Source organism: Clostridioides sp. LIBA-6622, from assembly GCF_056716095.1.
This window is the reverse complement of record NZ_CP196998.1, coordinates 2,612,710-2,670,380: the sequence shown is the minus strand read 5'-3', so window position 1 is coordinate 2,670,380 and position 57,671 is coordinate 2,612,710. Positions and strand designations below refer to the sequence as shown.

The following is a 57,671-nucleotide window of genomic DNA, read 5'->3' as shown; positions in this document are numbered from 1 at the left end:
GGAAATGTAGATGTAGAGTTATATAAAAATGATGGTGATAAAGTAAAAAATCGTGAAAAGATAGCTGTATTAACTGGTAATACTAGAAATCTACTTGTAGGAGAACGTGTGGCATTAAATTATTTACAGAGAATGAGTGGTATAGCTACTACTACTAGTAAATATGTTCAAAAGCTTGAAGGTACAAATACAAAGTTGTTAGATAGTAGAAAAACAATACCTAATCTTAGAATATTAGATAAATATTCTGTAAAAGTAGGTGGAGGATGTAATCATAGATTTAATTTATCTGATGGAATATTGCTTAAAGATAATCACATTGGAGCTGCTGGTAGTGTTAAAAATGCAGTTGAATTAGCTAGAAAAAACACTTCTTTTGTCAGAAAAATAGAAGTAGAAGTGGAAACATTAGATATGGTAAAAGAAGCTATAGAAGCCAAAGCAGATATAATAATGTTGGATAATATGAGCTTAGAAATAGCAAAACAAGCTGTAGATATTATAAATGGAAGGGCAATTGTAGAATTTTCTGGGAATGTGAATTTAGATACTATAGAATCTATCGGGAAAATTGGGGTGGATGTCGTTTCTGTAGGAGCACTTACACACTCTGTCAAAGCTCTTGATATAAGTATGAAAAATCTGAGAAATATATAAATTTGATATTGATATAAATTTAATTAAGATAGACTCCCTAAATTTACTATGTAAATTTAGGGAGTCTATCTTTTGTTTGTTAAAATTAATAAAAATAGAGAAAAGTTTAATTAATAATTTAATTTGTATAGATAAATACTATATACACTTTTAATTACATAGTTATTATCTATTTTACAGATAAATATAAAAGAACTTATAATATAATTGTATATGTAAAAATTTGTATAAAATTTAGGTAAAAATTGGATGGAGGAATAAAAATGAAAGTAGCATATATCTTCAATAGTACTAATGTACATAAAATTTTAGACAAAATGATAATACCACAATTAGAACAAGGAACTCATGGAGTAGATGTTCTAGGGATGTTTTTCTTTATGGATAATACATTATTTTTATCTAAAGGGAATCCAATAGGAGAAAAACTAAGTGAATTACATAAAAAAACTGATATGATAATAATGGCTTGTGACCAATGTGCCATAGAGAGAGGTATAGAGAATAACTTGGTTGATGGAGCTACGATTGGATGCTTTCCAAACTTATATGCTTGTTTAGGTAGTGCAGGTATAGACCAAGTCATAACATTATAAAACAGTTTGGTATACAATCCATGGGAAAACTTATTTTCTGTGGATTATTTTAAGTCAAGGATAAATTGTTTGAGTAGGGGATGAACAAATGTCTAAAATTTTAGTTGAATTTATAAATACTTGACCATCTTGTGATGAGCATGGAGTGTTTATAAAAAAAGTAGCAGAAAAGTATACTGATAAATTGGAAGTGAAACTGTATCAGGCAGGTAAAGATTTTTCATATGTAAAAAAATATGGAATTATAACAAAAGGAACATTAATAATAAATCAGAAGAAAAAATATGACAGATTAAATAAAGATACAATTGAAAAGGCAATAGTAGAAGCTATAAATAATAGTTAAAAGTTTAAAATTAGGAGTATCAAAAATGAATATATTAGAAATTGTTTTAAATGGACTTAAAGAGACTATAGTAGCTTCTATAGTTACATTGAATGGAGCATCAGGATGGCTTATGATAAGTTTTATATTGGCAGGTGTGCTTCACAATGTTTTAACTCCAAAAAGGTTTCAAAAACAACTTGGAAATAAGAAGTTTTCTTCTTTGATTAAAAGCACTATCTCAGGAATGTTTTTACCAATATGTAGTTGTGGGGTAATCCCACTTGGTATAAGCATGTATTATTCAGGAGCATACTTAGGTCCAGTGCTTGCTTTTATGACATCAACTCCGATAATAAATCCAATAGCTGTAGTTCTTTGTTTAGGTCTTTTAGGACCTAAAGTTACAATTATTTATCTAATAGCTGGTTTTTTAGTGCCATTTTTAGTAGGATTTTTAGGAAATTGTTTTGGAAAAGAAGAATTGTCTTTGCATAATGATTCAGACGAGGATGTAATAGAATTAGAGGAAGAAAAGAGAAGTTTTATAGAAAATATAATTGATGGTCTCAAATGGTCTTTTGGAGAATTAGCTCTTACCATTAGTAAGTATGTAGTAATGGGGATGCTTTTTGCAGGATTTATAACAACTATTTTTCCAAATAGCATAATTCAAAAATATTTAGGTAATCCAGGATTGCTATCTCTTGGAAGTATAGCAATACTTGCATGTGTTATGTATGTATGTGCAGTAGGACATATTCCATTTATAGCAGCTCTTGTTGCCAGTGGAGCATCTCCTGGTATAGCAATAACCTTTCTAATAGCTGGAGCAGCTACAAACTTACCAGAACTTATAAGTATGTTTAAACTTATTGGGAAAAGAACTGTTATTATATATTCAGTAACATTGACGTTATCCTCAATAGTAATTGGATACATAACAAATTTACTTTTAGTAAATGATAATTCAGTAAATTTAGATACAACAAATTCTTCAATACAATTGGCAAATAAACTAATGTTAAATATACCAGATAGTTTTGAATATGTGTGTACAATTTTAATTATTTTATTTGCATGTAAATCAATAATACCAAAAATGAAAGAGGTCATAGGAAATCATGCTTAAAAAAATAGTTATAATATCTTGTGTAGTAGTCGCATTAATAATTTTATCAAAAATAGTGGATGATAACCTTGAAGAAGATGCCTCTATTCCAAACGTGAATAAAGAAACATTAGAATATTTTAGAAAAAATTATAAAGAAGATATAATAACTTGTGCTGAAGAAGACTTAAATAATGATGGAAAAAAAGATTTAGTAGTTATATATAAAAAAGGTAGTAATTCAAATGAAATGGTAGTGGTAGTTTCTGATAAAGGCAGTCATTATACAACAAAAGCAATACCAGCGCCTATAGAGAATCAAACTATAACCTTTAAAAATATTGATGATGAACCACCAATAGAAGTAATTGTGTCAGGTTCTAAAAATGGTAATGTAGGGTATGCAATTTATAGGGTAGAAGGCAACAAGTTTGTTGATTTATTTGGAGAAGATATGGACAAATGTTGCTAAAAGTAAAAATAATACATAAAGGTGGGAAAGTTAGATGAGAGTATCTAAAAAGATTCAAGCATTAATCTTAGTTAGTGTAATGGGAGCATCTATACTAACAGGATGTAGCAGTAAACCAAAAGAGAAGGAAGAAGCAAAAGCTGGAAAGGATGATTACACAATAACAGTAGGGTATTATAATTGTGACCATATGACTGCTGGACCAGTTGCAGAAGCAGCAGGAATATATAAAGATTTAGGTCTTAATGTAAAAACTGTTGGAAATGGTAAAGTTCCTGAAGCTATGGCAGCAGGAAAAATGGATGCTGGTTATATAGGAACAAAAGGTCTAGTGGGAGCTATACCTAAAGGTTCGCCAATAACAATAGCAGCTAATAATCATACTGGTGGTTCTGAATATTTAATAGTTTCAAAAGATATAAAAGAACCTAAAGATTTAGTAGGTAAAAAAATAGCAACAGATATGAGTGATTTCTTATGGACAAGTGATTATGGGCCAGAAACAGGTCTACCAACTGACCCATCAAAATATGAAATTGTAAATATGGATTCAGACAAAGATAAATATTTGGCTCTTAAAACTGGGAAAATACAAGCCTTTACATCTTGTGACCCTTGGGGTTCTGTAGCTGAAAATGATGGTGTAGGAAAAATAATAGCATCTACTCAATATAAAGAAAAAGCTAATGGCAAAGAATATAACTGTTGTTCATTCTCATTAAACAAAAACTTTATAAAAGACCATCCAGATTTAGCAAAAAAATTAGTTTTAGCTCATACAAAAGCAATAGAATATATATATACAAATCCAGCTGAAGCGGCTAAGGTATTTGCAAAATATTATAATGTAGAAGAAGAAGTTGCACTTAGAACTATTTATAAAAAGACAGTTGGAGAAGGTAGAACACTTACTTGGAAGGTTACAGGGGAAGAATATAAAAATAATCTACAATTGTACAAAGACTTAAAGGCATTAGATGATATACCTAAATATGAAGATACAATTGATACAAGTTTATTGGATTCTTGTGGAGCAGATGATTTTGATAAGTTTATAAAAGAAAAAGTTAATCCAGAGTTTCCAGAAGGTATGAGTTATGAAGATTGGAAAGCAAAGGTATTATAAATAAATGGAGAATATAAAAAATATAATAATACTTTTTATTATTGTTTTGGGAAGTGTATTTATAATATTTTTTAATTTTGAAGATAAAGAAGAAATAGAGGGAAAACTAAGAATAGGGGTATCTGATGATACCTCTGGTTTTGTAATAAATTATATGGTAAATAGAGATTACTTTGAAAATATAAAAGTAAGTGATATAATGGATACTTTTACAATTAATGATTGCTGAGCAAGTACAATGCAATGGGCTCTGAGTTCAGAGGAAATAGATATAGCAATTATATGTAAAGATGCAGCAAAACAGTATGTAAATTCAACGAGTGGATTTGAAGTTGCTGGTACAGTGGTTCAAAATTCAGATATATTCCTATTAAGTGATAACAATCCTAAAAAAATTGGAATTATTCAAAATAGAAATTATCAGTCAGAATTAGTGAAGAAATATTATAAAAATGTAGAGATATCTCCATTATTAGGGACTGCATTAGCGTATGGATTAGAAAGTAATCTAGTAGATGGTGTTGTAATGGACTGTATAAAATCAATCGGATTAGAAGGTACAAGGAAATCTACAACTGAATCGGGTGATTATGATACTTATGTATTAGTTGTAAGCAAAAAATTTAAAAGAAGTAATGTATATAGTGATTTTATAAAACTTTACAATAAAAGTGTTGATGCTTTAAATAATAAATCTACATTTAAGAAAGCGCTGAAAGAGTATAAGAATATAAGAAATATAGATATGGAGGAAATAAGAAATTGGAAATTAAAATTTCTAAAGATAAAAGAGACAGATTAACTAAGAAAAAATCTGGTAGTAATATGGATATTTTATACAAGATAATACTCTTAGTAATTATATTTTCAGTTTGGCATTTTGCAGCAAAAGATATAGGAAGTTCTTTATTACTCCCAATGCCATTAGATGTAATAAAAGGTTTCTTTTATTGCATAACAGACATAGAGACAGTTACTAATCTTTTTATAACATTACAGAGGGTACTTAAAGGGTTTATGTATGCACTATTATTTGGACTTCCTATAGGATTTATAATGGGATTTTCTAAAACTTTTGAAAAAGTTTTATCTCCAGTAGTAGATTCTGTAAGACAAGTTCCTATAATGGCATGGGTACCTCTTACTATAGTGTGGTTTGGTATAGGAGATGGTCCAACAATATTTTTAATAGCTTTTTCAGGAGTTTTTCCTATAATCCTAAATACCATTCAAGGTGTAAGAGCAATATCAAAAGATTATTATAATGCAGCTAGGAGTATGGGTGCATCACCATTTGTGATATTTACAAATGTAATAGTACCAGCGTCTCTTCCTGATATACTAACTGGTTCAAGAATAGCTATAAGTACAGGATGGATGTCTGTTATCTGAGCAGAGTTTATAGCTACGAGTGCCGGTCTCGGTTACTCAATGGTACAAGCTCAAACATTGATGCATACAGATGTATTAATTGGGCTTATGATATTTGCAGCTTTAATAGGATTTATAATAGATAGAGTATTAAAGTTTATAAATAAAATCCTTTGTAGATGGAGGTTTGCAGATTAATGAAGTTAAGTGTAAGAGATATAAATAAAACCTTTGTAAATAATAAAGTACATACAAAGGTTTTAGAAGATATAAGTATTGATATAGAAAATGGTCAATTTGTTTGTCTTTTAGGACCATCAGGATGTGGAAAAACGACTCTACTTACTATAATAGGTGGATTTCAAAAATCAGAAAGTGGAGATGTTTTTATAAATGATAAAAAAGTTAAAAAACCTGGTATAGATAGAGCTTTTATATTTCAAAATTATGCTTTATTTCCTTGGAAAACTATAAGAGGTAATGTTCTATTTCCTATGAAACAGCAGAAGATACCAAAGGAAAAAAGAGAAGAGATGTTAGAAGAACTTTTAGTGATGTCAGACTTAAAAGGTAAAGAAAAGTTGTTTCCTCATCAATTATCTGGAGGAATGAAACAAAGAGTGGCTATGATAAGGGCTTTAGCATGTAATCCAGAAGTATTATTAATGGATGAACCATTGGGAGCAGTTGACTTTCAAATGAGACAAAACTTACAAGAAGAACTAGAAAGAATATGGACAAAAAAGAAAATAACTGCATTAATGGTAACTCATGATGTTGATGAAGCTGTATATATGAGTGATAGAGTTATTGTAATGTCAAGAGATAAAGGAAGAGTTATTGACGATATAAACATAGATATTCCAAGACCTAGAGTTAGAGGAAGTAAAAAATATGAAGAATATAAGAATAGATTAACTGATACTTTATCAAAGTGTTATGAGGTTTAAAGAGGAGTAGATATGAGTCAAATAGAAAAATACAATAGTTTGGATGATGTACAACAAAAAATAAGACTATCTATTATGGATGTGATAATAGATAAAGGTTCTAGTGTTACACTTCAAGAAGTGACGGAATATATAAGTAATAATTTGAAGTTAGAAAAGGGATATATAGAAAATACATTAAAATATTTTATTGATAAAAATATAATGGTTGTTGATGAAGATAGTATAAATTTTATATATCCTGTATCAGCATTACCAACTAATCATAAAGTAACTTTGAGTGATGGGAGAAGTTTTAGTGCAATGTGTGCTATAGATGCTATAGGAACTTCTTGCACATTTAACCAAGATATAAGAATAAGTTCTATGTGTAGTGTTACAGGGAAAGAAATAGAAATCTTTATAAAAAATGAAAAAGTTGAATATGTGAATAATCCATACTTAAGAGTACTTCATATAAATCTTGATAAATATTCAAATTGGGCAGCAAGTTGCTGAAATATAATGAATTTCTTCTGGACGAAGAATGATTTTGATGCTTGGATAAAGGAAGCAGGATTATCAGATGATGATGATGTATATTGTTTAGATATTAATGAAGCAATAAGTGAATCATATAAAATATTTAAATTGAAACAAAAAGTATTATTATAGAAATACATATATGAAAAACTAAAAATAGCCTTTAGCTAAAAATATTAGATAATATTTAATCTATATACTTTTATTATCAAGTATATAGATTAAATAGAATTTAAAACTAAAGAGGTATTTTTAGTTTTTTATATGTTTAAATAGCTCTATTAAGTATATATTTATTTATAACCTTTGCAACTCCATTTTCGTTATTGGTATCTGTAACATAATCAGCAATTTCTTTTATACTATTACGTGCATTTCCCATAGCTACACCAAGACCTGCATATTTTATCATATGTTGGTCATTTTCTTCATCGCCAACAGCAATAGCTTTTTCTATAGGAATATCTAAATTAGTACACAATGTTTTAAGGGCAGTTCCTTTATTAGTAGTCTTACCTAAAAACTCCAGATAAAAAGGAGCAGACCTTACTATAGTATATTTGTTGAATAAATTTTTAGGTAGTTGTTGTATAATTTCTTCTAATCTTTCTGGTTCATCAACTATCATAATTTTACAGATTTTAATAGATTCATCAATTTTATCTTTTTGAATATATTTAACATCTATATTGTTTAATTTCGCTTCATGAAGTGTATACTTACCAGGAATTTCGTTTGGTGTAATTAAATTCGTCATTGTATTTATGTGTATTTTGGTATTATATTTTTTACAAACATTATTATATATAAAATCAAAGTCATCTAAAGTCATTTCTACATCATGTATAATTTTTTCACTTTTAACTTCTTGAATAATGGCTCCATTAAAACATATAACATAATCACCTTCATCTGTTAAGTTTAATTGATTTAGAAGTGCTTTTACACCAGGAAGAGGTCTACCTGTGGTTATAACAACTTTGGCTCCAGCCTTTTTTGCTTCTTGAATGGATTCAAAGACTTCAGGAGTAATCCTTTTTTGTGTATTTAATATTGTTCCATCAATATCTAATGCGATTAATTTGTACATATCAACCTCCAGTAAATTATATACTCAATTTTCCTGTGAAAACGTTGACACAACTAGCGTTGAACAAAATTTCAGTGGAAAATATGATTAGTTTTGTATACTATTATACCAAGAGATAAGCAATTTAGAAAGTTTAATAATATTAATTTTTTGATAAAAATATTATCTGTGCAATATGTATATTTAGAAAGTAGACTTTAAATTATTTTATAAGGATTAATTATAAAAATGCTATCGTTTGCACTACTATGTAAATATAAGTATTTATTATAAAATGTGTATCTTTTATATAAATGTTTTTATAATAATGTATATAATAGTTAGATTTATACTACAAAATATTGTAATTATATCAACCATATGTTATTATTCAACATGATTACAATGTAAAGAATATTTAATATATATAATAATTTATAAATTGTCATTGGTTAGCATATAAAAATATGTATATAAGGATATAAAATAAAATTGTAAAGGAGAGTTTGAAATGAAGTTTTCACAATTTAAGTATGAAAGACCCAATTATGATAGTATAAAAAAAGAGTTTTTGGAGTGTGTAGAAGATATAAAGAAATCTTGTAACTATGAAGAACAGCAAAAGAATATAGATAAGATTAATTTATTAAGAAATAAAATAGAAACGTTGTCAAATATAGCATCTATAAGATATAGCATCGATACCTGTAATAAATTCTATCAAGAGGAAAAAAATTACTGGGATGAATATTTACCTTTGTATGAAGAATTAAATTCTTATTTTTATGATGCTATAATAAATTCAAAGTTTAAATGTGATTTGATAAAAAAATTAGGAGAACAATTTTTTACAATAATAGACTATTCTTTAAAAAGTTTTTCTAAAGATATAATAAGTGAATTGCAAGAAGAAAATAAATTGTGTTCAGAATATACTAAACTTTTAGCATCAGCACAAATAATGTTCGATGGAGAAGAAAGAAATTTATCTGGTATGGGAAAGTTTATGTATTCTATGTGTAGAGAAACAAGAGAATCAGCCAACAAAGCATATTATAATTTTTTTGAAGAAAACGAATCTAAATTTGATGACATATTTGATAAATTAGTTAAACTTAGAGATAAAATATCTAAAAAATTAGGTTTTGAAGATTTTGTAGAGCTTGGATATATTAGAATGATGAGAAGTGACTATAGGGAGGAGATGATAGAAAATGTTAGAAAACAAGTATTAAAATATATTGTTCCAATGGCTAATGAGCTTTATGAAAAACAAGCTAAAAGACTTAGTCTAGAGAACTTAAGTTACATAGATGAAGACATGGAGTTTTTGACAGGGAATGCAAGTTTAAAAGGAGATTCAAAATACATAATTCAGAATGGGCAAAGGATGTATAGTGAACTCTCAAAAGAAACAGAGGAATTTTTTAATTTTATGCTAGAAAATGAACTTATGGATTTAGAAACAAAGAAAGGAAAAGGAGCTGGGGGTTATTGTACTTACATACCAGATTATAAGTCACCATTTATTTTTTCTAATTTTAATCAAACTTATGATGACATAGATGTATTAACACATGAAGCAGGACATGCGTTCCAGTTATACATGTCTAGATGGATTGATATGCCAGAGATTAATTTTCCCACACTTGATAGTTGTGAAATTCATTCAATGAGTATGGAATTTATAACATGGCCATGGATGAACTTGTTTTTTAAAGAAGATACAGATAAATATAAATTTACTCACTTGTCGACAGCAGTCAAATTTATACCTTATGGAATAATTGTTGATGAGTTTCAGCATTATGTTTATAAAAATCCCAACGAGGATAAGGAAAAAAGAAAAGAAAAATGGAGATATTTAGAGAAAAAATATTTACCTCATAGAAGTTATGATAATAATTCTTTTTTAGAGAGAGGTTGTTGGTGGTTTAAGCAAGGTCATATATTTAAAAATCCGTTTTATTACATAGACTATGTACTAGCTCAAATTTGTGCATTACAATTTTGGAAAAAAATGATTCGAGATAGAGATATAGGATGGCAAGATTATATAAATATTTGTAAAGTTGGAGGAACAAAATCATTTTTAGATATTGTAAGTATGGGGAATTTATATTCACCATTTGATAATGACTGTATTAAGTCTATAATAGGCGATGTTAAATCCTGGTTTGATGAAGTAAATGATAGCAAATTATAAACAATTATGAGAATTTTATTGTGTAAAAGTGAAAAATTAAAAAATATATAAAAATTAAAGGTTTGATACGAAAATAGTTATACTTTTAATCGATTTGATAAAATAAACCAAAAAAGATTTGTGCTTAAAAAAAAAAGAAAATACAGGAAATATGCAATATCAACATTTGGAAAAAAAAGTAAAAATGTATACAAAATACATATAAAAAAACTATTGCAAATTTTATAGAATGTTTATATACTTAAGTCAACAGAGATAGAAAAAAGCTATTTATAGAAAACAAAGGATAAATTGCTTAATTTTCAATTTTCTGATAACTTAATAATCCGGATGAAGAGTATGGGAGACTGCTTTATAAAAAAGCGACCGAAGGGACAAATTTAATCCTATTTACCCAAAAGATTAGATGAAATTCTCAGGTAAAAATGACTGTACTTGGACGGGGCTCTGAAAATGATTTTAACAGGGAAGACAAATTGGGAGATTTGTTTTTCCTGTTTTTTATTTATCAAGTAATAAATAAAAGATTGAAAGAGAGTAAAAAAATGATAATAATTACAAATAATCCGAAAGTAAGAGAAGAAGTTCAAGAAAGAGAAGTTTTGTTTAAAGACACAACTTATATTGGAATCTTAGAAGCAAGTAGAGATTTGATACATGAAGGATATGAACTTTTATCTCATCCACTCTATGGGAGTGTAAAACCAAATGAAACACCTTATAGAACTGTTATACTAAAAAGAGGAAATCGTTTGGATATAAACTCTTTAACCTTAATTGAAGAAGCAATCATCACTGCAAGTAAATTTCAGAATAATAAAAAGACTCCAAACTGGACAGAAAGTGTTCAAGATGACTTTAGAGTAATTGATTATGATATATTTTATAATACAATACAAAGAATGCAGTATGAATAAAAAAACTTGTTAAAAAGTTATTAAAGAAGCCTAAATATTAAATCTAATTTAATATTAAATAAAATGAGAAATATAATTAGGGAGGATAAGTCAAAATGGAAAATGTGTATGACTTAGTAATAATTGGTTCAGGACCAGCAGGACTTGCAGCAGGGCTTTATGGAGCAAGAGCAAAGTTGAATACTCTAATCCTAGAAAAAGACAAGACTGGTGGGCAAATTGTAATAACACATGAAATTGCAAATTATCCAGGGTCAGTTCCAAATGCAACGGGACCAAGTCTAATAGCTAGAATGGTTGAACAATGCAAAGAGTTTGGAGCAGAAATTCTAAGAGATAACATTGTAGATACTGAACTAGATGGAGATATAAAAGTTTTAAAAGGACAAAAAGCAGAATATAGAGCTAAAGCAGTAATAATAGGAACAGGAGTAACTCCAAGAAAAATTGGTTGCCCAGGGGAAAAAGAACTTACTGGTAAAGGTGTTTCATATTGTGCAACTTGTGATGCAGACTTCTTTGAAGATTTTGAAGTATTTGTTGTAGGCGGAGGAGATAGTGCATTAGAGGAAGCAATGTATTTAACTAAATTTGCTAGAAAAGTAACAATTGTACATAGAAGACAAGGATTTAGATGTGCTAAGAGTGTTGAAGAAAAAGCAAAGGCTAATCCAAAGATAGAGTTCTTATTAGATACAGTAATAGAAGAAATAAAAGGTGATGGAATATTAGAGTCAGTTGTATTTAAAAATAAAATTACTGGAGAAACTCATGAATATTTTGCAGATGAAGAAGATGGAACAATGGGAGTATTTGTTTTCGTTGGATTAGATGCTCAAACTGATTTATTCAAAGGTAAAGTTGATATGGATGAAAAAGGTTATATAATAACTGATGAAGACATGAAAACTAACATACCAGGTGTATTTGCAGCAGGAGATTGTAGATCTAAAACTCTAAGACAGGTTGTAACTGCAACTAATGATGGAGCAATTGCATCTATAGTAGCTGAGAAATATATTGATGAAAAGTTTGGAAACTAAAAGTATGTAAATTAAATTCAATGAATGATATTTAAAATAAAATAAAAATTTCAAGGGGGAAAAATAAAATGTTAGATTTAGATAAGGCTACATTTGAAGAAGAAGTTTTAAACGCAGAAGGTTTTGTATTTGTTGATTTTTGGAGTGAAGGTTGTGAGCCTTGTAAAGCTTTAATGCCAGATGTTCATAAATTAGCTGAAACTTATGGGGACAAAATAAAATTCTGTAAGATGGATACAACAAAAGCTAGAAGATTAGCTATAAAACAAAAAGTATTAGGTCTTCCAACTATGGCTATATACAAAGATGGGGAAAAAGTAGCTGAAGTTACTAAAGATGATGCTACAGTTCCTAATATAGAAGACATGATTAAAAAATATCTTTAAGATATTGGCAAAATATTAACAATAAAATAAAATATATTTTAATAAGATAAAAGAGGTTTTTATATCTAAGTTTGTTAAAAAAATAATTTTAAATAAAATAATTTTTTTACAGTAAATATTTTTTAATAATATAACAAATATTTAAGACATAAAAATGCTATATTATAAAATTATCTTTAAAAAAAGTTATAAAATGATATAATTTTGAGAAAAACTCAAATGCATATACACAAATTAAATAACAGGAGGTGCAAGTATGCGTCTTGAATTAGGGAAAATCTTTATAAAAGATATTCAATTTGGCGATGTAACAGAAGTAAAAGATGGAGTATTATTCATCAATAAGCAAGAGATGCTACAAGAGATTGGTGGAGATGAGCATATAAAATCTATAGATATAGAATTAGCTCGTCCAGGTGAAAGCGTAAGAATAACACCTGTAAAAGATGTTATTGAACCAAGAGTAAAAGTTGAAGGTAATGGGGGAATATTCCCAGGTATCATGTCTAAAGTTGACACTGTAGGAGAAGGAAAAACTCATGCTTTAAAAGGTGTAGCTGTTGTAACTACTGGAAAAATAGTAGGTTTCCAAGAAGGTATAGTAGACATGACTGGTGAAGGAGCTAAATACACTCCATTTTCTAAATTAAATAATGTAGTAGTAATAGCTGAACCTATTGATGGTTTAAAACAATATGCTCATGAAAAAGCTGTTAGAATGATAGGATTTAAAGCAGCAATGTATTTAGGAGAAGTAGCAAGAAATCTCACTCCAGATGAAGTTTCAGTATATGAAACTAAGCCTCTTCTTGAATCAATAAAAGAATATCCAGAACTTCCAAAAGTAGGATATGTTTATATGCTTCAGACTCAAGGATTATTACATGATACTTATGTATATGGAGTAGATGCAAAACAAATAGTACCAACTTTATTATATCCAACAGAATTAATGGACGGAGCAATTGTAAGTGGTAACTGTGTTTCTGCATGTGACAAAAACCCAAGTTATGTTCATATAAACAATGGAGTTGTTGAAGACTTATATGCAAGACATGGTAAAGATATAAACTTTGTGGGTGTAATTATAACTAATGAAAATGTTTACCTAGCAGATAAAGAAAGATCTTCAAACTGGACTTCTAAATTATGTAAGTATTTAGGATTAGATGCGGTTATAGTTTCACAAGAAGGTTTTGGAAATCCAGATACTGACCTTATAATGAACTGTAAAAAGATAGAAATGCAAGGAGTAAAAACAGTTATAGTTACAGATGAATATGCTGGACGTGATGGAGGTTCTCAATCACTTGCAGATGCAGATGTAAGAGCTGATGCTGTTGTAACAGGTGGAAATGCTAATCAAGTTGTAGTACTTCCTAAATTAGATAAAGTAATTGGTCACTTAGAAGTAGTAGATGTAATAGCTGGTGGTTCTGATGGAAGCTTAAAGGCTGATGGAACTATTGAAGTTGAAATACAAGCTATAACAGGTGCAACTAATGAAACAGGATTTGGTCATTTAACAGCTAAAGGATATTAAGAAGTATTTTATTAAACGATTGAGTAATGTTAATTAAACATATTATAGATAAATTATAATAAATGTTATAGATATAAAAAATATATTAGAAATAGAATAAGGAGGATTATTATGAGTTTACTTAGTAATAAAAAGGTTCTTATAATAGGTGACCGTGATGGTATACCAGGACCTGCGATAGAAGAATGCGTAAAAACAGTAGAAGGAGCAGAGGTTGTTTTCTCATCTACAGAATGCTTTGTCTGAACTGCTGCTGGGGCTATGGACTTAGAAAATCAAAACAGAGTTAAAGAAGCTGCTGATAAATTCGGAGCTGAAAATGTTGTGATTTTACTAGGTGCTGCTGAAGCCGAAGCTGCAGGTCTTGCAGCCGAAACAGTAACTGCTGGGGATCCAACTTTCGCTGGACCACTTGCTGGAGTTGCTTTAGGATTAAGCGTTTACCATGTTGTAGAGGAACCAATGAAAGCTTTATTTGATGAAACTGTATATGAAGATCAAATAAGTATGATGGAAATGGTTTTAGAAGTTGAAGAAATAGAAGAAGAAATGTCTGGTATAAGAGAAGAATTCTGTAAATTTTAATGCCTAAAAGCAAAAGGGGTGAAACTAAAAGATGGGAAAACTAAAAGCGGTACATTATATTAATCAGTTCTTTGCTGGTATAGGTGGAGAAGAAAAAGCTGATACTAAGCCACATGTGGCAGAAACTTTACCTCCAATAAGTTTACAACTTGATAAATTATTAGGTGAAGATATTGAAATAGTTGGAACAGTAGTATGTGGAGATAGCTACTTCAATGAAAATATAGATAGTGCAAGTGAAGAAGTTTTAGGAATGATAAAAGGTTTTGAACCACAACTTTTCATAGCTGGTCCTGCATTTAATGCTGGTAGATATGGAGTTGCTGCTGGAACAATAACTAAAGTTGTAAAAGATGCTTTAAATATACCAGCTCTAACAGGTATGTATATTGAAAATCCAGGTGCGGATATGTTCAAAAAAGAAGTTTATGTAGTGGAAACTTCTGATTCTGCAGCAGGTATGAGAAAAGCACTTCCTAAAATAGCAAAACTTGCAGTAAAACTTGCTAATGGAGAAGAAATTGGAAATCCTAAAGATGAAGGATACATGGCTAGAGGAATAAGAGTCAATTACTTCCATGAAGACAGAGGTTCTAAGAGAGCTGTTGACATGTTAGTTAAGAAAATAAAAGGTGAACCATTTGAAACTGAATACCCAATGCCAAACTTTGATAGAGTTGACCCAAGTAACGCTGTAAAAGATTTATCAAAATGCAAAATAGCTTTAGTTACTTCAGGTGGTATAGTTCCAAAAGGAAATCCAGATAGAATAGAGTCTTCTTCAGCTTCTAAATATGGAACTTATTCTATAGCAGGAGTTATGGATTTAACAGAAGAGACTTATGAAACTGCACATGGTGGATATGACCCAGTGTATGCAAATTTAGATGCAGATAGAGTATTACCTGTTGATGTTCTTAGAGATTTAGAAAAAGAAGGTGTAATTGGAAAGTTACATGAAACTTTCTACACAACTGTAGGTAATGGTACATCTGTTGCAAACTCTAAAAAATATGCTTCTGAAATTGGAGCAGCATTAGTGGCTGATGGTGTAGATGCAGTAATATTAACTTCTACATGAGGTACTTGTACTCGTTGCGGTGCAACGATGGTAAAAGAAATAGAAAAAACTGGACTTCCAGTAGTTCATATGTGTACAGTAGTACCTATTTCATTAACAGTAGGGGCTAATAGAATAGTTCCAACTATAGCAATACCTCATCCACTTGGAAATCCAGCGCTTGACCCTACAGAGGAAAAAGCCCTAAGAAGAGGCCTTGTAGAAAAAGCATTAAACTCTTTAACTACAGAAGTAGATGGTCAAACAGTATTTGAAAAATAAAAATAACACACACATATATTATATAGATAAAAATATAAACACACACTAAAAATAAAAAATAACTATACACAAAAAAATAATATAGATTTCATGAATGGGTAAATTGGAGTTATTCATTCATGAAATCTTAAAAAATACTAAAATACATAAACAATAAGAGAATTAAATATACAACAAAATAAAAATACAATAATTAGAGTCTTTAATCAAATTAAAAAATAAGTGTTCATAAAATTTATGGAGGTGCACAAAATGACTTATCCAGTTTTAAAAGGGGCAGGCTATGTACTTATTCATACTCCAGATATGATAGTGCAAAATGGAAGTACTTGTACAGTTGAAAGAGCAACAAATCCAGATTCAGAATTTTTAAAAGAAGTAAGTAATCATATAAGAAGTTACGAAGATGTAGTTAACTACATGCCAAATCAAGTTTATATAGGAAATAGAAGACCAGAGGAATTAAGAGATTTACCAATGCCATGGTGTGAACAAAAGATTGAGGGAACTAGAAATGGTAAATTTGGAGAAATAATGCCTCAAGATGAGTTCATAGCTTTAATGCAAATAAGTGATGCATTTGATTTAGTAAAATTATCGCAAGAATTTATTGATGAAGTAAAACCAAAAATCGAAAATAACTACCCTGAAATTGCACCATTTGTAGGCAAATTAAAGGGTGATGATATAGAAGAAGGTAAAGAATTAGTAGCAACACACATAGCAGAAGGACTATACCATGATGGAAAATTCATTGGTTATGTAAAAAGAGCACATGATGTAGATGTTAACTTAAATGCCCATACAATGTTTGAAAATTTAGTAGTAAAAGCATCTGGAGTTTTATCTGCTATTCAAATGCTAAGACATAGCAAAATAGACCCTACTGAAATAGATTATGTTATTGAGTGTTCAGAAGAAGCTTGTGGAGATATAAACCAAAGAGGTGGAGGAAACTTTGCTAAATCAATAGCTGAGATAGCAGGACTTCAAAACGCAACTGGTTCTGATACAAGAGGATTCTGTGCAGCACCAACACATGCATTGATTCAAGCTGCAGCTCTAGTAAAAGCTGGAATACATAAAAATGTAATGGTAGTAGCAGGTGGAGCAAGTGCTAAGCTTGGAATGAATGCTAAGGACCATGTTAAAAAAGGACTTCCTGTACTTGAAGATGTTGTTGGAGGATTTGCAGTACTTGTATCTGAAAATGATGGTGTAAATCCAGTTATAAGAACTGATTTAACAGGTAAGCATACTGTTGGAACTGGTTCTTCACCTCAAGCAGTTATGACAGCACTTATAACTTCAGGTCTTGATAGAGCTAATTTAAAAATAACAGATGTTGATGTATACTCTGTTGAAATGCAAAACCCAGATATAACTAAGCCAGCAGGAGCAGGAGATGTTCCAGAAGCAAACTACAAAATGATAGGAGCACTTGCTGTTAAGCGTGGAGACTTAGAAAAGAAAGAGTTAAAAGAGTTTGTTTCTAATAAAGGATTACCAGGATGGGCACCAACTCAAGGACATATACCATCAGGAGCTCCTTATATAGGATTTTTAATAGATGATTTAACTACAGGAGAGAGAAATAGAGCTATGATAGTTGGAAAAGGTAGTTTATTCTTAGGAAGAATGACTAACTTATTTGATGGAGTATCTTTTATAGCTGAAAGAAATACAGGTATTACTGAAGAGACTTCAGGAATATCTAAAGATGAAATTAAGAAGATAATAGCTGAATCTATGAAAAAACTAGCACTAGACATGTTAGAAGAATAGGGGTGAGGATATGTCAAAAAAAGTAATCGCAGATGTATTCTTAGAAGTAGCTAATGCAATAGAAAGCGGAGAATTTGGCAAAAAAGTAAAAATTGGTGTGACTACACTTGGAAGTGAACATGGTGTAGAGAACATGGTTAATGGTGCACAATTAGCAAAATCTAATTTATTTGATATAGTACTTATTGGACCAAAAGTAGAAACTGACCTTGAAGTAGTTGAAGTTAATGACGAAAAAGAAATGCATGCAAAGATGGAAGAATTATTAGATTCAGGATACATTGATGCTTGTGTTACTATGCACTATAATTTTCCAATTGGTGTATCTACAGTAGGTAGAGTAATAACTCCAGCTAAAGGAAAAGAAATGATACTTGCAACTACAACAGGAACAAGTGCTACTAATAGAATAGAAGCAATGGTGAGAAATGCTATTTATGGTATTGCTACAGCTAAATCAATGGGTAATAAATGCCCAAGAGTTGGAATACTTAATGTAGATGGAGCAAGACAGGTTGAGAAATGTTTAAAAGAATTAAAAGATAATGGATATGACATGGAATTTGCTGATTCAATTAGAGCAGATGGTGGGTGTGTAATGAGAGGTAATGATTTACTTGTAGGTGCACCTGATGTTATGGTTACTGATACATTATCTGGAAATATATTTATGAAAGTATTTTCTTCATATACTACAGGTGGAGATTATGAGGCTCAAGGTTTTGGATATGGTCCAGGAGTTGGAGAAGACTATGATAGAAGCGTTCTTATAGTATCAAGAGCATCGGGTTCTCCAGTAGTAGCAAATGCACTAAAATACGCTTATGATGTTGTAAAGGGAGATATAAGTAATGTTGCAAGAAATGAATTTGCAAAAGTTAAAAAAGCAAAATTTGATGATATTATAGCCTCTCTTACGAAGAAAGAAGTTAAAACTGAAAAAGTAGAAGTTAAAATGCCAAATAAAGAGGTTGTTACTCGTCAAATAGCTGGTGTTGATATAATGGATTTAGAAGATGCTGTATCTGAGTTGTGGAAAAATGGAATCTATGCTGAAAGTGGTATGGGTTGTACAGGTCCAATAGTTTTAGTAAATGAAGCTAAAGGTGATTTAGCAGTTGAAACTTTAATTAAAGCTGGATATACTGCAAAATAAGTATAGATTGTACATGTAAGTAAGAACATATAGTTAGAATCTTAGTGATTATGACTATATGTTCTTTTTATTGTCTAAAAAATATTGTCTAAAGACTTAAAATATTAAATTTATATAAGTCGAGTTTATATAAAACGAAAAGAATTTAATATAATAGAACCTACGAATATAAATACAATTTGTAAGTGTAAATATACTCTAAAAAACTAATGAAATTTTAAAATAAAATTAGAAAAACATGAAAAAATTTTAGAAATAAAATATCTATTAGATAAAAAAGAATATTAGTTAGTGATATAATATAACTGAGGTAAAATTTATTATTTGGAGGCAAAATCATGAGCAAAGTAAAAAAAGTAGTTGAATTATTGGAATCCAAAGGTCTTGATGCACTGTATTTAACAAAGAAGACCAATGTAAATTATATAAGTGGTTTTCCTGATGAGGAAGCATATGCAGTGATTTGTAAAGATGGAAATTTCTTAGTTACTGATAGTAGATATATGGAACTTGCAGAAAATGTTTGTAAGGGATTTGAAATTATAAATTGGCATAATTTTGATAGAAGTGTGGCAAAAGCAGTAAAAAGTGTATGTGATAAAGTAGGTATAAAGAGACTTGGATTTGAAAGAACTAATATAGTATTCGATAAATACGAGGAACTTAAAAACCTAATTGAGAAAGATAATGGAGAATTAATACCTACAGAAAACATAGTAGAGACATTAAGGTATGTAAAAGATGAGGAAGAAATTAAGAATACAAGAAAAGCATGTGAGATAGCAGATAAGGCATTAGAAGAACTGATTCCACATATAAAAGCTGGAGTTAGCGAAATTGAATTAGCTACAAAATTGGAGTATTTTATGAAGATGAATGGAGCACAAAATATAGGGTTTGAGACTATATTGATATCAGGTGCAAAGACTTCATTACTTCATGGTAAACCTAGTGATAAGATTATAGAAAAAGGAGATTTTGTACTTATAGACTATGGTGCTATGTATAATGGATATATATCTGATACAACTAGAACCTTTATAGTTGGAGAAGCTTCTGAAAAGCAATTAGAGGTATATAATTTGGTTAAAGAAGCACAAAATATAGGTGTTGAAAACATGAAAGTTGGTGTACATGCTACAATTCCAGATGCTAAAATAAGAAAAGTTGTTAAGAAATATGAAGATTATTATTATCAAGGAATAGGTCATGGAGTTGGTAGAGACATCCATGAAGAGCCTTTCATTGGTAATTATGGTGATAAAACCATAGAAGAAGGATGTATAATAACAATGGAACCAGGTATTTATTTTCCAGGATGGGGTGGAGTTAGAATAGAGGACACTGTTCTAATTACTAAAAATGGTCCAGAAAGACTTACTAAATTTCCTAAAGATTTGATGATTTTAGACAAATAATTTAATTTTTATATGTTTTTTTACATAAAATATAGCATAATCTCACCATTAAGTTCTCTTTACATATTATAGTAAAGAGGGCTTAATTTTATTGTGAGAGGTGATAATATCTATGTATAAAAAACATAAATTTATAAAAAATATAAAAAAAGCCTGGTATAAAATCAAACTAATTGACAGATGTCTAATAATTGTAATGGCAATACTCATGTTTCAATCTATATATAATTTATTTATTAATGAAGTAAATTCACAAGATACTACAACCATTGATGTAGTAGTTAGAACAACTTCAGCAGCTATATTTGGTTATTTTCTAAGCGCAAATTTTATAAAGAGACCTTCAAGAAAGTATATAAATACAGATGTATCCTCAAATCTTTTTATAGACGATAATTCATCTAATAAAGCTCAAGAATCAAGTCAAAATAATGTAATGAATGTCAAAAATACCATTGGGTTTACTTCAGAAACAGATAATTACGAAAAAAAAGAACCTGTTAATAAAATTGAAAGTGTTGAAGAAGGAGAAACTAGTGAATTACAAATTATTATAGCTACTGTAATTTGTGTTGTAGCATTAATAGTACTTTTTGTTGTAAGGAATTTTACAACTGTAGCTCCAGCTTCTTTAGGTACTATTTCACAGATGAGAGATTTTGTCTCAGGATGCGTGGGTTTTTTGTTAGGTTGTCCAAGTAGGACAGATTAAAATATGATTATCAATTAAAAAATATTGTTAAAGTATCAGTATAATAATATTTAGATGTAAATGTATACAATTACAATTTTCTAAGATTATATATTTTATTTTTATGCTGATACTCTAAAATATTTATAGTGTATTATTTAAATTAAATATTTGTACTTATTATAGTATAAAAGATACTAATTTATCTGAATAGATGCCATATATTCAATAAAAAGCCTCATACTATGAGATATATATTGATTTCTTCTCCAAAGAACACCAATGTTTGCAGTAATTGCACGTTCTAACGGAATTGAACAGAGATTTTCTGTATTTTGAAATATCTCTTTATACAATATCGTTGAAGCTAAGTTATTTTCTAATAAATAACGTATAGTAGAAAGTTGATTTGAATGCAAAATTATATTTGGCTTAGCTTTTTCAAGTCTTTTTGTTATAATCTTATAATGATAAGAACCTTCAGATAATATGACAAAAGGTACATTTTTTAACATATAATTTGAAATAATAGGTTGTTTTGCTAATTCATTTTTAGGATTTGTAACTAAATACAATTCTGTTTTATAGATTGTTTTTGAATCTATATCATCATAAATATCACTATCAATTATACCAATACAAAAATCAAGTGAAGATTCTTCAATCATTTTAGCTCCAACAAATGTTGGAACTTCAAATATTTTAAGCTCTATATCTGGATAAATCACATTAAATCTAGGCAGTATTTTTGAAAGCAAAAAAGTACCTAAGACTGTAGGAATACCTATTTTAAGAGATGCTTTTCTCTTTTTTCCTAAATCTAGTGCATCACTTTGAAAATCTTCAAATTGTCTTGTAAAATTTTTTGATTTATCTAAAAAAATATTTCCTTCAGGAGTTAACTCTATTTTGTTTCCTATTCTGTAAAAAAGCTCAAAACCAAGTTCTTTTTCTAATTCCTTGATGGCTAATGTTATGGATGGCTGGGAGATATGAATACTTTCAGCAGCTTTAGTCATATTTTTATACTTACAAACAGTTTGAAAATAATATAGATAGTTTATATTCATTGGATATTAATTCCTTTCATTTATATATTAGTGACAAGTATATAATTAACGACAATATAAGTTTTGTATATTGTTGTAAAAAAATAGAATAGCTTTAAACTATCATAGCATAAGTTTTTGATATTTTCAATCTATTAAGAATAGTGCTATTATTAAATTAACAAAAGGAAATAGCTGATATAGTTTGATAAGAGTTAACTTATAAGGCAGATATAGCAACGAATATTAAAAATTTAACTATTCAAAAATAAATGATTATTTTTGAGATTAGATTGTTAATTAAATCCTAAAGAAAAAGATTGATATTAATAAGAGAAAATTTTTTTAGTTAGAAATGTTAATTTAATAACAAAATAAAGTTTTAGGGAGAAAGGAGGAATATATTTTTTAGTAAGAATTGTTAATTTAATAACGATGAAAGGGAGTGATTTAGTGAAGTTTGAGTTAATGGATTTTTTAATGAATCCTTTTGTCCTTATGTTTGCTGCTGTAATTACAGGAATTTTATTTGGAAAAATTAAATTTGGGAAGTTTAATTTTGGAGTATCAGGAGCATTATTTACAGGATTATTTATTGGATGGCTTGCATATAGCTTGGGGAATTCAGTAATAGCAAAAGGAGAAACAGCAGCAGGATATAAGGCAGCAACTGTAATGATGGGAAATGGAATTATTTCTCCTGACTTCTTTGATTTCTTTTTAATCATATTTGTTGCAGCAGTTGGTTTATTGGCAGCAAAAGATATGAAAGCTGTATTAAAGAAGTATGGAGCAAGATTTGTAGTTTTAGGAGTTCTTATAACTTTTATAGGTGGTTCTATGACTTATGCAATGACTTTACTATCAAGTGATAAAGGAAGTAGTGCTTATGAAGTTTCTGGTGTTTATACAGGAGCATTAACAAGTTCACCTGGATTAGCTGCTGCGCTAGAAACAGCTGGTAAACATGCAGAAGATGTATCAAAAGAGTTTGAGAAAGCTTCAATAGAAGATAAGAAAGAAATTTTAAAAATTGTTGACCCAGAAGGAAAACTGGATGTAAAAACAACTACATCACTAACTCAAGAGCAAATAGATAAATATATTGCTTATGCTGAAGCTGGTGTTGGTATAGGGCATGCAGTTGCATATCCTTTTGGAGTTTTAATAGTAATACTAGGTGTAAATTTCCTTCCAAGAATATTTAGGATGGACCTTAAAGAGGAAAGAAGAAAATATGAAAAAGAAATGAAAGAAGCAAGAGATAGTGTTGCAGGAAAAACGATACCAGAAGTTCCATTTAATATAATAACATTTTTCTTAACATGTCTAGCTGGATACTTAGTGGGAGGAATAAATGTATTTATGGGCCCATTAGGATACTTCACACTAGGAGCTACAGGAGGTTCACTAATTGTATCTCTAGTACTTGGATATATAGGTAAAATAGGGGCAGTAAATTTCAGAATGGAAGAAAAGGTTTTAAATATTTTAAAACAAATAGGTCTAGTATTTTTCTTAGCAATAGTTGGATTAAGATATGGTGGTAAAGTAGTTGATTCAATTATGACATCTGGTATGCATCTAGCTTTTGTAGCAATAGTAGTAGGTGTTACAGCTATGATGATAGGATTCTTAGTTGGTAAATATATATTTAAATTAAACTGGATTTTACTATCTGGAGCTGTCTGTGGTGGTATGACATCAACTCCAGGTCTTGGAGCAGCAGTTGATGCTCTTGATAGTGATGACCCAGCAGCAGGATATGGAGCCACGTATCCATTTGCATTGTTAACTAAAGTTATATTGGTTATAGTTTTACACAAACTTCCAATGTAAATAAGACTTTATATGGGGGGATATTTATGAATAATGAAGGAGTATTTGAAGAATTAAGTGAAAGATTAAGAAATAAAAAGTTATGTGATTTAATCATGAATGCAGATGAAGCTGCTAAAATTATAAATGATGGAATGGTTGTTGGACTTAGTGGATTTACACCTTCAGGTTATCCAAAAGCAGTGCCATTAGCAGTTGCAGAAAGAGCTAATAGAGGAGACAAGATAAAGTTAACTGTATATTCAGGAGCATCTTTAGGTCCAGAGGTAGATGGAGCATGGTCAGAAGCAGGTATAATTGAAAGAAGACTTCCTTATCAAACTAATTCTACACTTAGAAATAATATTAATAAAGGTGTTGTTAATTATATAGATATGCATTTAAGTCATTCTACTCAATTTTTAAACTATGGAACTATACCTAAAGTAGATGTAGCTATAGTAGAAGCACTTGCAATAACTGAAAATGGGGATATTATACCTACTAGTGGAATTGGGAATTCACCTTCCTTTATAAAAAGTGCAGATAAAGTAATAGTTGAAATAAATCTTGCAAAACCAATGGAAATGGAAGGAATGGCAGACATATATATTACAGAAAATCCTCCAAATAGAAAGCCAATAGAAATAAATCATCCTAAAGATAGAATTGGAACGACATATATACCTTGTGGCTTAGATAAGATTGCAGGAATAGTAATCACTAATATGCAAGATAAAACACGTCCATTAGGTGTTGTAGATGAAGCTTCAAAAAAAATATCAAATAATATTATCGCTTTTCTGAAAGAAGAAGTAAAGTCAGGTAGATTGTCAAAAAATCTACTTCCACTTCAATCTGGTGTAGGAAGTGTAGCCAATGCTGTTTTATATGGATTGTGTGAATCTGAATTTGAAAGTCTAACTTGCTATACAGAGGTTGTTCAGGATTCTATGTTGGATTTAATAAGAATGGGTAAAGTTACAATGGCATCTACTACGTCTGTAAGTCCATCACCAGAAGGATTAATAAAATTTGAAGAGGATATTGATTTCTTTAAGGATAAGATTATATTGAGACCTCAAGAGATTAGTAATAATCCAGAAATAGCTAGAAGAATTGGAGTAATTGCAATGAATACTGCAATTGAAGTTGATATTTATGGAAATGTAAATTCTACTCATATTATGGGTTCAAAGATGATGAATGGTATTGGTGGCTCTGGTGATTTTGCTAGAAATGGAGCAATAACTATATTTAGTACTGAGTCAATTGCAAAAAATGGTGATATATCATCAATAGTACCTATGGTATCTCATGTAGACCATACTGAACATGATGTGATGGTAATTGTAACAGAACAGGGGTATGCTGATTTAAGAGGTCTTGCACCTAGAGAAAGAGCTATAAAAATAATAGAAAATTGTGCTCATCCAGACTATAAAGAACAACTTAGAGATTATTTAAATAGAGCCTGTCAAAATGGAGCAAAACAAACTCCTCATATATTGGATGAAGCTTTATCATGGCATAGTAAATTTATGAATACAGGTACAATGAAAAAGTCTGAAACTTTTAAAAGTGCATTATAAAAATATTTAATAAATTGGAGGCAGATTGAAAATGGAAAAAGCAGTAGAAAACTTTGAAGATTTAAGTAAGGAATACATTAATGGTTATATTGAGAGAGCTAGAAAAGCTCAAAGAGAATTTGAATGTTATACTCAAGAACAAGTAGATAAAATAGTAAAGATAGTTGGAAAAGTAGTATATTATAATTCTGAGTACTTAGCTAAACTTGCTGTAGAAGAAACTGGAATGGGAGTATATGAAGACAAGGTAGCTAAAAATAAAAGTAAAGCAAAAGTTATATATAACAATCTAAAAGATAAAAAGTCAGTTGGTATAATTGATATAGATAGAGAAACTGGAATAACAAAGGTAGCTAAACCAATTGGAGTAGTAGCGGCGATAACTCCTTGTACAAATCCAATCGTTACACCTATGAGTAATGCAATGTTTGCACTTAAGGGAAGAAATGCAATCATTATCACACCACACCATAAAGCAATTGGATGTAGTACTAAAACTGTAGATATGATTAATGAAGAATTAGAAAAAATAGGAGCACCAGAAAATTTAATACAAATACTTGACCAACAATCAAGAGAAAATACAAGAAATTTAATTTCATCAGCAGATGTAGTAATTGCTACTGGTGGAATGGGAATGGTAAAAGCTGCATACTCAAGTGGAAAACCAGCACTTGGTGTAGGTGCAGGGAATGTTCAATGTATCATAGATAGAGATGTAGATATTAAAGAAGCAGTGCCTAAAATCATAGCAGGAAGAATCTTTGATAACGGTATAATTTGTTCAGGTGAGCAATCAGTGATAGTAGCAGAAGAAATGTTTGATAAAGTAATGGATGAATTTAAAAATAATAAAGGTTTTATAGTTAGAGATAATGCACAAAAAGAAGCTTTTAGAAATGCTATGTTTATAAATAAAGCTATGAATAAAGACGCAGTAGGTCAATCTGTTCATGCAATTGCAAAAATTGCAGGTGTTGAAATACCAGAAGATACAAAAATAATAGTAATAGAAGCTGATGGTCCAGGAGAAGAGGATATACTTGCAAAAGAAAAAATGTGTCCAGTTATATCTGCATATAAGTATAAAGACTTTGAAGAAGGAGTAGCTATTGCCAAAGAAAATTTAAATGTGGAAGGAAAAGGACATAGTGTATCTATACATTCAAATACAGTTAAAAATATAGAATATGCAGGAGAAAATATAGAGGTATCAAGATTTGTTATTAATCAATGTTGTGCTACTAGTGCTGGAGGAAGTTTCTTTAATGGTCTTGCGCCTACTAATACTCTAGGCTGTGGTTCTTGGGGAAATAATAGTATTTCTGAAAATCTTGATTATAAGCATTTAATTAATGTTTCTAGAATTGCTTATTATATGCCAGAAAATGAAGTTCCTACAGATGAGGAACTTTGGGGATAGAAGTTAGACAAAAAAATATTCATTCTAAATTAAAATATGAATATGTTTTAATTTAGAATGAATTTAAGACATAAATCAAATTTAAAGCAGAGTATTATACTAAATTTAAAATATGAAGAAACAGACATAAGAAGTAAGTATTATAATTAACATAAATAAAAATTTTTATAAAAAAAAGGAGTGGTTTTATTATGGCATTAATGACAGGAGCTCAATATATTGAAAGTTTGAGAAAATTAAATACTAAAGTTTATATGTTTGGAGAAGAGGTTAAAAACTGGGTGGACCATCCTATGATTAGACCATCTATAAATTGTGTAGCAGCAACTTATGATTTAGCTCATGACCCAGAATATGCAGATTTAATGACAGTTACTTCAAATATTACAGGCGAAAAAATAAATAGATTTGGGCATCTTCATCAAAGTACTGATGATTTAGTAAAAAAAGTAAAAATGCAAAGACTATGTGGTCAAAAAACAGCTTCTTGTTTCCAAAGATGTGTTGGTATGGATGCGTTTAATGCAGTATATTCAACAACATTTGAATGTGATAAGGCTCATGGAACTAAGTACCATGATAATTTTGTAAAATACTTAACTTATATACAAGAAAACGATTTAGTAGTTGATGGAGCTATGACTGACCCTAAAGGAGATAGAGGATTATCACCTAGTGCTCAACCTGACCCAGATATGTTTCTTCATATAGTAGAAAGAAGAGAAGATGGTATAGTTGTAAGAGGAGCAAAGGCGCACCAAACTGGTTCAATAAATTCACATGAGCACCTTATAATGCCTACTATAAGTATGACAGAAGCAGATAAAGACTATGCTGTATCATTTGCAGTTCCTTCAGATGCTGAGGGTGTATTCATGATTTATGGAAGACAATCTTGTGATACTAGAAAATTAGAAGAAGGCGCAGATGTTGATTTAGGAAATAAAGAATTTGGTGGTCAGGAAGCTTTAGTAGTATTTGATAATGTATTTGTTCCAAATGATAGAATTTTCTTATGTGGAGAGTGGGATTATTCTGGTATGTTAGTTGAGAGATTTGCTGGATACCACAGACAAAGTTATGGTGGATGTAAAGTAGGTGTAGGTGATGTAATAATAGGCGCAGCAGCTTTGGCAGCTGATTATAATGGAGCAAACAAAGCTTCACATATAAAAGATAAATTAATAGAAATGACTCACCTTAATGAAAGTTTATATTGTTGTGGTATAGCATGTTCATCAGAAGGACATAAGACAGAAGCTGGAAACTATCAAATAGATTTACTTCTTGCAAATGTATGTAAACAAAATGTAACTAGATTCCCTTATGAGATAGTAAGACTTGCAGAAGATATAGCTGGTGGTCTTATGGTTACTATGCCTTCAGAAAAAGATTTTAAATCAGACCTTAAAGTTGGAACAAGTGGAATGACTATTGGGGAAGTATGTAATAAGTATTTTAAAGCTTCTTCAGTGGCTTCAACAGAAGAAAGAATGAGAGTATTAAGATTCTTAGAAAACATATGTCTTGGTTCATCTGCTGTTGGTTATAGAACTGAGTCAATGCACGGAGCAGGTTCACCACAAGCTCAAAGAATAATGATTTCAAGACAAGGAAACATAAATCAAAAGAAAGAACTAGCTAAGACAATTGCAGGAATAAAAAAAGAAGAAGCTCTAAATTTATAGGAAATTTACAAGTTGATATATAAAAGGGAAAAGTATATCGATTTTAATTAATAAAAAAATATATGGGATAAGAAATAATTATAAAATAGTAGTGGATTATCATAAAAAGAAATTTTTAGAAGGAGAATTTACACATGACCTGTGGAGTTAGATTTTGTGGGGGCTGTAACCCTAGATACGAAAGAGGGAAGGCTCTTACAATAATCAAAGAGCACTTCAATGGTAGAGTAGATTTTAGTATAGCACAAGAAAATGTGGAATATGATTTGTTACTTATAATTGGAGGATGCGCAACTTTATGCGCATCCTATCAACAATATAAAGTGAAAAATAAGTGCATTAAAATATGGGATTTTAGCCATATAGAAAGAGCTATAAATATAATTGAATCAGCAATTTGTGAAACTTAAAAAAGAGCTAAATGGGGGGATTTCATTGAATTGGCAAGAATTATATCAAAGTAAATTATGTAGTGCTACAGAGGCCGTAAAGCAGATTAAAAACGGAGATACTGTAGTATTTGCACATTGTGTAGGTGAACCTCCTGCACTAGTAGAAGCTATGATTGAAAATGCTGAGCAATATAAAGATGTTGAGATTAAACACATGGTAAGTTTAGGTAGTGGTGGATATACTTCTAAGGGAATGGAAGCTCATTTCAGAGTAAATCCAATGTTTGTAAGTGGAAATGTAAGAAAAGCAATTGAGAACGGAGATGGCGATTTTACACCTGCATTCTTTCATGAAGTACCAAAATTAATCAGAGAAAAAAGGTTAAAATGTGATGTTGTTTTAGCTCAGGTAACTCCACCAGATGAACATGGATATTGTAGCTTAGGGACATCAGTTGACTATACTTATGAAGCTATTAAAACTGCTAGAACAGTAATTGTTCAAGTAAATGACCAGTTTCCTAGAACTTATGGTGAAGTAGTTCATGTGTCAGAGTTTGATTATATAGTGGAAAAATCACAACCTTTATATGAATTACAACCTGCAAAGATTGGAGAAGTAGAAGAAGCAATAGGTAAAAATTGTGCTTCACTAATTGAAGATGGTTCTACTTTACAACTTGGAATTGGTGGAATTCCAGATGCAGTTATGTTATTTTTGACAGACAAAAAGGATTTAGGAATTCATTCAGAAATGATTTCAGACGGAACTTTAGCTCTTTTTGAAAAGGGCGTTATAAATGGTAAATATAAAAATTTTGATAAAGAAAAAATGACAGTTACATTCTTAATGGGTACTAAAAAATTGTATGATTTTGCACATAATAATCCAGCAGTTGAAGTTAAGCCTGTAGACTATGTAAACCATCCAGCAGTTATAATGAAACAGCATAAAATGGTTTCTATAAACTCTGCTATACAAGTTGACCTGATGGGACAAGTGGTTGCAGAAGCAATGGGTCTTAGACAGTTTAGTGGAGTTGGAGGACAGGTAGACTTTATACGCGGAGTATCTATGGGAGAAGATGGAAAAGCAATTATAGCTATGCCTTCAATAACTACAAAAAAGGATGGTACAGTAATTTCAAAAATCGTCTCTATTGTGGATGAAGGTGCACCTATAACAACATCAAGAAATGATGTTGATTACATTGTAACAGAGTATGGAATAGCAGAGCTAAAAGGAAAATCTCTTAGAGAAAGAGCAAGAAATTTAATTAATATAGCTCATCCAAGTGTAAGAGAAAGTCTAGCATTAGAATTTGAAAAAAGATTTAATGAGAAATATTAATAATAGAGGGGTGTTAATAATGGAAGCACTTAGAGTAGTTCCAAAGATATTTTATTTTGATACATTTAAAGAGTTTAACGAAGAATTTAAAATAGGAAAAAATGATTTAGTAATCACAAATGAATTTATATATGAGCCATATATGAAGCCTCTTGGAATAGAGACTAATCTAATTTTCCAAGAAAAGTTTGGAACAGGTGAACCTTCTGATGAAATGATAGATTCTATGACAAAAGAAATGAAGAAATTTGATTTCAATAGAATTATCGCCTTTGGAGGAGGAACAATAGTTGATATATGTAAGATATTAGCACTTGATGTTCCAGAAAAATCTATTGACTTATTTGAAGGAGATGTAGCACCTAAAAAGATAAAAGAGTTAGTAGTAGTTCCTACAACATGTGGTACAGGTAGTGAAGTAACAAATGTAGCCATTGCAGAATTAAAATCTAAGCATACTAAAAAAGGGCTTGCAGTAGAAGAAACTTATGCAGATTATGCAGTGCTAATTCCAGAGACAGTGAAGGGATTACCTTATAAATTCTTTGTTACAAGTTCAGTAGATGCACTTATACATGCTATTGAATCTTATCTTTCTCCAAAAGCTAGTCCATTTACAGAAATGTATTCTTTACAGGCAATAAAAATGATTATGGATGGCTACAAACAAATAGTTGAAAAAGGGGATGAGGAGAGATTTAATCATCTTAAGGATTTTGTTCTTGCATCAAATTATGCAGGAATTGCTTTTGGAAATGCTGGTTGTGCAGCAGTTCATGCTCTATCTTATTCAATTGGAGCAGCTTTCCATGTTGCACATGGTGAAGCAAATTATCAGTTCTTTACTGAAGTATTTAAGATGTATTCTAGAAAAAATCCTGATGGAAAAATTACAAAATGTACAAAAATTCTAGCAGATGCTCTTGAGTGTGATTCTAATTGTGATGTTTATGGAGAATTAGAAAAGTTTTTAAATAAATTAATAGCTAAAAAAGCTTTGAGAGAGTATGGAATGGTAGAAAGTCAGATAGATGAATTTACAGATAGTACAATAGCTAATCAACAAAGATTACTTGCTAATAATTATGTAGAGCTTAGCAGAGAAGAAATAAGAGAGATATTTGCAAATCTTTATTAATATAAATTTTCATCAATATGTATAGCCAAGATAAACAATGCTAATTATATTTATATAAAAATAAAAATGAGGGAACTTAAATTTAATTAAAGTTGAGTTCTCTTATTTTTATATGGAGTTAAATATAAGTATATTTTTGATTTAAAATATACTTATATTTAAGTCTATTACTTTATTTGAATTAATTTGTAGAAATTCAAATTCCTTGACAGTAATAAGTAAGTAATTGTATAATCAAACTGCAATATATTAATAATATTAATGAAAATGAAAGGATATAAACTATGTATAAATCAGAAAATTTTTCCAAAAAATCTGTGTTAATAAATTCATTTTTAAGTAAATTTTTAAAAATAGTTGGTTGGGGTCTAGTTGGCTTATTTACGTTATCAGCTCTAGTACTTTCAACTATTTCTATTATAATTGGATGGGCTGTAATACTTCCTATTCAAGTATGTGCAGTATTTTTAATTATAGGAGGCGTTTGTATTTTTAAAGGAAAGAGATTAGGAGACCAAATTTCTCGTTATAAAAAATATTGTACAATAATAAATAATAGAAATATTATTCCGGTAGAACTTATTGCAGAGAGTACATCTAAATCATTAAATTTTATAATAAAAGATGTACAAAAGATGATAGACAAAAACTACTTTATAAATACTTATATTGATAAAAGAAGTAATCAAATTGTGTTGACAAATGAAGATTTTATTCCACCAAAATATGAAGATGTAGCATATGAAGTTAAAGAAGAAGAAAAAACTGATGAAGTTAATGAAGTTGATAAAATTATAAATGCTGGAATGAATTATTTAACACAAATAAAAGAAGCTAATAAAAATATTAAATCAGAATCAATGTGTAATAAAATTGTACAAGTAGAAGATGTTACAAGTAAAATATTTGATGTTGTAAAACATGACCCATCAAAACTTACTCAAATACAAAAATTTATGGACTATTATCTTCCAACCACTTTGAAGCTATTGAATTCATATCATACATTGGAAGAACAAGGGATAGATAGAGAAAATATAACAACAACTATGGAAAGTATTGAAAACACAATGAGTACAATTGTAATAGCTTTTGAAAACCAATTAGACTATTTATTTGAAGATGAAGCAATCGACATATCTACAGATATTACTGTTTTAGAGAATATGTTAGTTCAAGAAGGATTAACGAGTGGTAAATTTTAACTTCAATATAAAAAATATTCTGTTATTTTTGAACAATTAAGTAGTTATAAAATATGTAATATATAAGTTATCAGTACTTTATAAAGGAAGAGGAGAGAAAGATATAATGAATAATTTAGATGATATACCAGTTATGCCAACTTTAACACTTGACCCATTTGGAGAAGAATCAAATACAAGTGATATAAATAACTCTGACCTATTAATGAAAAAGAAAGAAAAAGACCCAGAAGAAGAAAAATTATCTGAATCTGAACGTAAGATGGTAAAGGAATTTGCAGAAAAAATAGATATTACAAACACAAATATGATTTTACAATATGGAGCTGGAGCCCAAAAAAAGGTAGCAGGGTTTTCTGAAACAGCTTTAAAGAGTGTTAAGACTAGAGATTTAGGAGAAGTTGGAGATATGCTTACAAATCTAGTTACTGATTTAAAAGCATTTTCAGCAGATGAAAAAGAACAAGGTGGTTTTTTAGGAATTTTTAAAAAAGCAAATAATAAAATTTCAAATCTAAAGACTAAGTATGACAGTGCAGAGGTAAATGTAGATAAAGTAAGTAAAGAACTTCAAAAGCATCAGGTTAAAATATTAAAAGATATAGCGATGCTTGATAAGATGTATGAGCTGAACTTAGCTTATTCAAAAGAACTTACTATGTATATTATAGCAGGGAAGCAAAAGCTTAAAGATATGAAAGAATACGAAATGCCAAAATTAAGAGAAAAAGCTAGTTTATCTGGCTCAACAGAAGATGCTCAATCTGTAAATGATATGGTTTCACTTTGTGACCGATTTGAAAAGAAGATTCATGACTTAGAATTGACTAGGATGGTATCACTTCAAATGGCTCCACAGATAAGACTAGTTCAAAATAGTAATAATTTGATGGCAGAGAAGATTCAATCAACTATAGTAAATACAATTCCATTATGGAAAAATCAGATAGTACTTGCTCTTGGAATTTCTCACTTAAATCAAGCTATGAAAGCACAGCGTGAAGTTAGTAATATGACAAATGAGCTTTTATTAAAAAATGCAGAAACCCTAAAGATGGGAACAATAGAAACAGCAAAAGAATCAGAAAGAGGAATTGTAGATATAGATACAATTAAGAAAACTAATCAATCTTTAATATCAACTATTGATGAAGTAGTTAAGATACAACATGATGGTAGAATAAAGAGACAAGAAGCAGAAGTTGAACTATCAAAAATAGAAAATGAACTTAAAAGTAAGCTTCTTGAATTTACAGTTAAATAAAATATTATATTAAAATAAAAAAGTGTAGTTGATTTTATAATCAACTACACTTTTATTTATATTATAAATTTCTATTGTCTTTTAACATAACATCATGAGCTCCACCTTCAACTATACTAGTAGAAGATACAAGTGTAAGCTTAGCACTCTTTTGAAGTTCAGGTATGCTAAGAGACCCACAGTTACACATAGTAGAACGAACTTTACTTAAAGAAAGAGTTACATTATCCTTTAAAGAACCAGCATAAGGTACATAAGAGTCAACACCTTCTTCAAAAGAAAGTTTCTTATCTCCACCAAGGTCATATCTTTGCCAGTTTCTAGCACGTGCAGAACCTTCTCCCCAGTATTCTTTCATGTAACTACCATTTATATTAACTTTATTAGTTGGACTCTCATCAAAACGAGAGAAGTATCTACCAAGCATTATGAAATCTGCACCCATAGCTAAAGCTAAAGTTATGTGATGGTCATAAACGATACCACCATCAGAACAAATTGGAATATAAATACCTGTTTTTTCAAAGTACTCATCCCTAGCTTGTGCAACTTCAATTATAGAAGTAGCTTGTCCACGTCCTATACCTTTTTGCTCACGAGTAATACATATAGAACCACCACCAATACCAACTTTAACAAAGTCAGCACCAGCTTCAGCTAAGTAAAGGAATCCTTCACGGTCAACTACATTTCCAGCTCCAACCTTAACTGTATCACCATATTTTTCACGAATAAAGTCAAGAGTTATTTTCTGCCATTCAGAAAAACCTTCTGAAGAATCTATACATAAAACATCAGCACCAGCTTCAACTAAAGCAGGAACACGTTCAGCAAAGTCTCTAGTATTAATACCAGCTCCAACTACATATCTTTTAGAAGAATCCAAAAGTTCAAGTGGATTTTCTTTATGAGAAGAGTAATCTTTACGGAATACCATATAAACAAGATTACCATTGTCATCAAGTACAGGAAGAGAATTAAGCTTGTGGTCCCATATAATGTTGTTTGCTTCTTTTAAAGTAACATCTTTGTTAGCATAAACTATGGATGACAGAGGAGTCATAAATTCACTAACTTTAGTATCTAAATCCATACGACTTATACGATAATCACGACTTGCGACAATACCTAATAATTTACCAGTTGAAGTCCCATCTTCAGTAACAGCAACTGTAGAATGTCCAGTTTTTTCTTTTAATTCAAGTATGTCTTTTAGTGTATTCTCAGGTTTAATATTTGAATCACTTACAACAAAACCAGCTTTGTGAGATTTAACACGTGCTACCATAGCAGCTTCACTTTCAATACTTTGAGAACCGTATATAAATGAAATCCCACCCTCTTTAGCAAGTGCAATAGCCATCTTGTCATCAGAAACAGATTGCATAATAGCAGAAGTTAAAGGGATATTCATATAAATATCTGCTTCTTCGCCCTTTTTAAATTTAGTAACAGGTGTTTTCAAACTTACATTAGCAGGTATACAATCAGTAGAAGAGAAACCTGGGACAAGAAGGTATTCACTGAAAGTATGTGATGGTGTATCAAAATAAAACGCCATTTTTTAATCACTCCTTATATTTTTATACTTTTTATAATTGATAGTATTAATTATAACTTATTCTTTAATTTTATTAAAGTATTTTGTCAAATATTGAGATTTTTGAAAAATTTAAACTATTTTAATTGAATTTGTTTAATATATATTGCTCTATAGGGTAAAACTGTATATTAAATAATGTTTAATGTTGTATAGTAGCTAATTAGAAATTAATATTTAGTTATCCATACATTATACTTATACACTTTATGTTGACAATATTGACATAGAGCGTACAAATCTCAAAAGCACAGGTCAAATAAGTCTATATTAGTATATCCAAAAGTACCTCTAATAAAATTATTTAATTGAATTATTGTTGGTTTTTATATTAAAGTTAATTATTTTATAAAAATAGTATTATTTGCAACACTAGATACTCTAAAATACTACATAAATAAAGTTAAACAAAAACTAAAATGACAAATGTCATTATCTTAAGTGACATAGAAACGATTTCTTAAAGTTGTTACTAGAAAATATAAACTCTATAATAAAAGTATAACAAAAGGGAATCATATCGATATAGAATATAATTCAAATGGAGGTAAAATTATGAGCAGTTCTAATCAATCGACAATAAAGACATCTATACAGCGAATAGGAAAATTTTTAAGTGGTATGGTAATGCCAAATATAGGAGCTTTTATAGCATGGGGTCTTATAACAGCATTATTTATACCAACAGGATGGATGCCTAATGAGAAATTAAGTACTATAGGCGACCCAATGATAAAATACCTTTTACCACTATTGATAGCTTATACTGGTGGGAAGGCAATAGCTGGACAAAGAGGCGGAGTAATAGGTGCAGCAGCAGCGATGGGTGTAATCGTTGGAGCAGATATACCAATGTTTATCGGAGCTATGATAATGGGACCATTTGCAGGATGGATAATCAAGAAATTCGATAAATTTGTAGATGGTAAGATACCAACAGGATTTGAAATGTTAGTAAATAACTTTTCAATAGGTATAATAGGCATGCTTCTTGCAATATTAGGATTTTATGCAATAGGACCAGCAATAGTAGCAGGTACGGCTCTTATAGAGTCTGGAGTTCAATTTATAGTTAGCAAGAGTTTATTACCTTTAGTTTCAGCATTTATAGAGCCTGGAAAAGTATTGTTCTTAAACAATGCAATAAATCATGGTATATTAGGACCTATAGGTATAGCTGAGGCAAAAGAAGCAGGTAAATCTATAATGTTCTTATTAGAAAGTAACCCTGGACCAGGTTTAGGAGTTTTATTGGCATACTGGATGTTCAGTAGAGGAAGTGTAAAACAATCAGCACCAGGAGCTGTAATAATACATTTCTTTGGTGGTATACATGAAATATACTTCCCATATATCTTAATGAATCCAGTTCTAATATTAGCTACAATGGCAGGTGGAGCAGCAGGAATATTAACTTTCTCAATATTAGGAGCTGGACTTGTAGCAGCACCATCACCAGGAAGTATATTTGCACTTATGGCACTAGCACCAAAGGGAGGGTTACTTCCAGTCTTAGCAGGGGTTGCAGTTGCAACAGCGGTATCATTCTTAGTAGCAGCACCATTTGTTAAGAGAGCTTCTTCAAATCAAAATGAAGAAGAGGGTACTTTAGAAGAAGCTAAAGCGAAAATGAGTGACATGAAATCTGCAAGTAAGAATTCTGACAAAAGTGTTGAAGAAAAACAACTTGAAGTAAATGAAATTAAGAAGATTGTGTTTGCATGTGATGCAGGAATGGGTTCTAGTGCAATGGGAGCTTCAAGATTTAAAAATAGAATAAAAAACTTAGATTTAAATATAGAAATTACGAACTCATCTGTTGATAATCTTCCAGATGACACACAGATAGTAGTAACTCATAATACATTGGTTGAAAGAGTAGCTAAGAATAATTCAAGTGTTGAGATAGTTTCAATAAATAACTTTTTAAATGACCCAAATTTAGATACACTATTTAAAAGATTAGAATCTAAATAAAAATAAAAAGTACCACTGATTAGGAGTGGATAATTTGAAAAAAAAGAAGATTACATCTAGACAAAAAAAGATAATACTAATGATAGTAGAAAATTCAAAAAAAAATATCCCAATAACTGTTTCTGAGATTGCAGGTGAGTTAGACTTAAGTTCAAGAACTGTACTTAGAGATATGTCTGGAATTGAACAATGGTTTGATGAAAATGATTTTAATTTTGTAAAAAAACCAGGAGTTGGATTAATTTTAGAAGAAAATATAGAAAATCAAAACTTTATAATCGAGTTATTAGAAGAAGAGAAAATAGAAAAAGAATATAGTAAGGAAGAAAGAAATTTAATTATATTATCAAAGCTACTAATTTCTAACGAGCCAGTAAAATCTTATTATTTTGCAAAAATATTAAAGGTATCAGAAGGGGTACTAAATAATGACTTTGCCTCAGCAAATAAATGGCTAGAAAGATTTGATATTGAGCTTGTTAGAAAACCAGGGCTTGGTGTATATCTAAAAGGTCAGGAAAAAAGCTTTAGAGAGGCATATGTAAATCTTATATATGATTCATTTAATGAAAAAGAAATATTAGATATGGTCAGAAATATAAGTGAGAACATACAGACAGATAAAGCAATAGAAATTTTAAGTGAGAATAGACTTTTAAACTTAATGGACAGATGCATAATAAGAAAAGTCGAAAGTACATTAACAAAAAAGCTTTCAGATTTAGATGTAAATTTGGCTGATAGTGCATATATAGGTCTTGTAGTTCATATATCGTTGGCTTTACAGAGGATAAAAAATGGTGAGAATATAACTATGGACAAAGAATTCCTAAAAGAATTATCTATGACAGAAGAGTTTAGATTAGCTCAGGAAATTGTACAGGGTATGGAAATAGACTTTAGTATGGATATACCATTAGATGAGGTTGGATATATAACTATGCATATTAGAGGTGCAAAGCAAAGGTCATCCTCAAATCATAAAACTTTAAACTTAGATGATATAGAAGTAATGGATATTACAAATAAGATGATAGATTTAGCTGAAGATGAATTTAAAATAAGTCTTAAAAATGATGAGAGATTGTTTAAAGACTTGGCAAATCACCTAGGTCCTTCTATAAATAGATTGAATATGGGGCTAGAAATAAGAAATCCTCTTTTAGATGAAATAAAAAGTAAATATTCATATGCCTATAATGGTGTTGAAAAAATTTCTAAAATCATAAAAAATAAGCTAAATATAAATTCAATACCTGAATCTGAAATAGGATATATTGCAATGCATTTTGCATCAGCCATAGAAAAAAATCTGATGATGTATACTAATATAAATCTTGTTGTAGCATGTCCTACTGGAATAGGTACTTCAAGATTCTTGTCAACTAAGATTGAAAATAAGTTTCCTAACTTAAATATACTTGAAACCATCTCAGCCATAAATATAGATGAAGAGTATTTAAAGGAAAGAGATGTGGACTTAATTGTGTCTACTGTTGAGTTAAACACAAACTTAGATTATATATGTGTAGGTCCATTTATGAGTTTAGAGGATGAACAGATAATCAAGGAAAAAATAAAATCTATAGCTCAAAATAAATTAATTAATTTAAATGTAAAAAACGATACTAAAAATAAGAATAAAGTTTATGCACAGATAACAGAAAGTATGAATATAGGAAAGGATATTCTTCAATTTTTAGAGGAAGTTCAATTTGAAAAATTTAAAAGTAAAGATTTAAGTGAGCTTATTGTAGATTCATCAAGGATATTTGCAAAGTCTAGTGAAGATATAATATCTATAAAAGAATCATTAGAAGAAAGATTAAAAATCTCAATTCCATATATAGAAGAATCAAAAATTCTATTATTACATTGTATGAGTGAAAGAATAGATATTATGAAGTTAGCAATAATAAAGTTAGAAAATAAAATCATACTAGATTCAAATGAAGAAATAGAGAATGTAGTCTTTATGTTGCTTCCTAAAAATTCACCAAGTTATCAAAGACAAATAATGAGTGAAATAAGTGGTTCACTAATTGATAATATAATTTTTACTAATAAAATAAGTAAATTTTCTATAGAAGAGATGATATTAGAAGTAAAAGATATAGTTTTTAATTTTTATACAAACAGATTAAAAACATTTATAGATAAATAAAATAAATATTAAAAAAGGAAGGTTGATATTATGAGTAAAGTATTAAATGAGAATAATATATTTTTAGGATTAGATAGTGTTTCAAAGGAAGAAGCTATAACTTTAGCAGGAAGAAAATTAGTTGAAAATGGATATGTAAAAGAAGAATATATACCAGCAATGTTAGAAAGAGAAAAAGTAATGACTACATATATGGGAATGGGCGTTGCTATTCCACATGGTGTAAATGAAGCGAAAAAAGAAATTTTATCTTCAGGGATAGTTATACTACAATTTCCTAATGGCATAGATTTTGATGGAGAAAAAGCTTACTTATTAATAGGAATAGCTGGTGTTGGAGATGAACACTTAGAGATATTATCTAATATAGCAATAGTTTTAGATGATGATTTAACAGAAAGACTAAAAAATTCAAATGACAAACAAGCTTTCATGGAAGCTTTTGCCAACTAATCTTAGGAGGAACTTAAAATGAAAAAGGCAATTCAGTTTGGAGCAGGAAATATTGGAAGAGGATTTATTGGAGGTTTATTAGTTAAATCAGGTTATCATGTAGTGTTTGCTGATGTAAATGAGGAAATATTAAATTCAATAAATAAAGATAAAAAATATACTGTACACATAAGAGATGTAGAATGTATAGATGAAGTAATTGATAATATAAGTGCAGTTTCATCTATAAAAGAAGAAATAATAGATGAGATTGTAGAGGCTGAAATAATAACTACAGCAGTTGGGCCTTTAGTTTTAACTAAAATAGCTTCTACAATTGCAAAAGGTATAAAAATTAGAAAAGAAAAAGGATTAACAAGTAATCTAAATATAATAGCTTGTGAAAATGCAATATATGCAAGCTCTTCACTAAAAGAAGAAGTTCTTAAGTATTTAAATAAAGAAGAAGTAGACTATTTAGAGATGTATGTTGGTTTTCCAAACTGTTCAGTTGACAGAATAGTCCCTCCAGGTAAAAATGAAAATCCTCTTGATGTAACAGTTGAGAATTTCTATGAATGGAATGTTGAAAAACAAGGATTTAAAGGAGATATACCAAATATAATTGGAATGAATTTAGCTGATAATCTTATGGCTTATATAGAACGTAAGTTATTTACACTAAATACAGGACATGCTATAACAGCTTATATAGGATATTTAAAAGGATATAAGACTATAGAAGAAAGTATAAAAGATGAATACATTTGTAATATAGTTAAAAATGCTATGGTAGAAAGTGGAGAAGGATTAATTAAAAAATATAATTTTGATTCTAAAGCACACTACAAGTATATTGAAAAGATTTTAAATAGATTTAAAAATCCATATCTTAATGATGATGTAGTCAGAGTTGGAAGAGAGCCATTAAGAAAATTAAGTGACAAAGATAGATTAATTAAACCTTTAATGACAGCAAAGTCATATGGATTATCAGTTGACAATCTAATTCTTGGAATAGGTGCAGCACTTCATTATAATAATAATGAAGATACTCAAAGTGTAGAGTTACAAGAATTGATAAAATCTGATGGAGTAAAAAAAGCTATTTCTAAAATAGCCAATTTAAATGATGATGAACTTTTAGATAACATTGAAAAAAGTTATATGTTTATGGGAAATTTATAAATTTGCTTAAAAAAATTGAGTTCTGATAAATTATTTATAAGATATTATTCTACACAGTTTGAATTATTTGTTGAATAATAGAGAATTATAATATATAATTAAAAAGAATAAATTAATATATTTACCTGTATATTTTTGATAATATGGTTCAAATGTTTCTACTAAGCTACCATTAATAGCTTGACTACAGGAGTGAAGAAGATATAGTTTATACTTATTTTAAATTATATATTAAGTTAATTACTTTGAATTTTAAGCTCCTGTCTATGATATAGACAGGAGCTTTTTTAGTATTTTGATATAAAATACTGATAATATATATAGCAAAATAAAAACAAATATAATTTTTTTATTAATATAATTTTAGAAAGGGTTAGGTGGGAGTTCAATGAAGGCTTTACAAGAAAAGATATTGAGAGAAGGCAGTGTTTCAGGAAATGACATACTAAAAGTTGATAGCTTTTTAAATCATCAAATTGATGTAGCTTTTTTAAATGAAATAGGAAGAGAGTTCAAAGAGAGATTTAGAGGAGAAAAGATAGATAAAATATTTACAATAGAGGCTTCTGGAATAGCCATAGCATCAATTGTTTCACAATATTTTGATAATGCACCTGTAGTATTTGCAAAAAAATCAGAATCTAAAAACTTGGATAAAGATGTATATGAAACTAATGTATATTCATTTACTAAGGCAAAGGAATACTCAGTTAAAGTTTCTAAAAAATATATAAATAAAGGTGAAAAGATACTAATAGTAGATGATTTCCTTGCAAATGGAAGAGCTGCTCTTGGACTTAAAGATTTAATTGAGCAAGCAGATGCAAGCCTAGTTGGAGTAGGAATTGTTATTGAAAAAGGATTTCAAGCTGGAGGAGCACTTTTAAAAGCTAATAATATAAGACTAGAGTCTTTGGCAGTAGTTGAATCTATAGATAATGGAACTGTAAAATTTAGGTAATTTATGATATTATATACTTGTGTTTAGCACATATTTTAATTATGTAATTATGGAGGATTTTTTAATGAGATTTTTTATAGACACAGCCAATATTGAAGAGATAAAAGAAGCAAATGATTTAGGGGTGATATGTGGAGTAACTACTAATCCATCACTAATAGCTAAAGAAGGTAGAGATTTTATAGAAGTAGTTAAAGAAATAAGTGAAATAGTAGATGGACCAATAAGTGCAGAAGTAATAAGTTTAGAGCATAAAGGAATGATAGAAGAAGCAGAAAAATTATCTAAGATACATAAAAATATAGTTATAAAAATACCTATGACAGCAGAAGGTTTAAAGGCAGTAAAAGTATTATCAAGCAAAGGCATAAAGACTAATGTTACACTTATTTTCTCTGCTGGACAAGCTCTTTTAGCTGCTAGAGCTGGTGCTACATATGTAAGTCCTTTTGTTGGAAGATTAGATGATATATCACAAAATGGTCTTGATTTAATTGAAGAAATCGTTGATATATTTAGTGTAAATAGTATTGAGGCTCAAATAATAGTTGCTAGTGTTAGAAATCCAATACATGTTTTACAGGCTGCTAGAATGGGAGCAGATATAGCAACAGTTCCTCTTAAAGTTATAAACCAAATGATTAAGCATCCTTTGACAGACAAAGGAATAGATAGCTTTATGAAGGATTGGGAAGGTGCGTCTTTAAAATTATAATTACAAAGTGTGATTATAAGTATATTAAAGAGGTTATTATGGAAATTCTAAGTAATAAGGCTAGGCTATTTTGCCTAGTCTTATTTTGGTGTATAATATATTGAAATAGATTAATTTTTTAAGTGAGGAGGCGAAAGATGGATAAAATATTAAGAGAAATACAAAGAGAAGACAAAAAAAATCCATATACTGACCAAGAACTTGCTGAAATGTTAGACGTAGCTAGGTCTGAAGTGATAGCAGTCAGAAAAAAAAATAATATTTTAGATTCAAGAGAAAGAAGAAAAAAAATATTAATAGAAGATATATCAAAGATTGTAAGTGAAAACCCTCAAATGTCTGAAAGAAAAATAACCGAGATATTAATAGATAATGGATATAACATATCAAGAAGCGCAGTGTCCAAATTACTAAAAGAAGAAAATTTGAATCAGTCAAAGAGTGGTATTAAAGATAAAGACCTAGCATCATCGGGAAAGTATGTAAAGGTAAGTAAGGCTGTAGAAGAAGATGGATTTGAAGACTTGATAGGTATAAAGGGAAGCCTAAAAGAAAAAGTAAACCTAGCTAAGTCAGCAATTATGTATCCTCCTAATGGTCTTCATACTATAATATATGGAGAGACAGGTGTAGGAAAAAGTGAACTAGCTACATGTATGTATAAATATGCTGTTAAAAATAATATAAAAGAAGAAAATAGTCCATTTATAGTATTTAACTGTGCAGATTATGCAGAAAATCCTAACTTATTGATAGCTCAGTTATTTGGGGTAGTAAAAGGTGCATATACAGGTGCAGATGTAAATAGAGAAGGTCTTGTAGAAAAGGCTGATAATGGAATTTTATTTTTAGATGAAATTCATAGACTGCCTGCTGCGGGACAAGAGATACTATTTTCATTAATAGATAGAGGGGAATTTAGAAGACTGGGAGAAAGTAGTTCTACTAGAAAGGCAAATGTTCTCATAATAAGTGCTACAACAGAAAATCCAAATTCTAATTTACTTCAAACGTTTAGAAGACGTATACCAATGGTAATAAATTTACCCAATATGAGTGAAAGACCAAAGTCTGAAAGATATGAAATAATAATAAAGTTTTTTGAAAGAGAAGCAAAACGAGTAAATAAGAATTTTATAATAACTAAAGAAGTTATGTGTGCACTAATGAATTATAAGTGTACCGGAAATATAGGTCAGTTAAAAAGTGATATACAAGTAACTTGTGCTAGGGCTTTTAGTAAATCAATTTTTTCTAGTGATAAGGTAATTATAGATTTAGATAGTTTAAGGGATTATATAAAGAGTGGATATTATGATTGTAATTGTGAAAATGAAAAGTATTCTGAGTTTTCAGTTGAAGATATATATATAGATATTAGTGAGCTAGTTAGTGGAAAAAACAGAATTTTATCAGACAATGAGATAAGTGAGATATACAATTATGCAGAAAAAGAACTGAAGGTTCTTGAGAGTAAATGTTTTTCTGAAGAAGAATTAAAGAATGCATTTATAGAAAAGTTGGATAATAAGTTTAATGCTATTAAAAATAATAAAAACTTGTCTGACAGAAGAAGTAGAATAGACTGGGGTGGACAATTAAAAGAGTCTACACTGGAGATAATGGATAAGGTAATCATATTTATTAAAGAGCAGTTTAAAAATGTAAATCAAGGCTTATATTTAGCTCTAGCAATTCACATCGAACATGCTATAGGTAGGATAAAAGATGGAAAAACAATAATAAATCCTAGTTTAGATAAAATAAAAGCATCAATGCCAATGGAATATGAGTTATCCAGATATATAATGGGTATAGTAGAAGACTTAACACAAGTAACATTTCCAGAAGATGAACTTGGATATTTAGCTTATTATATAAATAAATTTTGCTATAATGATGAAAGTATAAAAGATAAAGTAAAAGTAGTAATAGTTACACATGGTAAAGTTGGTATTGAAATGTCTAATGTCGTAAATCATATTCTTGGTATAGAATGTACATTGGGTATAGAAATAGCACTTACAGATTCACCATCAGAAGGTATAGAACATGTATTAGAAGAACTTCAAAAGATAGAAGCTAGGAAAGGAATTCTAGTTCTAATTGATATGGGTTCTTTAGTAATTCTTGGTGATGAGGTCGAAAAAAGACTTGGAATTAGATGTAAAACTGTAAATAGAGTAGATACATTATTAGCAATGGAAGCAGGTAAACTTGCAACTATTGAAGGGAAAAGTTTAGATGGTATAATAGCAGATTTAAAGAAAAATAAGAATTATGCTATGATAAATACAAATAAATTTAGTTATAGAAAAAATGAATATGGAAAGAAAAATGTAATTATTACATTGTGTTTGAGTGGTGTAGGTACAGCTTTAAACTTAAAGGAGCACATAGAAAAGCAAATTAAGGAATATGATACTTCAATTGAAGTAAAGCCAATTGCTTTTTTAAATAATAATCTAGAAGAAGAATTAAATGATATTGAAGCTGAATATAATATTATTGCTATCTGTGGAACTATTGATATAGATTATAAAAATGTACCTTTTATTTCTTATAATGAGGTACTTGGAAAAAATGGTATTAATAAAGTCTTAGAACACTTAAATAATAAACAACCAGCTTTAAATAGTGATAATCAATTGAATAATTTAATACATGAAGATTTGATTTTATACAACTTTGAAGGAATTTCAAAGGAGTATATAATTGATACACTTGTCTCAAAACTTGAAGAAGGTGGATATGTAGACTCAAAGTATATCTTAAGTGTATATAAAAGGGAAGCTATGGGAAGTGTTGTGATGGGGTCGAAGGTAGCTGTACCACATGGGCTTCCAGAGAATGTTATAAAACCTGCAATAGCTATAGCAAGGTTAAATAAACCCATTGTATGGGATAATAAATTTATGGTAGATTTGGTTGTATTGTTAGCACTTAAAGAAAACAATAAAAAAGAGATACGAAGCTTGTTTTCAAAAATTAATGACCAACATACTTTAGAAGTTCTATTAAATACTGAAGATAAAAATGAGATAAAAAAGATATTAAGTTAGGTTTTAATATAAAAATACAAAATAAGAGTAATTCATTTTAGTAGGAATTTTAAGAACGATTATTTTATTTAGTTAATTGTTCAGCATTAAGGTTAATACTATAAAATCAATTTATTTAATTTTATAGTACTAGCCTTTTTTTATTTATAGATAACTTAATATAAGATAATGTTACTTAATAGTGATGTCATTTGTTTTTGTAGTATTGTTAATATATATTAGAAAATAAATATATCACTAAAATATAGGTATATAGTAAGCTTTTTAGGATGTTTAAAGGCAGATGGTACATAGATTTTTAAAAAAATCAAGACATTATTATATATAAATATAAAAAATATCTAAACTATTCCAAAATTAAAATATAGAAGCTATAATAAGGTTAAGTTACTATATTAAACTGATATTTAATTATTTTTAGTAATTAATAGAAGCTTAAATTACCTTTTATAAATTACTAAAAACAACTACTATATTTTTATTTTTTAAGGAATGATTATTATGAGATTGTAATGAACATATTAAACTCTTGTTTTCTGAAATAGTGTGTTATGGTAGAAGATAACGATTTTTGTGTAAATAAAGATATTTAAATTATTATTGATCTAAACTTGTAATATACAATAACTTATTTGATAAGCTTAAGTTAAATTCAAAAGTCTTTAATTGTTAATACATATTTAGATTTATTATTCAAGGGGTATTATATGAGTGCAAAAAGAAAAATGTTAAACAGCACACAAATGGTTAGAACAATAGCAATAGTATTCATAGTTGTATGTTTTTTTATGGGTGTAATATGTTTTAAATATTATTGCAAATTGAGAAATACCGTGCAAGAAGAAAGTAGTAACTATCTTCAAGAAATATCTAATAGAATAGGAAGTAATGTAAGTAAGATTATTGATGACAGTTACTCTATATTAGATACAATAGTGTTAATGATAAAAAATACAAATATAGATTCTTTTCAGAAAGCAAAACCTATAATAGATTCTCAAAGAAAATATTGGAATTGTCAGGATATTATGATGATTGATGAAAATGGGGTTGCATATAATTCTGATGGGGAATCAGTTTCTCTTAGTAGTGATGCATACCTTCAAGAGGCTGTCATAAATAAGAAAGAGTCTATGTCTGTATCGCAAATGATAGATAATAAAGAATGTATAGTTTTTGTTGTACCACTAGATAGTGTGTCTATTGATAATAAAAATATAGTTGCACTTGCGATAAGTTATTCTCCTGAATCCTTTGATAAAGTGCTATCTATGACTTCATTTAACAATCAAGCATATTCACATATTATCAATAAAGATGGTACAGTTGTAGTTCGTTCATCATCTCCTATTGCTGAAAAAACAGGTTATAATATACTGAATACTATAAGCCAATCTCAGTTAGATTCAAATAGTGACTTCAGTAAGATGAAAAATGATATAAACAATAATCTTAGTGGGCAAATAGGATTTAAATTAAATGGCTCACATGAATATATGGTTTATATTCCTATTGGACAGGAAGATTGGTATTTGTTAACTTTTGTACCAGTATCTGTAGTAAATGCAAAATCAAACTTATTGTTAAAGATTACATTATTATTATGTGGTTTTATAACATTAGCATTTGCAATTCTTACAATATCTTTGATAATATCTTTTTATCGACATAAGAAGAACTTAGAACATATTGCTTATGTAGATACTGTGACTAAGGGAAACACAATACAGAGATTTTATAATATCTCAGATGACTTATTAAAGCAATCATCTGAACAATATGCACTTGTATATATGAATATTGAAAAATTTAAAATGCTAAATGACCAGTTTGGAAGAGAAGCTGGAGATTCTATATTACGTGGAGTGTATGATGGTATAACATCTCTTTTAGCTCCAAATGAATGTATGGGAAGATTGTTTGCTGATAACTTTTGTATACTCATATCATATAGTGAAGACTCTTCTCTCACTGAAAGGTTTGAAGATTGGTATGATGCTATTATGAAAAATTCTGGAAAATATGGGTTTGAGTGGGCTTCTCTTTCTACACAGTTTGGTGTTTTTATAATTACAGATACTTCTATGGAATTTCCATATATGGCAGACCGTGCAAAGCTTGCACTGCGAGATTCTACAAAAGATTTTAAAAATAATAAAATAAAATACTCTATTTATAATGAAAAAGTTCGTCAGCAGTTAGTACGTGAAAAACAATTAGAGGATATGATGGAAAGTGCTTTAGAAGAAGGTGAATTCCAAGTATACCTACAACCTAAATATATGACTGAAAATGAAAAAATAGGAGGAGCAGAGGCATTAGTCCGTTGGATTAGTAAGTCAGAAGGTATGATTTATCCAGATGCATTTATCCCATTGTTTGAGAAAAATGGATTTATTGTAAATGTAGATTTATGGGTGTTTGAAAATGTCTGTATGACTTTGCAAAGATGGCTTGATGAGGGTAAAAATTTAGTAAAAATTTCTGTAAACTGTTCGAGGATTCAATTAAAAGATGAAAAATTTTTAGATAAGTATTATGAAATTTTCTCGCATTATAACGTTCCTTCACAGTATATTGAGATTGAGTTGACAGAAAATATGGTATATGAAGATACTGAGCGCCTATCTGCAATTATTGATGAAATTCATTCAATGGGATTTGGGTGTTCTATGGATGATTTTGGAAGTGGATATTCATCACTAAATCTTATACAGGATATACCTGTAGATACATTAAAATTAGATAAGATATTTTTTAGAAATACTAAAAACAACTATGGTCGTACTAAGTCTGTAGTAAGTAGTATCATTGGTATGGCAAAATCACTTTCTATGACTACTGTGGCAGAAGGTGTTGAAGAGTATAATCAAGTAAAAATGCTAAAAGAAATAGGTTGTGACTATATTCAAGGTTATGTATTTGCAAAACCAATGCCAATTTCAAATTTTGAAGAACTTTTATTTGGGTTACCAAAAAATGATGAGGAGTGATACTATATGTTACAATGTTTGAAGCTTAAATGTCTAGAACACTTTTATAAAATCAAACTATCCTTGGTATTAATTTTACTTAGTGTTTTTGTAACTTTTATAACTTGTGGATGCGCAAAAAATGAAACAGAAGATATTCCAACACAAAAAGTAACCCAAGATAATCGAACTCCTATTACTATTTTGGTTAAGTATGCTTTTTCAATTAACAATTTTGAAAAAGCTGTTGAAGAAAAATTTCCTAATATTGATATTGTCCAAGTTGGGAACTACACAGCTAATACTACTCTAGCAGAGGAATATAAAGCACGTTTAGAACATGATGATTTAACTGATATAGTTATGACTTGGCCATTAGATGTAGGAGAGGAATATTGGGATGACCGACTTATTGATTTGTCTGGTATGACATTTACCAGTAAGTATAATACATCTATGCTTAAGCCTATAACTAGAGATGGAAAGCTTTATTATTTACCAGGACCTGCAACTATACGTGCTATTGTATATAATAAAACTTTATTTGAAGAAAATGGTTGGAATGTGCCTAAAAATTATAATGAGTTTATTGAAATATGTCAAAAAATTGAGAAAACAGGAATACGTTCCTTACAATTGAGTCTTGGAAATAAAGAAGTATTGGATACACCATTTATTGGTTTTAACTATGCAAATAGTTTTAGTAAACCTGAAGATGCTAAGTGGCTTGATAACTATAACAATGGAAGTGGAAGTTTTGGTGACCACTTTAAACCTTCTTTAGATGTTTTTCAGGAACTTATCCAAAAAGGTGTACTGAAGAAGAATGACTTAAATCTACATTATCAAGATAGTCAAAATATGTTGTTTACTCGTCAATGTGCTATGACAGAAGATTCTAATTTACTGGCACGTTCAGCTTTTTCTCAAACTGGGTCTACTGATGAATTTGCACTTATGCCGTTTTTTAGCCCAGGTGAAGACGGAGATTGGGCTAGATTATATATGGTTTGTTATATTGGTCTTAATAAGCATTTAACTGAATCAGAAAATAAAGAAAAATATGATTTAGTGATGCAGTTGATGAATTATATTAGTATGCCTGAAGGGCAAAAAGCATTAGCTAGTGATGCTGGTGGTATGTTTTCAAGTTTAAAAGGGATGCCATTACCAAGTGAACCTGAAATAGAACCATTGTTACCAGCTCTAGAACATGGACGATATGCTATTTTTCCTACTTTTAAAAATATACAAGACTCATTGCGTGATGGTCTTGCTGGAATGATAGAGGGGACATTAGATAAAAATGATGTTATAAAAATGGTTGATAAACAGAGCACATCTTCTTCAAAAGCTATAAGTCCTAAGGTAATTGGAAATGCTAAAAAAGATTTTTCTATGATTGAAACAGGGAATCTTATAACAGATGCGATGCGTGCTAAAAGTGGATGTGAAATTGCATTATTTTTAGATAATGGTAAAGATGGTCGCTATAATGGTAAAGGAGTTAGTGCAAAGCTTTATAAAGGTGATGTTACTACAACAGATATACAGCGGATATTTCCTGACTTAAAGCATGGGGAGACTGGAACACTATGGAAGATAAGTATGACTGGTAAAGACCTTCTTAATACTTTAGAACATTCTATAACTGTTGATAATAACAGTAGTGGATGGTTTTATTATTTTTCTGGGATTAAAATGGAGTACTCTCCGACGGATAAACCTGATAAAAGAATTAAAAAGATTACAACAGCAGAAGGAGATTCTATAGATGTAAATAAATCGTATTCAATTGCTATTATGGATTATAGCGCTCCAGACAAATACATTAAAAAATGTGATAAGACAAACATTAAAATTACTGATATAATAACAGAATATATAGAGAAACAAAAAAGTGTTTCTCCTAGTGAAGACCAAAGATTTGTGATAGCAAAGCCTTAAAAACTTAACTGAAGATATATGGCAAACAATAATTTTTTTTTATTAATTTATAATATTTTAGAATTATACAGATACATACAATTATGGATTAATAAAGCACTGTAATAAAAGAGAAACATGTATTGTGATGTTTATACATAAACCAAATAAATAGGGTTATCTAGTGAATATAAGAAATTAAACACTGTAGACAAGAAAATACCAATAATATGGTATTATAGTGATTTTCTAATATTTAAGCAGGTGTTATAACTTATAAGAGTTGACACCTGCTTTTTATATTAAAATTAATCTATAGAATGATTCAATATATATGTATGGTAAAAATGTAATCAATAAATATATTTTAATTTGGAGGTAAATTTATGAAGAAAAGCTATTTTATTATTTTTATAATGATTTTTATTATTATTTTGACAGCTTGTAAAGGAGTGGATTTTAATGGTAGCAGGACAGGAAATACTAGTGAACTTATAATGAAATACAGCATGTTTGATACTACAGATTCACAGTTATTAGAATTAGAAAAAGATGATGTAATAGATGTTGAAATAAAGAGTGACTCTGGTAAATTAAATGCTTTAATACAGAAGGATAGTTCAGAACCTATATATGAAAGTAAAAATGTTCCTACAAGTTCATTTCAAGTAAAGATTAATGAAAGTGGAACATATAAAGTTACTGTAACAGGAGAAAAAGCGCAAGGAAGTGTAAGCTTTATAAAAAATGTTGAGTAGTATCAATCAAAAATGATAATCCTGCAAGTAGAAATAATGAATTTATCTTACTTGCAGGAATTGTATTAATTTAAGTTTATAATTTATCTTAAGATAAATTTGTTACTGAATTTTATAGCATCTATACATACTTTCGCCACTTTTAAATGAGAACTTAAAATAAACTTTGTCATTAGAAAAGTCTTTTTCCATAGCTACTAAATCCTGACTTTCTCCAGCTTTTCCTCCAGTACCAATTAAAAATACATTTTTATCACTATCTATTTCTTGGACTGAACCCATATATTTATAGTAGTCATCTATACTATATGAATTATATTCAGTAACTTTTTTATTTTCTTCATCTAATTTTATTTTAATAACTCTTGTGTCTTTATTTTTTACACCATTATCATATATGGTTATGTATCCATCTTCTGTAATTCTAGCATTATGTTGTCTTGAGAAATTTTGATTATCTGTTAAGTTAAACTCATCTCCTAACCCTCCTAATGTCCAAAGAATCTCTCCTGTTTTTCTATCTAGTTTTATAACTTCATCTAAATTTCTAAATGAACAAATCAAATTTCCATCATTTGGGTCAATAGTCATAGAATTAAAATGTACATAATCTAAAGCTGAATCACTTTTTTGGCTAAAAGTATTATTTTCAACACTTTCTGAATATAGTTTTTGGTTGTCAATACTTTCCCACTGCCATATAACTTCTCCATCTTTTATCTCTTGTAATACACTATTTACAACATAAGGAGAATTTCCTTTGCTTAGACTTGATGGAATATTTGTTGCTTTAACTTTTTGATAACTAGAAACAATATAGTGATTGTCATTTATGTATATAAAGTCATGATTTTCTAATTCAGTACCAGCATCTATATTTTTACCTTTTTCCATAGTAATTTTATTTATTTCATTATAATTTTCATCTAAGATTACAAGATAAGTTGGTGAATATCCGACAGCATTTATTCTTTTTGTTGAGTCTTTATCTTGTAACAAGTATCCATATCTAATCTTACCATCTTCTGTAGTTATTTTTTTAAAATCAAAAGGATTTGATTCGACTTCTTTATAAAAAATTATGTTTCCATTATTGTTTAATTTAAATACAAAATTATATTCTTCATTGTGTGTAGTAAGATAATAATCACCATCATAAGGACTATTTGCAGTAACATTGTACTTTGGAAAGTTTTTTGAAAGAGAATTTATATAATAATTTCTGTATGAATTTTCATTTTTGTACATAACAGATATTTTTATTTTTGAGGAACTATTTATTTCTTTCAATTCAAAAGTAGAGTTCTTAGATATATCAATTTCTTTGTCATTTACTTTTACGATAATTGCTTTATCCTCGTTTTTTACTTCTATGCTATTTTGGTTAGTAGAATTAAGTTGATTTACATTTTGACTATTAAAAATACCTTCTTTAGAAAGTGTTATATCATAACCATTTATAGAAATATCTAGCGTTGGTTTTGATTTGTTTTGATTTGCAAAGACTCGATTAACAAAAATTCCAAAAACGAATAACGCACTGCATAAAAATACAATCTTAAATAAATTTTTTCTTTTCATAGTTTACCACCTTTTCATATTAAGTTTTCATGTTGACATCTTGATTTTATTATATGAATAAAGAAAATAGATGAATTTATTTATGCTAAAAATGAATTTTACTGGACAATTATATGAAAATTCATTCATATAAAAATAGAATAAATAGAGAAAGTATGTTGAATTAAATTATATAGAATGAATAATTCTATAAATTTGTTATTAAACATAAAAAGCCATTAACAAAAAACAAAAAAATCATTTCTGTAACAAAAAAAACCACAAAAAATATAAAAAAGTATGGTTAGTTAAGTGATTAACAAGTAAAAATTAAAATAAAAATTAAAAAAAATTTATCAATGAAAGTTAGGTAAAATCCTATAATAGAGTAGCATCTCAAGGAAAACATTTTCTTTTATTTCACAAAAAAAGCCACTTTTTGGCACGCGACATGCTTTATATAAAGGCAAGAAAAACAAGATATAAGATAAGCGCAATTAGGAGGTGTAAATATGGAGTTTATAAATTTTGTAAGTGATAAAGTTATAAACCTTAAAATGGAGTGTAAAACAAAAGAAGATTTCTTTAAAGAAATACATAATAAAGTTTTTGAACTAGGCTTTGTAAAAGAAGAATTTGGAGAAAAAATATTAGGAAGAGAAAATGTATTTCCAACAGGTTTAAATTTAGGTGATTATGGAGTAGCCATACCACATACAGATGCAGAATATATAAAAGAACAATTTATAGCAGTCTGTACTTTTAATGAACCAGTAGTATTTAGTTCTATGGAAGACCAAGATGAAAAAGTGCCTGTAAATTTAGCTTTTGTATTAGGGCTTAATCAACCACATAGTCAATTATCTGTACTAACAGAATTGATGGGAATTATGCAAAATAAAGAGTTAGTTGACAAGTTAATAAATTCTACTGACAAAGAAGAAGTTTTAAAGACAATAAAGTCTTTATAAAAATAAAAAATAAAAGTACTAAAAATAAAAAATAGAAAAATAAAATCATTGGGAGGAAATAAAAATGAAAAAAATATTAGTAGCATGTGGAGCAGGAATAGCAACATCAACAGTAGTTTGTGACAAGGTAGAGAGATTAGTTAAGGAAAACAATATACAAGCAGAAGTTATACAATGCAAAATAGCTGAATGTGCAACAAAGCAAGATGGAGCAGATTTAATAGTATCAACAACTATATTACCAACAACTTATAATATACCAGCAATAAAAGCAACAGCATATATAACTGGAGTAAATACAGCAGCATTAGATAAGAAGATATTAGATGCTTTAAAATAATCCTATCATAAATACATTGAAATCATATTTTATAAAACAGAAAAAGGAGGATTTATAAATGGATAAATTATTAGCAGTAGTACAATACATTTTAAACATGGGACCAACAGTAATACTACCAATAACAATTGTAGTCTTAGGAATGATATTTAGAATTAAGTTTACAAAAGCTCTAAAGTCAGGTCTTACAATTGGTATAGGATTTGTGGGTATAAACTTAGTTGTAAACCTATTAACTTCAACACTAGGGCCAGCAGCTCAGGGAATGGTTGAAAGATTTGGACTTAACTTAACAGTAATAGATGTTGGTTGGCCAACAACAGCATCAGCAACATGGGCTTCACCAGTTGCACCAATATTAATACCAGTTTGTTTATTAGTGAACTTACTATTATTATACTTCAATAAAACAAAGATATTAAACGTTGATATATGGAATTATTGGCACTTTATAGTAGCAGGTGCAGTTGGATATATAGTAACAGGAAGTTATATTTGGTCTATATTCTGTGCGATATTAATGGAATTATTGGTACTATTTATTGCAGAAAAAACAGCCAAAAACGTCCAGGAATTTTACGATTTAGAAGGTATAGCATTACCAACTGGTTCAACAGCTTCATTTGCTCCACTTGGATATATAGTAGGAAAATTTGTTGAAAAAATACCAGGAATAAATAAGATACAAGCAGACCCAGAGTCTATACAAAAAAGATTTGGTATCTTTGGTGAACCAATGATGATGGGTATTATATTAGGTATAATACTTGGAGCACTTGCTGGATATGATGTAGCAGGAATATTCAATGTAGGTATATCAATGGGTGCAGTAATGTTACTTATGCCTAGAATGGTTAGAATATTAATGGAAGGTTTAATTCCAATCTCAGAATCAATAAGAGATTTCTTACAAGCAAAATATGGAGACAGAGAACTTTATATAGGACTGGATGCAGCAGTAGCAACTGGACATCCAGCAGTTATATCAACAGCTCTTATACTTGTTCCTATAACTCTATTCTTAGCAGTTATATTACCAGGAAATAAAGTCTTACCATTTGGAGACTTAGCTACAATACCATTCTATATGGCATTTATAGTATGTTTTAGAAAAGGTAATATAGTTCAATCAGTTATAACAGGAACTATAGTAATAGCTATATCACTTTATATGGCTACAAACTTTGCAGATGTTCATACACAATTATTACAACAAGCAGATATGATGCCAAAAGGAACAACAATGGTTACAAGTATAGATACAGGTGGTAACTTACTAAAATGGGGAATATTGAAATTATCTCAATTAGTTTCTTCATTTGGAATATTCTAATATGTAGTTAATAGAGATTACTCTTTTTTAGTAAAGTATGCGAAAATTTAACATTTGGCAGCTACTAGAAAAGAGTAATATTTTTTATAAATTTTTAAAAAATACAAAATACAAGAGGAGGAGATTTATCGTGAAAGCAGCAGTATTACATGGCACAAATGATATGAGATTTGAAGATATAGAAATAAAACCATGTGAAAGTGATGAAGTAAAAATAAAAGTTATGGCAGCAGGAATATGTGGGTCAGATCCTCCAAGAGTATTAAAACATTGGAAATATCCAGTTCCAGCTATACCAGGACATGAATTTTCTGGAATAATTGCTGAAGTTGGTAATGATGTAAAGAATGTAAAAGTAGGAGATAGAGTAGTTGCAATTCCTTTTATACCTTGTAATGAATGTGAATATTGTAAAAGAGGATTATTTTCATTATGTGATGACCATGGAATGTTAGGAGCTAAGACTTTTGGAGCTTTTGCAGAGTATGCAAATATAAAAGCTACAAATGTGTTACCAATAGGAGACATGGATTTTGAAGATGCGGCTATGATAGAACCATTAGCAGTTGCTATGCATGGAGTACTTAATATAGGTGTTCAAGTTGGAGACACTGTAGCAGTAATGGGTAGTGGAACAATGGGACAATTAGTAATCCAAGGACTTAAAATAGCAGGAGCAGGAAAAATTATAGCAGTTGATATATCTGATAATAAATTAAGAGAATCAAAGGAATTAGGGGCTGATATAATAATCAATGCTAAAGATGTTAACCCAGTAGAAAAAATAAAAGAACTTACTGATGGAAAAGGTGTTGATATAGCTCTTGAATGTGCAGGTTCAAAAATAACTCAAGAACAGTGTTTACTTATAACTAAAAAGAAAAGTAAGATAGGATTTTTAGGAATAGCATATTCAGATATAACTTTATCAGAAGAAGCATTTGAAAATATATTTAGAAAAGAACTAGAATTAAAAGGTTTCTGGAATTCTTATTCTGCACCATTCCCAGGACAAGAATGGACTAAAGGAATCAATCTAGTTAATGAAGGAAAAATAAAGTTAAAAGAAATGGTATCTCATAGATTCTCACTTGAAGACACTTACAAAGCATTTGAGATGATAAGAGATAGAAAAGAAGAATTTAATAAGATATTAATTTTACCACAAGGGGTTGAAAAATAATGAAGGCAGTAGTTAAAACTAAACCAGGTTATGATAATGTAGAGGTCTTAGAAGTAGAAGAACCAAAAGCTACAGGAGACAAGGTTAAAATAAAAGTAGAATATAGTGGTATATGTGGTTCAGATATACATTCATTTAAAGGAGAATATGCAAACATAAAAGCTCCAGTAACATTAGGACATGAATTTTCTGGAATTGTTGTAGAAATAGGAGAAGATGTTAAAAATATAAAAGTAGGAGATAGAGTTACATCAGAAACTACTTTTGCAACTTGTGAGAAATGTATATACTGTGCAACTAAAGATTATAACTTATGCTCAACAAGAAAAGGTATTGGT

49 protein-coding genes and 2 riboswitches (2 of these 51 only partly in view) are annotated in these 57,671 nt (G+C 29.3%); of the genes, 45 read left to right on the top strand and 4 right to left on the bottom strand.

The features are described 5' to 3' along the window. The 10 genes from nadC to saoL form a co-directional block, all read left to right on the top strand. Positions 1–657, top strand: partial view of a carboxylating nicotinate-nucleotide diphosphorylase gene (gene nadC, locus ACTG47_RS12620; protein WP_479924814.1) — the 3' portion only. Its footprint begins 180 nt before the window's first position; 657 of the gene's 837 nt are visible here — the last part of the coding sequence; its start codon lies off the left edge, out of view; the stop codon is at positions 655–657. Between the two features lie 263 nt (positions 658–920). After that, positions 921–1,253 (top strand): DsrE-related protein SaoD, encoded by a 333-nt coding sequence (gene saoD / locus ACTG47_RS12615; RefSeq protein WP_054270968.1) that lies wholly within the window; start codon positions 921–923, stop codon positions 1,251–1,253. A gap of 88 nt (positions 1,254–1,341) precedes the next feature. Continuing rightward, complete coding sequence (gene saoT / locus ACTG47_RS12610; protein WP_479924813.1) at positions 1,342–1,599, top strand: thioredoxin-like (seleno)protein SaoT; 258 nt, start codon at positions 1,342–1,344, stop codon at positions 1,597–1,599. A 25-nt stretch (positions 1,600–1,624) separates the two neighbouring features. Continuing rightward, positions 1,625–2,710, top strand: a complete 1,086-nt coding sequence (saoE, locus tag ACTG47_RS12605; protein WP_479924812.1) for an efflux transporter SaoE — start codon at positions 1,625–1,627, stop codon at positions 2,708–2,710. Continuing rightward, entirely contained in the window at positions 2,703–3,161 is a 459-nt protein-coding gene (gene saoC, locus ACTG47_RS12600; RefSeq protein ID WP_479924811.1) for a Cys-Cys-COOH (seleno)protein SaoC, read from the top strand. The genes saoE and saoC overlap by 8 nt, the downstream gene beginning before the upstream one ends. Positions 3,162–3,195: 34 nt before the next feature. Continuing rightward, complete coding sequence (gene saoX, locus ACTG47_RS12595) at positions 3,196–4,287, top strand: ABC transporter substrate-binding subunit SaoX (RefSeq protein ID WP_479924810.1); 1,092 nt, start codon at positions 3,196–3,198, stop codon at positions 4,285–4,287. Positions 4,288–4,300: 13 nt separating this feature from the next. Continuing rightward, on the top strand, positions 4,301–5,089 hold the full coding sequence (gene saoB / locus ACTG47_RS12590) for an ABC transporter substrate-binding (seleno)protein SaoB (RefSeq protein ID WP_479927085.1): 789 nt from the start codon (positions 4,301–4,303) through the stop codon (positions 5,087–5,089). Further along, positions 5,050–5,856: an ABC transporter permease subunit SaoP gene (gene saoP / locus ACTG47_RS12585; protein WP_254176352.1), complete on the top strand. Its 807-nt coding sequence runs from the start codon at positions 5,050–5,052 to the stop codon at positions 5,854–5,856. Before saoB ends, saoP begins: the two co-directional genes overlap by 40 nt. Next, positions 5,856–6,608: an ABC transporter ATP-binding protein SaoA gene (saoA, locus tag ACTG47_RS12580; RefSeq protein ID WP_479924809.1), complete on the top strand. Its 753-nt coding sequence runs from the start codon at positions 5,856–5,858 to the stop codon at positions 6,606–6,608. Before saoP ends, saoA begins: the two co-directional genes overlap by 1 nt. Positions 6,609–6,620: 12 nt before the next feature. Then, entirely contained in the window at positions 6,621–7,262 is a 642-nt protein-coding gene (saoL, locus tag ACTG47_RS12575; protein WP_479924808.1) for a MerB-like organometallic lyase SaoL, read from the top strand. Between the two features lie 136 nt (positions 7,263–7,398). On the opposite strand, the gene yidA is transcribed toward saoL, so the two are convergent. After that, positions 7,399–8,220: a sugar-phosphatase gene (gene yidA / locus ACTG47_RS12570; RefSeq protein ID WP_479924807.1), complete on the bottom strand. Its 822-nt coding sequence runs from the start codon at positions 8,218–8,220 to the stop codon at positions 7,399–7,401. Between the two features lie 490 nt (positions 8,221–8,710). Here yidA and ACTG47_RS12565 point away from each other — a divergent pair, with 490 nt between their 5' ends. The 11 genes from ACTG47_RS12565 (at position 8,711) to ACTG47_RS12515 (ending at position 21,292) form a co-directional block, all read left to right on the top strand. Next, the gene (locus tag ACTG47_RS12565; RefSeq protein ID WP_479924806.1) at positions 8,711–10,405 is read left to right on the top strand and encodes a M3 family oligoendopeptidase; all 1,695 of its coding nucleotides are present in this window, start codon (positions 8,711–8,713) and stop codon (positions 10,403–10,405) included. A gap of 330 nt (positions 10,406–10,735) precedes the next feature. Continuing rightward, positions 10,736–10,847: riboswitch (glycine riboswitch) on the top strand. Positions 10,848–10,950: 103 nt separating this feature from the next. Further along, positions 10,951–11,322 carry a GrdX family protein gene (locus ACTG47_RS12560; RefSeq protein WP_169467821.1) on the top strand — a complete coding sequence of 124 codons (372 nt, stop codon included), beginning with the start codon at positions 10,951–10,953 and terminating at the stop codon, positions 11,320–11,322. 95 nt (positions 11,323–11,417) lie between these two features. Further along, positions 11,418–12,365 carry a thioredoxin-disulfide reductase gene (trxB, locus tag ACTG47_RS12555; RefSeq protein WP_479924805.1) on the top strand — a complete coding sequence of 316 codons (948 nt, stop codon included), beginning with the start codon at positions 11,418–11,420 and terminating at the stop codon, positions 12,363–12,365. A gap of 68 nt (positions 12,366–12,433) precedes the next feature. Beyond that, complete coding sequence (gene trxA, locus ACTG47_RS12550) at positions 12,434–12,751, top strand: thioredoxin TrxA (protein ID WP_169467671.1); 318 nt, start codon at positions 12,434–12,436, stop codon at positions 12,749–12,751. A 256-nt stretch (positions 12,752–13,007) separates the two neighbouring features. Next, positions 13,008–14,294, top strand: a complete 1,287-nt coding sequence (locus ACTG47_RS12545; protein ID WP_169467673.1) for a glycine/sarcosine/betaine reductase component B subunit — start codon at positions 13,008–13,010, stop codon at positions 14,292–14,294. A gap of 111 nt (positions 14,295–14,405) precedes the next feature. Then, complete coding sequence (grdA, locus tag ACTG47_RS12540; protein ID WP_079739759.1) at positions 14,406–14,879, top strand: glycine/sarcosine/betaine reductase complex selenoprotein A; 474 nt, start codon at positions 14,406–14,408, stop codon at positions 14,877–14,879. Between the two features lie 31 nt (positions 14,880–14,910). Continuing rightward, positions 14,911–16,221: a glycine reductase complex selenoprotein B gene (grdB, locus tag ACTG47_RS12535; protein ID WP_169467675.1), complete on the top strand. Its 1,311-nt coding sequence runs from the start codon at positions 14,911–14,913 to the stop codon at positions 16,219–16,221. Positions 16,222–16,473: 252 nt separating this feature from the next. After that, complete coding sequence (gene grdC, locus ACTG47_RS12530) at positions 16,474–18,006, top strand: glycine/sarcosine/betaine reductase complex component C subunit beta (RefSeq protein ID WP_479924804.1); 1,533 nt, start codon at positions 16,474–16,476, stop codon at positions 18,004–18,006. Between the two features lie 10 nt (positions 18,007–18,016). After that, complete coding sequence (gene grdD / locus ACTG47_RS12525) at positions 18,017–19,162, top strand: glycine/sarcosine/betaine reductase complex component C subunit alpha (RefSeq protein ID WP_479924803.1); 1,146 nt, start codon at positions 18,017–18,019, stop codon at positions 19,160–19,162. Between the two features lie 338 nt (positions 19,163–19,500). Beyond that, entirely contained in the window at positions 19,501–20,580 is a 1,080-nt protein-coding gene (locus tag ACTG47_RS12520; protein ID WP_479924802.1) for a M24 family metallopeptidase, read from the top strand. 112 nt (positions 20,581–20,692) lie between these two features. After that, positions 20,693–21,292 (top strand): hypothetical protein, encoded by a 600-nt coding sequence (locus ACTG47_RS12515; RefSeq protein ID WP_479924801.1) that lies wholly within the window; start codon positions 20,693–20,695, stop codon positions 21,290–21,292. Positions 21,293–21,468: 176 nt separating this feature from the next. Here ACTG47_RS12515 and ACTG47_RS12510 read toward each other — a convergent pair whose 3' ends face one another. Further along, a complete protein-coding gene (locus ACTG47_RS12510; RefSeq protein WP_479924800.1) occupies positions 21,469–22,341 on the bottom strand; it encodes a LysR family transcriptional regulator in 873 nt (290 codons plus the stop codon). Between the two features lie 432 nt (positions 22,342–22,773). Between ACTG47_RS12510 and ACTG47_RS12505 the strand changes: the two genes are divergently transcribed. From ACTG47_RS12505 to ACTG47_RS12465, 9 genes are all read left to right on the top strand, one after another. Further along, positions 22,774–24,159, top strand: coding sequence for an aspartate-alanine antiporter-like transporter (locus ACTG47_RS12505; RefSeq protein WP_479924799.1), 1,386 nt, complete (start codon positions 22,774–22,776; stop codon positions 24,157–24,159). 26 nt (positions 24,160–24,185) lie between these two features. Next, complete coding sequence (locus tag ACTG47_RS12500; RefSeq protein WP_479924798.1) at positions 24,186–25,730, top strand: acetyl-CoA hydrolase/transferase family protein; 1,545 nt, start codon at positions 24,186–24,188, stop codon at positions 25,728–25,730. A 31-nt stretch (positions 25,731–25,761) separates the two neighbouring features. Beyond that, complete coding sequence (locus ACTG47_RS12495) at positions 25,762–27,153, top strand: aldehyde dehydrogenase family protein (RefSeq protein ID WP_479924797.1); 1,392 nt, start codon at positions 25,762–25,764, stop codon at positions 27,151–27,153. 191 nt (positions 27,154–27,344) lie between these two features. Then, the gene (abfD, locus tag ACTG47_RS12490; RefSeq protein ID WP_169467691.1) at positions 27,345–28,841 is read left to right on the top strand and encodes a 4-hydroxybutyryl-CoA dehydratase/vinylacetyl-CoA-Delta-isomerase; all 1,497 of its coding nucleotides are present in this window, start codon (positions 27,345–27,347) and stop codon (positions 28,839–28,841) included. Positions 28,842–28,975: 134 nt separating this feature from the next. Next, positions 28,976–29,251: a hypothetical protein gene (locus ACTG47_RS12485; protein WP_169467693.1), complete on the top strand. Its 276-nt coding sequence runs from the start codon at positions 28,976–28,978 to the stop codon at positions 29,249–29,251. A gap of 25 nt (positions 29,252–29,276) precedes the next feature. Continuing rightward, positions 29,277–30,584: an acetyl-CoA hydrolase/transferase family protein gene (locus tag ACTG47_RS12480; RefSeq protein ID WP_169467695.1), complete on the top strand. Its 1,308-nt coding sequence runs from the start codon at positions 29,277–29,279 to the stop codon at positions 30,582–30,584. 19 nt (positions 30,585–30,603) lie between these two features. Further along, positions 30,604–31,722, top strand: a complete 1,119-nt coding sequence (locus tag ACTG47_RS12475) for a 4-hydroxybutyrate dehydrogenase (RefSeq protein ID WP_169467697.1) — start codon at positions 30,604–30,606, stop codon at positions 31,720–31,722. 284 nt (positions 31,723–32,006) lie between these two features. After that, positions 32,007–32,927 carry a 5-bromo-4-chloroindolyl phosphate hydrolysis family protein gene (locus ACTG47_RS12470; protein WP_169467699.1) on the top strand — a complete coding sequence of 307 codons (921 nt, stop codon included), beginning with the start codon at positions 32,007–32,009 and terminating at the stop codon, positions 32,925–32,927. Between the two features lie 106 nt (positions 32,928–33,033). Then, positions 33,034–34,191 carry a toxic anion resistance protein gene (locus ACTG47_RS12465; protein ID WP_169467701.1) on the top strand — a complete coding sequence of 386 codons (1,158 nt, stop codon included), beginning with the start codon at positions 33,034–33,036 and terminating at the stop codon, positions 34,189–34,191. 61 nt (positions 34,192–34,252) lie between these two features. Here ACTG47_RS12465 and ACTG47_RS12460 read toward each other — a convergent pair whose 3' ends face one another. After that, on the bottom strand, positions 34,253–35,752 hold the full coding sequence (locus ACTG47_RS12460) for an IMP dehydrogenase (protein ID WP_169467703.1): 1,500 nt from the start codon (positions 35,750–35,752) through the stop codon (positions 34,253–34,255). Between the two features lie 594 nt (positions 35,753–36,346). Between ACTG47_RS12460 and ACTG47_RS12455 the strand changes: the two genes are divergently transcribed. The 10 genes from ACTG47_RS12455 to ACTG47_RS12410 all read left to right on the top strand — a co-directional run bounded on the left by ACTG47_RS12455 (position 36,347) and on the right by ACTG47_RS12410 (position 51,946). Beyond that, the gene (locus ACTG47_RS12455; protein ID WP_479924796.1) at positions 36,347–37,768 is read left to right on the top strand and encodes a PTS mannitol transporter subunit IIBC; all 1,422 of its coding nucleotides are present in this window, start codon (positions 36,347–36,349) and stop codon (positions 37,766–37,768) included. Positions 37,769–37,793: 25 nt separating this feature from the next. Next, positions 37,794–39,932: a BglG family transcription antiterminator gene (locus tag ACTG47_RS12450; protein ID WP_479924795.1), complete on the top strand. Its 2,139-nt coding sequence runs from the start codon at positions 37,794–37,796 to the stop codon at positions 39,930–39,932. A 30-nt stretch (positions 39,933–39,962) separates the two neighbouring features. After that, entirely contained in the window at positions 39,963–40,385 is a 423-nt protein-coding gene (locus ACTG47_RS12445) for a PTS mannitol transporter subunit IIA (RefSeq protein ID WP_021385085.1), read from the top strand. A gap of 18 nt (positions 40,386–40,403) precedes the next feature. Continuing rightward, positions 40,404–41,552 carry a mannitol-1-phosphate 5-dehydrogenase gene (locus tag ACTG47_RS12440; RefSeq protein ID WP_479924794.1) on the top strand — a complete coding sequence of 383 codons (1,149 nt, stop codon included), beginning with the start codon at positions 40,404–40,406 and terminating at the stop codon, positions 41,550–41,552. 105 nt (positions 41,553–41,657) lie between these two features. Next, positions 41,658–41,759, top strand: a riboswitch (purine riboswitch). Positions 41,760–41,940: 181 nt separating this feature from the next. Further along, on the top strand, positions 41,941–42,513 hold the full coding sequence (locus ACTG47_RS12435) for a xanthine phosphoribosyltransferase (protein WP_479924793.1): 573 nt from the start codon (positions 41,941–41,943) through the stop codon (positions 42,511–42,513). A 64-nt stretch (positions 42,514–42,577) separates the two neighbouring features. Beyond that, positions 42,578–43,228 carry a fructose-6-phosphate aldolase gene (gene fsa / locus ACTG47_RS12430; RefSeq protein ID WP_003423115.1) on the top strand — a complete coding sequence of 217 codons (651 nt, stop codon included), beginning with the start codon at positions 42,578–42,580 and terminating at the stop codon, positions 43,226–43,228. Positions 43,229–43,365: 137 nt separating this feature from the next. Continuing rightward, positions 43,366–46,290, top strand: a complete 2,925-nt coding sequence (locus ACTG47_RS12425) for a sigma 54-interacting transcriptional regulator (protein ID WP_479924792.1) — start codon at positions 43,366–43,368, stop codon at positions 46,288–46,290. Positions 46,291–46,997: 707 nt separating this feature from the next. Beyond that, on the top strand, positions 46,998–49,283 hold the full coding sequence (locus ACTG47_RS12420; RefSeq protein WP_479924791.1) for a bifunctional diguanylate cyclase/phosphodiesterase: 2,286 nt from the start codon (positions 46,998–47,000) through the stop codon (positions 49,281–49,283). 6 nt (positions 49,284–49,289) lie between these two features. Beyond that, on the top strand, positions 49,290–51,209 hold the full coding sequence (locus ACTG47_RS12415) for an extracellular solute-binding protein (RefSeq protein WP_479924790.1): 1,920 nt from the start codon (positions 49,290–49,292) through the stop codon (positions 51,207–51,209). A 365-nt stretch (positions 51,210–51,574) separates the two neighbouring features. Then, a complete protein-coding gene (locus tag ACTG47_RS12410; protein WP_479924789.1) occupies positions 51,575–51,946 on the top strand; it encodes a hypothetical protein in 372 nt (123 codons plus the stop codon). Between the two features lie 102 nt (positions 51,947–52,048). Here the strand turns inward: ACTG47_RS12410 and ACTG47_RS12405 are convergent, their stop codons facing one another. Then, on the bottom strand, positions 52,049–53,527 hold the full coding sequence (locus ACTG47_RS12405; protein ID WP_479924788.1) for an arylsulfotransferase family protein: 1,479 nt from the start codon (positions 53,525–53,527) through the stop codon (positions 52,049–52,051). Positions 53,528–54,018: 491 nt separating this feature from the next. Here ACTG47_RS12405 and ACTG47_RS12400 point away from each other — a divergent pair, with 491 nt between their 5' ends. The 5 genes from ACTG47_RS12400 to ACTG47_RS12380 all read left to right on the top strand — a co-directional run. Further along, a complete protein-coding gene (locus ACTG47_RS12400) occupies positions 54,019–54,477 on the top strand; it encodes a PTS sugar transporter subunit IIA (protein WP_021385161.1) in 459 nt (152 codons plus the stop codon). Between the two features lie 64 nt (positions 54,478–54,541). Then, entirely contained in the window at positions 54,542–54,817 is a 276-nt protein-coding gene (locus ACTG47_RS12395) for a PTS sugar transporter subunit IIB (protein WP_021385190.1), read from the top strand. Positions 54,818–54,875: 58 nt separating this feature from the next. Then, entirely contained in the window at positions 54,876–56,150 is a 1,275-nt protein-coding gene (locus ACTG47_RS12390; protein ID WP_479924787.1) for a PTS galactitol transporter subunit IIC, read from the top strand. 130 nt (positions 56,151–56,280) lie between these two features. Continuing rightward, entirely contained in the window at positions 56,281–57,333 is a 1,053-nt protein-coding gene (locus tag ACTG47_RS12385; protein WP_169467723.1) for a galactitol-1-phosphate 5-dehydrogenase, read from the top strand. Then, positions 57,333–57,671: the beginning of a zinc-binding dehydrogenase gene (locus tag ACTG47_RS12380; protein ID WP_169467725.1), read on the top strand. The gene runs 693 nt beyond the window's last position; only the first 339 of its 1,032 coding nucleotides appear in the window; its start codon is at positions 57,333–57,335; its stop codon lies beyond the right edge, outside the window. Before ACTG47_RS12385 ends, ACTG47_RS12380 begins: the two co-directional genes overlap by 1 nt.

Excerpts from the sequence above, each read along its gene's own strand:
- saoD (WP_054270968.1), top strand. The coding sequence starts at position 921 with ATGAAAGTAGCATATATCTTCAATAGTACTAATGTACATAAAATTTTA.
- saoE (WP_479924812.1), top strand. The coding sequence starts at position 1,625 with ATGAATATATTAGAAATTGTTTTAAATGGACTTAAAGAGACTATAGTA.
- saoC (WP_479924811.1), top strand. The coding sequence starts at position 2,703 with ATGCTTAAAAAAATAGTTATAATATCTTGTGTAGTAGTCGCATTAATA.
- saoX (WP_479924810.1), top strand. The coding sequence starts at position 3,196 with ATGAGAGTATCTAAAAAGATTCAAGCATTAATCTTAGTTAGTGTAATG.
- saoA (WP_479924809.1), top strand. The coding sequence starts at position 5,856 with ATGAAGTTAAGTGTAAGAGATATAAATAAAACCTTTGTAAATAATAAA.
- yidA (WP_479924807.1), bottom strand. The coding sequence starts at position 8,220 with ATGTACAAATTAATCGCATTAGATATTGATGGAACAATATTAAATACA.
- ACTG47_RS12565 (WP_479924806.1), top strand. The coding sequence starts at position 8,711 with ATGAAGTTTTCACAATTTAAGTATGAAAGACCCAATTATGATAGTATA.
- ACTG47_RS12560 (WP_169467821.1), top strand. The coding sequence starts at position 10,951 with ATGATAATAATTACAAATAATCCGAAAGTAAGAGAAGAAGTTCAAGAA.
- trxB (WP_479924805.1), top strand. The coding sequence starts at position 11,418 with ATGGAAAATGTGTATGACTTAGTAATAATTGGTTCAGGACCAGCAGGA.
- trxA (WP_169467671.1), top strand. The coding sequence starts at position 12,434 with ATGTTAGATTTAGATAAGGCTACATTTGAAGAAGAAGTTTTAAACGCA.
- ACTG47_RS12545 (WP_169467673.1), top strand. The coding sequence starts at position 13,008 with ATGCGTCTTGAATTAGGGAAAATCTTTATAAAAGATATTCAATTTGGC.
- grdC (WP_479924804.1), top strand. The coding sequence starts at position 16,474 with ATGACTTATCCAGTTTTAAAAGGGGCAGGCTATGTACTTATTCATACT.
- grdD (WP_479924803.1), top strand. The coding sequence starts at position 18,017 with ATGTCAAAAAAAGTAATCGCAGATGTATTCTTAGAAGTAGCTAATGCA.
- ACTG47_RS12520 (WP_479924802.1), top strand. The coding sequence starts at position 19,501 with ATGAGCAAAGTAAAAAAAGTAGTTGAATTATTGGAATCCAAAGGTCTT.
- ACTG47_RS12515 (WP_479924801.1), top strand. The coding sequence starts at position 20,693 with ATGTATAAAAAACATAAATTTATAAAAAATATAAAAAAAGCCTGGTAT.
- ACTG47_RS12510 (WP_479924800.1), bottom strand. The coding sequence starts at position 22,341 with ATGAATATAAACTATCTATATTATTTTCAAACTGTTTGTAAGTATAAA.
- ACTG47_RS12500 (WP_479924798.1), top strand. The coding sequence starts at position 24,186 with ATGAATAATGAAGGAGTATTTGAAGAATTAAGTGAAAGATTAAGAAAT.
- ACTG47_RS12495 (WP_479924797.1), top strand. The coding sequence starts at position 25,762 with ATGGAAAAAGCAGTAGAAAACTTTGAAGATTTAAGTAAGGAATACATT.
- abfD (WP_169467691.1), top strand. The coding sequence starts at position 27,345 with ATGGCATTAATGACAGGAGCTCAATATATTGAAAGTTTGAGAAAATTA.
- ACTG47_RS12485 (WP_169467693.1), top strand. The coding sequence starts at position 28,976 with ATGACCTGTGGAGTTAGATTTTGTGGGGGCTGTAACCCTAGATACGAA.
- ACTG47_RS12475 (WP_169467697.1), top strand. The coding sequence starts at position 30,604 with ATGGAAGCACTTAGAGTAGTTCCAAAGATATTTTATTTTGATACATTT.
- ACTG47_RS12470 (WP_169467699.1), top strand. The coding sequence starts at position 32,007 with ATGTATAAATCAGAAAATTTTTCCAAAAAATCTGTGTTAATAAATTCA.
- ACTG47_RS12465 (WP_169467701.1), top strand. The coding sequence starts at position 33,034 with ATGAATAATTTAGATGATATACCAGTTATGCCAACTTTAACACTTGAC.
- ACTG47_RS12460 (WP_169467703.1), bottom strand. The coding sequence starts at position 35,752 with ATGGCGTTTTATTTTGATACACCATCACATACTTTCAGTGAATACCTT.
- ACTG47_RS12455 (WP_479924796.1), top strand. The coding sequence starts at position 36,347 with ATGAGCAGTTCTAATCAATCGACAATAAAGACATCTATACAGCGAATA.
- ACTG47_RS12445 (WP_021385085.1), top strand. The coding sequence starts at position 39,963 with ATGAGTAAAGTATTAAATGAGAATAATATATTTTTAGGATTAGATAGT.
- ACTG47_RS12440 (WP_479924794.1), top strand. The coding sequence starts at position 40,404 with ATGAAAAAGGCAATTCAGTTTGGAGCAGGAAATATTGGAAGAGGATTT.
- ACTG47_RS12435 (WP_479924793.1), top strand. The coding sequence starts at position 41,941 with ATGAAGGCTTTACAAGAAAAGATATTGAGAGAAGGCAGTGTTTCAGGA.
- fsa (WP_003423115.1), top strand. The coding sequence starts at position 42,578 with ATGAGATTTTTTATAGACACAGCCAATATTGAAGAGATAAAAGAAGCA.
- ACTG47_RS12425 (WP_479924792.1), top strand. The coding sequence starts at position 43,366 with ATGGATAAAATATTAAGAGAAATACAAAGAGAAGACAAAAAAAATCCA.
- ACTG47_RS12420 (WP_479924791.1), top strand. The coding sequence starts at position 46,998 with ATGAGTGCAAAAAGAAAAATGTTAAACAGCACACAAATGGTTAGAACA.
- ACTG47_RS12415 (WP_479924790.1), top strand. The coding sequence starts at position 49,290 with ATGTTACAATGTTTGAAGCTTAAATGTCTAGAACACTTTTATAAAATC.
- ACTG47_RS12410 (WP_479924789.1), top strand. The coding sequence starts at position 51,575 with ATGAAGAAAAGCTATTTTATTATTTTTATAATGATTTTTATTATTATT.
- ACTG47_RS12405 (WP_479924788.1), bottom strand. The coding sequence starts at position 53,527 with ATGAAAAGAAAAAATTTATTTAAGATTGTATTTTTATGCAGTGCGTTA.
- ACTG47_RS12400 (WP_021385161.1), top strand. The coding sequence starts at position 54,019 with ATGGAGTTTATAAATTTTGTAAGTGATAAAGTTATAAACCTTAAAATG.
- ACTG47_RS12395 (WP_021385190.1), top strand. The coding sequence starts at position 54,542 with ATGAAAAAAATATTAGTAGCATGTGGAGCAGGAATAGCAACATCAACA.
- ACTG47_RS12390 (WP_479924787.1), top strand. The coding sequence starts at position 54,876 with ATGGATAAATTATTAGCAGTAGTACAATACATTTTAAACATGGGACCA.